Raw genomic sequence first — 57,671 nt, forward strand, 5'->3', positions numbered from 1 at the left:
CGACTATTGGAGATGCTATTCAAGGTTTAACTGAAGATGCTCAAGCCGCTGGTGCAGAAGCGCAACGACTTGGACAGTTAGCTGCAACAGCTACAGATCCACAAGTCGCACAAGATTTTGCACGACAAGCCGAAGAACAAGCAGAAGCAGCACAAGGTTTTGTGGACGATGCTACTAATCTTGGTACTGCAGGTGCAATAGCACAAGCTGAGGCAGGTAATGCAGGTGAAAATACCAATGTAGAGGTTCGTAGCCAAAGCTTAACAGGACTTCTAGGTATGAAGTTCGGTGCTAATAAAGAGTTCCAATTATATGGTGGTCCGGTCGCTCAGCGTATTGAATCTGAAGTAAAACTGCGCGGATTGGCTTATGGTCCAGCGACTGGCTATACTTCAAGCAGTAATCCTGATATGGATTATGGTTGGATCGCAGGTATGTCATATAGCAAACCTGAAATTGCTTTAAAAGCGGCACTGACATATCGTTCTGAGATTGACCATGATATGAATATAGCCGAAACATATCCGCTAGCTGGCGTTCTAGCTGGTGATCCTGCCGCAGCCAATCAAAGCAGTAAGTACGAAATCACGACCCCAGAATCGGTCAATTTTGATTTCCAAACCGGTATCAATCCAACGACTTTAGCCACAGCAAAAGTACGCTGGGTACCTTGGGGTGATTTTAAAATAACACCGCCATTATATAATGAAGTCAGTAAAAACAACGAACTGTATGCAGAAGATGGTTTAAACTTAGTTGATTATGATGACGATCAATGGCAGGTAGAGCTGGGCTTGGCTAAGCGTTTAGCACCTGCGTTAGCAGTAAATGGTACTATTGGTTGGGATAGTGGTGCTGGAGATCCTACGACGTCATTAGGACCTGTCGAAGGCTACTACAGTGTTGGTCTGGGCGCTAAGTATAATGTCACTCCAGAATGGGCCGTATCAGCTGGTGGAAAATACTTATGGTTCGGTGATGCTCAAGGTGCATTGCCAACTGACAAAATCGTTGCTGATTTTGATGACAACGACGGTTATATCGTCGGTGTGAAGCTATCATACCAAGCAAAACAAGATTTTTAATCTAACCATAAAAGACCTAACTTATAAGTTGTACTATATTTTATAAAAAAAGCGATCCATAATGGGTCGCTTTTTTATGGTTATTATCAACGCGTCTTTTTTATTTCGAACTTACTATAAAAATTATAATTATAAAGACCATATCTGTTGCATGCTCTCACAAACCATATAACATCATTAAATCAATTTCATGCTTGTAGTATAGGTCAAGCTACATTTCTTATTCGTTAAAACGGCTTGTATTAAGTAAATAATTACTAATAAGAAACTGACAACAAAAAACCTCGTCAATAGTGACGAGGTTTTTTTATAGCGATAGGACGGTCTATAAGCTTATTTGTTTAAGTTTAGCTCCATCTCTTTATACTTAGCAGATACTGAAGGTCTTGGACCGCCAGTCATCATACTAACTACAAAAATAGCAATGGTACTTAAGATAAAGCCTGGAACAATAGCGTACAACCAGCTATTTAATGCCACACCATTCATCTCGAATGGACCATAGACCCATAAAATAACCGTCAATGCACCAACAACCATACCAGCAACGGCACCGTTACGGTTCATACCGCGCCAAGTAAGACTGAAGATAACCAGTGGTCCAAACGCTGCACCAAATCCTGCCCAAGCATTAGAAACCAAGTTCAATACCGAGCTATCTGGATCAGACGCTAGGAAAATAGCAACTACAGCGACGATAATAACTGAGATACGACCAACCAATACTTGACGGGCTTCTGGTGCATCTTTGTCAAAGAATAATTTATAGACATCTTTTGTTAGTGAGCTTGATACCACCAATAGCTGAGATGAGATAGTACTCATAATAGCAGCTAAAATAGCAGCCAATAAGAAACCTGACACCAATGGATGGAATAAAAACTGCGTAAATACTAAGAAAATAGTCTCGGGGTCATCGAGAGTCATAGCAGTTTTTTGTACATAAGCACGGCCAGCAAAACCAGTCATCAATGAACCAATAAGACTAACGACCATCCAGCTCATACCAATATTACGTGCTGTCGGTACATCTTTAACTGAACGAATAGCCATAAAACGTACAATAATATGGGGTTGACCAAAATAACCAAGCCCCCATGCCATCAAGGAGATGATACCAATAACAGTCATACCACTAGTAACATTTAGCAGATTTGTATCAATATTTCCAACCGCCTGTGTAGTAGCTGAAATGCCACCAAGATCGGTAAAGGCAACGATCGGCACGATGACCATCGCAAATAACATGATGATACCTTGCACAAAGTCAGTCATTGAAACTGCTAAGAAACCACCAAATAAGGTGTAGGCGACAACAACACCAGCCGTTACCCAAAGTCCCATGCTATAAGATAAATTGAGTGAGCTCTCAAAAAGCTTACCACCGCCAACTAAGCTTGCAGCAGTATAAACGGTAAAGAACAAGATGATAACCAATGCTGATATGACACGTAGCATGTGCGACTTGTCTTCAAAGCGATTGGCAAAATAGTCGGGTAGAGTAATTGCATTGTCAGCAACTTCGGTATAAACGCGTAGACGCGGGGCGACGATAATATAGTTCAATAAGGCACCAAGTGTTAAACCAAGTGCAATCCAGACACTGACCACACCGTCGGCATACATATACCCAGGTAGACCTAGTAATAGCCAACCTGACATGTCTGATGCGCCTGCTGATAAGGCTGTGACAGCAGGGCCTAGGTTACGGCCACCGAGCATATAGCCTTCAGTATCGTTTGCTTGTTTAAAGTAGGCGTAAATGCCAATCCCAATCATTACCAAAAAATAGGCGCCAAGTGATATTAGCACGCCACTAGAAATCCCATTCATATAAACTGTCCTTAACCAACATTGTTGGTTTTAATTATATTTAACTATAAAATCTTACGATTAAAAGACGATGTATAAAGACAAAAAAAGCCATTAAGTAGAACAAAATGGCTTTTTGCTTATAGTCAGTACTTACTTATAGTTTTATATGATTGATGCTGTTTTTACCTATAACATCGCGTTATCAACCATTAATTAAATTACCTAATTTAAGTCGTTTTAATCAATCGTTGTGGACAAAATCAATCATTTAAAACTGTCAACTCTGCATCTTATACAAATAGAGTATGCAAAATTTAGGAAAGTTCAACCATAAAGCACCATTCTTAAAGACTATTACTGATAATATCTATGATTAATGAACCGCTTATTACAATAAACGATTAATAAAACAGTATTGTTTGCTATCGTAACTTACTCAAACCATTCAATAGGTGAGTATCAGTGTTATTATGGTAACTATATGTTATGAACATAAACTTGAGCGTATTATAACGTATAGAGATTATAATTGCGAACCACTGCTTTTCATGTGGGTCGCTAACTACCAAATAACATTATTTGGTAGATTTATTTGCTGACTGTATTGGTAGCTATGTTCAGTAGGCCCCATTACTAATCGATAGGAGCAAGCAATTCTAACAGTGCCTCAACGCTACTTGAGCGTGTAAGCTTTGGATTGATAACGACGCCTAGATAGCGCTGTAGCTCAATATTATCGGCCATATTAATACGTTCTAAATCTTGACTGATTAACGTTTGCGGTAATACAGACCATCCAAGTCCTACCGACACTAACATACGAATAGATTCTAGAGGGTTGGTACTCATTGTCGCATAAGGTTTTAAATTGTGTTTGGCGAACTCTGCCAAAGTAATTTGACTAGTAAAAGTATTAGCAGAGGGCAGAATAGCAGGATAATGAGCCAACTGCTCTAAAGTTACATTGGTTTTTGTGGCTAATGGCGACAGCGTACCTGTCATAAAATATAATGGATCTGACCACAATGTATGATAGGTTAGACGCTTATCATAAACAGGTGGTAACGTCAAAAAAGCCAAAGATAAATTGCCATCAAGAACCGCTTTGTGCGCTTCTTCTGAATCCACAAAATGGACTTCGAGCTGTACAGCAGGATAACTTTGGATAAAATCTTTTAGCACTGGTGCAAGATGATGCAAACCAATATGATGACTGGTACCGATGACCAACTTGCCAGAGACCATTTGCTTAGAGTGTTGCAAGTTTATTTTAAAATTTTCATAATCTTCTAACCAGCGTTTGGCATGTGGTAGCATCTCACTTGCTGCTTGAGTCGGTACGATACCTCGACCTACTGTATCAAAAAGGACGATATTGAACTCGTCCTCTAGGTTTTTGATACGTTTACTGACAGCAGGTTGAGTGATAAATAGCTTTTCTGCTGCGCCTGAGATGCTACCTGTTTGCATAACAGTCACAAACGTCGTCAAATTAGTGGTATTCACACCGATGTCCTTAGCTTCAAAATAAGCTATAAATAAAAGTTGGCTTGTCTATTCGTTATATATTAGAAATAAAAGTTTGTGAATAGATAAAAATCATCAATTATTATTATAGAATTAGGCTGCTATAATCACAAGGTATCAAAGTACTTTTTGATGTTTTTATTTTAATCGCTTGATAACTTGTCGATGAACGACGTCCGAATAAAATAACCGTTATCAAAGTAACCTTAAGAAAGAGCAAAGAGCTTTATGCGGCCAAAAACGTTTAGCATGCGCTAGATACAGTGGCATTTCATCATAGACAATTAGCAATTAACAAAGGATAGCAACATGGCCGGTCACACGTTATACGACAAACTTTGGAATGCGCATGAAGTCACACAGCGCGATGATGGTTCGAGCTTAATTTATATCGATCGTCATTTATTGCATGAGGTAACAAGTCCGCAGGCATTTGAAGGATTGGAGCTTGCTAATCGTACCCCATGGCGTTTGTCGGCTAACATTGCTAGTCCTGATCATAACGTACCTACAGTGGTCAAAGAGCGACTTGAAGGGGTCTCTGGTATCAAAGACAAGGTATCGCGTTTGCAGGTCGTAACGTTAGATGATAACTGCGCTAAATTCGATATTGCTGAATTCACCATTAACGATACTCGTCAGGGTATTTTGCACGTGGTTGGTCCTGAACAAGGCTTGGTACTTCCAGGCATGACGGTAGTGTGTGGTGATTCGCATACTGCAACCCATGGTGCGCTTAGTTGTCTTGCTCATGGCATCGGTACCTCTGAGGTAGAGCATGTGCTTGCAACCCAGTGTTTAATTACCAAAAAAATGAAAAACATGCAAATCCGCGTGAATGGTGAACTTGGTGCTGGCGTGACCTCAAAAGATGTGGTACTTGCCATTATTGCCAAGATCGGGACTGCTGGTGGCAACGGTCATGCCATTGAGTTTGCAGGCAAAGTATTTGAAGATATGAGTATGGAGGGGCGCATGACTGTCTGCAATATGGCAATTGAGGCAGGCGCACGCGTGGGTATGGTAGCTGTAGATGACACAACGATTGATTATGTTAAAGGTCGTCCTTATGCGCCAACTGATGAGCAGTGGGAGCAAGCAGAGGCTTACTGGCGTACATTGTTTTCGGACGATGATGCCAAGTTTGATACGATTATAGAGATTGATGGTAGTCAGATTGCCCCGCAAGTGTCTTGGGGCACATCGCCTGAGATGGTCGTTGATATTACTCAGTCGGTACCCACACCTGATCAGGCTGCTGATGAGACGCAGCAAGAGGGTTGGTTACGTGCTTATACCTATATGGGGTTGCAGGCAGGTCAGCCGATTACTGATATCCAACTTGATCGGGTCTTCATAGGCTCTTGTACCAACTCACGTATAGAGGATTTGCGGGACGCAGCAGCAGTGATTAAGGGTCGTAAAATTGCAGATACGATCAAAGAAGCCATCGTAGTAGCAGGCTCTGGACAAGTAAAACGACAAGCCGAAGCCGAAGGGTTAAACACGCTATTTACTGATGCAGGTTTTGAGTGGCGAGAGCCAGGTTGTTCAATGTGCCTTGCGATGAATGCAGACAAGCTTGAACCAGAAGAGCACTGTGCTTCGACGTCTAACCGTAACTTTGAAGGTCGTCAAGGTACTGGCGGACGTACGCATTTGGTCAGTCCTGCGATGGCCGCCGCCGCTGCATTGGCTGGTCACTTTGTGGATGTACGTACTTTTTAGTTGATAGACAATTGCGTTGTTTAAGCTGCGCATCCGTCACAACGCGTCTGATACTGATTGTATAAAACTATTTATTTATGTCGATAATACATCATGGGTTGATTTTGCCAATCAGTATCTACCAACACTACTGAGAATACGATAGGAACTATTATGCAAGCTTATAATACTCAAACGGGTATCGTCTGTCCGCTAGATCGCGCAAACGTCGATACCGATCAAATTATCCCTAAACAGTTTTTGAAGTCTATTAAGCGTACTGGTTTTGGCGTCAACTTATTCGATGACTGGCGTTATTTAGATGAAGGCTACCCAGGTCAGGACAACAGCACGCGTCCAATAAATCCAGAGTTTGTACTAAATCAGCCACGCTATCAAGATGCCGTTATTTTACTTGCCCGCAAGAATTTTGGCTGTGGCTCTAGCCGTGAGCATGCGCCTTGGGCGTTGTCTGAGTATGGTTTTCGTACGGTCATTGCCCCAAGTTTTGCTGATATTTTTTATAATAATTGCTTTAAAAATGGCATGCTTCCCATTATTTTGGAGGAAGCAATTGTCGATAAGTTAATGAAAGAAACTTTGAAAAATGAAGGTTATGAGTTAAGCGTAGATTTAGAGAGACAAGTCGTTATTGATCCAACTGGACAAGAATACTGTTTTGAAGTTGACGATTTTCGTAAGCATTGTCTATTAAATGGACTAGATGATATTGGGCTTACTCTACAGCAAAGTGATGCGATTAATGCGTACGAACAGCAAATGCAACAAAAGACGCCGTGGATATTCAATCAAGTCAAAGCATAAAGTTAAGTTTTTAATGTTATATAAATTGATGTTTAATAAAAATGAATTGGTCAATAATACAACGTTGAGTTATCGTAACAAAATGACTAGAATGAAAGGTAATTTGTTATCACTATGAAATAGTAGTCATCATTATGAATAAAAAACGTATTGCTATATTTACCAGTCTTTCTATCGCAACAAGCTTGCTATTGTCGGGTTGTCAGCTACTAACAGGCTATCAGAAAATAGATGATGCAGAAAGCGCTGACAAGTGGGCAGGGAAAATCAAACCGATTGCTGGAGAAGTAAACATCGCTTGTGCGGGTACTTATCATTGTGAAATTATGCAAATCGACCAAACTGCGGTTATCGCGCCAGATACACATCAACCAGTAGATCATAAGCTGTTAAGTGTGTTTGATACGGATGATAAAGTTGTTAAGCGTACACAAAATGTGCTATTTACACCATTAAAGAATCAGCACTCTGTCAAGGTTGTACCGTTATCAGCTTCTGGTATGGCTGGGATGATAAACTATTATGCGCGAGTTAAGCCTGCAAAACGTGAAGTGCATATAAATTTTTATCCTGAAAATAATATGGGTTATATTGAGCGTTTTGCTATGATCCATGAGTTTATAGAGCCAGACACTTATCTACTCCGTGCTTACCGTAAAGAATCTAGCCAAGATACGGGCAGTTTATTAGACACAGCCTCGCCCAATCCTTTATGTATTGATCTTATTCAAAACGATAGTATCAAGCGTCAGTTTTGTAAACAGATGAATAACGAAAGTCAGGGTGAGTTTGTAGAAACGAACGTGACAAACCAAATAAAGCAATCAGCACAAGCAACACAGTCAAAAGCTAAGGTGTAATATTGTATCTTTCGACCCATTAATTTGATGTCATATATCATGGACATAGATCGGTTAAAGCAACATTAGACGCTTGTCTCTTCTTTTTTTATCTATCAACAAGGATTAGTATGGCAACGATTTTAACATTAGCTGGTGACGGCATTGGTCCTGAAATTATGACCCAAGCCATCGATGTACTACAAGCCGTCAACAAAAAGTTTAAATTAAACTTGACTCTTGAGTCTGGGTTGATTGGTGGAACAGCTATTGATGCAACTGGTGAACCCTTGCCAGAAGAAACACTTAGCCAAGCACGTGCAGCGGACGCCGTATTGTTAGGTGCAGTTGGTGGGCCCAAATGGGACACCATCGAACGCAGTAAACGTCCTGAGCGTGGTCTGCTAAAAATCCGTAGTGAGCTTGGTTTATTTGCCAACTTACGTGTTGCTAAGCTTTATCCGCAATTGGCGAATGCCTCTAGTATTAAGGCTGAAATTATCTCAGGCCTAGACTTATTAATCGTTCGTGAGCTAACGGGTGGTATCTATTTTGGTGAACCGCGCGGCATTCGTACTTTGGATAATGGTGAACAGCAAGGCTATAACACCATGGTCTATAAAACCAGCGAGATTGAGCGTATCGGTAAGGTGGCTTTTGATTTGGCGCAAGTTCGTGCTAAAGCAAGTGATAAACCTGCAAAAATCTGTTCGGTAGACAAAGCAAACGTTTTAGAAGTCACTGAGCTTTGGAAAGAAACCATGACTAAAATGCAAGAATCTCAGTATTCTGACGTTGCACTTAGTCATATGTATGCAGATAATGCTTGTATGCAGCTGATTCGTGATCCAAAGCAGTTCGATGTTATGGTAACGGGCAACATGTTTGGCGATATTTTATCTGATGAAGCGGCTATGCTAACAGGCTCTATTGGCATGTTGCCGTCCGCCAGTCTTGATGAAAAGGGTAAAGGGATGTACGAGCCTTGCCATGGTTCTGCACCCGATATCGCTGGACAAGATAAAGCCAATCCATTAGCCACCATACTCTCTGTCGCTATGATGCTACGCTATACTTTTAAGCAAGAACAAGCTGCCCAAGCGATTGAACAGGCAGTGAGTGATGTTCTTGATGACGGCTTACGTACAGTTGATATCTTAGACAGTAGTGAAGCTGATTTACGACAAGTAGGGTGTCAAGAGATGGGTCAGGCAGTATTGGCAAAGCTTGTATAAATAAATCTATACGAATATAATAATAGACATTAGTATTTGTTTTACAAAAAGTCTTAAAGATAGTTTGCCCGTAAATTGCTCAGCAGTTTGCGGGTTTTTTATGATTAATAATACTTAGATCATAGCGGTTAAATCTATAATCTGTACTGTAGGCGCTTTTTTAACACAGAGACTATAAGACTAGATGTTTGTTAACATAAATCTGTTACATTATATAATGCTATTGTGACATGATTATATCTGCTCAAAGAGTGTATACAACTAGTATCTTATAGAGCTATCCATAGAAATAGGTCGATTATCATCTTGCTTGGTTTTATCAAAAGCGAAAAACAAAACAATAATTTTGATCTGTCTATAATAAAAAATTGAGGAATAAAATATGTATAAACCAAAAAGTAAAAGCATGGGGGTGTTAGGACTAATTGTAGCACTATTAATGAACCCAAGTTTTGCTGCTAACACCAATACCAATACCAATGCTAATGCTAGTAACAAATTTTCTAGCACTGATGTTAGTCCGGTGACTAATGGAGTCAGTCAAAAGCTTGCTGGAGATAGTGACACGGTAACTTCATTGAACAAGCTATTGCCTACTATTAAGTATGCGACAGATAACTTACCAAAGTTTGCTCAAAAGGTGAATAACGATAGTTGGCAGAAAGGGGTAGAGGTAAATCGTAGCATGAGTACCAAGCTTCAAGCTTTACTGAACTGGAACCAAAGTAGTGTCGGGCCTATAGATGGTTATTGGGGTAAAAACTCTCGAAAGGCCATGCAAGCGTTCCAAAAAGCTCGTGGTTTGAAGGTGACAGATCATCTCAATGATGAGACATGGCAAGCCTTAACTAACAATAAAAAGCTTATGTCCCAACCTGTATTGGTTAGCTATAAGCTAAATGATGCCGATGTGAATGTGAAAACTACTAGCATTCCTACTGGTGCAGAAGCGAAAGCCAAGCTTGAAGGTATGTACTATGAAAGCATCAGTGAAGCGTTAGCAGAAAAATTTCATATGAGTGAGAAGTATCTTAAGACTCTTAACCCGAATGCTAAGTTTGAGCCTGGAGAGACCATCACTGTTTATAACCCTGGTAATCCAAACACAAAACCGATAAGTCGAGTAGTCGCTGATAAAGCGACTGAAACTCTATATGCTTATGATGAGAAAGACAACTTAGTTGCAAGTTATCCAACGACTGTCGGTAGCACGGAAACACCCTCACCATCAGGGACGCATAAAGTTGAAGTCAAAGTACATGAACCTAACTACACTTATACTGGCGAGGATGGCAATCAGGCGATTATTCCGCCAGGGCCGAATAATCCAGTAGGAATAGTATGGATAGGGCTAAGTAAGCCTACTTATGGCATTCATGGTTCACCAGACCCGGCCCGCATCAGCAGACAAGCATCATCAGGATGCATAAGGTTGACCAACTGGGACGCTTTAGCACTACTAGGTACGATCAAAGATGACGCAACAGTAGAATTCAAGTAGTTTCCAAACCTCAAATACAAAAATACCGCTCAAAATTGGCGGTATTTTTTTGGCAAAATTAAGTACGATTGATTATAAAAGATAGCAAGAAACAGGCTACCATTTTTTATTATTATCGTAAAAATCGTTTAGTGTTACATAATAACAAGATAATCTACTCAACGACTTAAGAGTAAATAGCTGATATCTTAAAGATAAAACACTATAAGAGATTAGTTTTTGCCACGGTAGGTAATGCGACCTTTAGTCAAATCATAAGGCGTCATTTCTACTTTAACCTTGTCGCCCGTTAAAATACGGATATAGTGCTTACGCATCTTTCCTGAGATATGAGCAATAATCTCGTGTCCGTTTTCTAAACGAACTTTAAACAATGTATTTGGAAGGGTATCAATAACTTCACCTTCAAATTCAATAATATCGTCTTTAGCCATAGTTGGTATCTATCAATGAAAAATAAACCGATATTATACGTAAGTTTCAATATTAAAGCAACAAATCATTGTTTTTGCTTGACAGTGAGCAAGTGTTATGTATATCAGTCGGTAATATTTTATTCAGGTAAGTTGAGCCACAGGGGAGTAAGTGGTGACATGGGTAACAGCTGCTGATAATGCTCAGGATAGTAAGCGTTGATAAAGTATAGTCCGTCACCAGAAGCAGTGGGCGGCGCAATGGTACGGTCTTTTTTTGCCAAAATAGTTAAGAAGTCTGAAGGTTGTAGCTCATGCCTTCCAACTGCATGTAGTGTACCCATCAAGTTACGTACCATATGATGCAAAAAACCATCGGCTTGTATGTCAAAGACAACAAACGCGCCATGCGTAAAAAGCTTTGCGTGACTAACAGTACGTATAGGCTGGTTAGATTGACAAGCTGCTGCACGGTAACTGCTAAAATCATGAGTCCCAGCAATATCAGCTGCCACAAGTTGCATCGCTGCTACATCTAAAGGTTCGTGAATATGAGTCACTTGACGGTTGAGTATGGCAGGACGCGCAGCCTGATTGAGCGTGATGTAACGATAACGACGTGCTATAGCGCCAAAACGAGCATGAAAGTCTGTTGGCATAGGTTGCACCCAGCGTAGGGCAATATCGTCAGGTAATAGACTATTGATACCACGTAGCCAATTATGGGTCGGACGGTAGGCGCAAGTGACAAAATGCGCAATCATATTACCAGCGTGGACTCCGGCATCGGTGCGACCCGCTGCGATAACTTCAACAGTTTCGTTGGCGACAGTACTGATGGCTTTTTCTAGTACCTCTTGTACTCCTGTCACCTCTTTTTGACGTTGCCAGCCTCGATAATTGGTGCCCAAAAACTCGATAGCGAGCGCCAAGTTATAAGTAGGGATGTCTTGTTTCTCAGATTCCATTAATCTTTTAACTTCCATAATAATCGTAGCGTTTGAAGTAAGTGCTTGTTTGTTGCTTGGCGCTCACGGTTAGCGGTTTTTGTTCAAAGTCGTTCCTGACTGGTTGACAGTATATGTCCAACGTTGTCGTCTGCGTACAGGTGTATCATAACGTAGCAATAACCATAATAACCGCGCATAGATAGCAGGGATAGTTAAGCGTCCACCAGCGATGACATGGTAGTCATATTGCCAACTGCCCGCTGCATAACTATCGCTGACTCCGCCAAATGGGCATTGGCTAGCGCATACCACCATATGACCCTGCTCATATGCACGTTTTAATGCGGTGGCTAAACTCTCAGAGTAGGGAACGTTGCCTGCACCAAAACCCAATAAAATGATACCGCAGGGTGGCTCAGTCAACAGTGCCTCTAGTTGTTTGCCCAAGATATCAGGTGCATTGGGCAGACAGTATAGCGCATGTACGCTCGCCCGTTTGGCACGCGCTTGGATGCTGTCACCAACAGCCATTTGGTCATCAAGCCAGTGTTGACGACGAGTGTCTGGCAGCTGCTTTATATAACTGTTGTTTGGATAGCCAGCACGAGTATGACCAGTAAAAGCCATAAAGTCATGACTATGAATCTTTTGTACTGTTTGTGCAGGCCATGACTCGCCGCCAAAGCTAATTTTGACGCCGGATTCTCCAGCAGCAGCCAGACGTAGGGACTCACTAAGATTGTTCCATGCATCGCTATTTGCATCAACAGTATATGTCTGTAACACGTCGCTGTCTAACAGTGGACGCATACTACCTGTAACGATCAAGCACATATCAGTGCCTGCAAAAGCCTCTGCCAAAAATGCGCCAAGATAACTTAAAGTATCTGTGCCTGTAATAAGTATAAATTGACGTCCTCCTGTCGCATAGGCATCTAGTAGGAGCCTGTAAAAGTGCATAAAATCGTTTGAAGTTAGCTGGCTACTATCTTTAATTAGTGTGTTATCTAACCACGAGAACTCTGGTAGATAGTTTGTTTGACTGTAATTGGTGAGCAGCGTCTGTAAAGCTGGCAAGAAAATGTCGGCATCTAAAGGCGCCAATGGACGTCCATAACTACCAAAGGTACCACCAGCATAAATGAGCTGAATAGAGTTGGACGATAGATTTGTCGAGGTCGGGGGTAATGACATGGGTTTACCGTACTAGAAGTGAGTGAAAAAAATAAAATAGGGTTAATATAAATGATAAACCGTCAAATAGAAACAAGCATCTTATTTTCATAAGATGCTTGTTGATAAATAATCTTTGTTCAAAATACTGTAGAGCACTCTACCTTTATATTAAGCAGTACGCGCTAGCATCTCTTTTGCTTGACTTTGTTGTTCGCTATCACCTTGAGTGACGACTTCATTGAGTAGGCGTTTAGCACTATCGTATTCACCCAGTTGTAAATACTGACCTGCTAAATCTAACGTCACCTGATTGCTGTCCAAGGTCTGAACAAAATCGAAATCTGCTGCAAACTGTGCGGCAAAATCACTATCGGACGCTGCAACTGTCGTATCGTTTTGAATATCTGCATGGTAGTCCTCGGTGAAGCTGATATCAGCTTCATTCTCTACTGGTGTATCGGCAGTAGGTGAAGTTGCAACTTCATCAAAATCAAATTCTTCATCTATTGATAAAGTCTCTTCAATACTCTCATCAGTACTGTCGTCAATTACTTCCTGAGTCGCTGCTAATTCTAGTTGTGTAGCCTCGCTTACAGCTGGCTCGTCGCTACTGTCAGTTGTCTCAAGTGCAGCAAAACTGTCTACAACGTCGTTTCCTGACACCTGCTCATTTTCATTAAGGTTTTCTTGAGTGTCTAATGAGCTTGTAACAAGGGCGTTATCTTCAACTACTAAGCTATCTTCAACTGCCAAGTCGTCTGTAACAGACAAGCTATCTTCATCTTCTAGCAGTAACGCAAAATCGTCGTTAGTAGGCTGAATATTGTCTTCTTGATTAGTAGTATCTGTCTCTTTACTAGTATCTGCCTCTTCAACCAAGTCATCAAAGTCTAAAACAAATTCGTCATCCGAGCTGACATCTTGTGACTGGCTGTCTTGCGCTTGAACATCATCAAAATCTAGCTCCGACGAGTTGCTATCATCTGTCATCAAATCGAAATCAAGCATAAAGTCATCATCGACGTTTACGTTGTTTACGTGTTGATCCTTATTAACGTCATCTACAGTAACAGGCCGAGCACTTGTTTCATCAGCACTTGTCACTTCGGTTATATCAAAATCACTGATGTCATCGCCATCTGCTGTAGTTTCTAGCTGAGTAGTTTCTAAATGACTAGTTTCTAGGCTGCTGGCATTTAGATTGTTAGTTCCTGCGTTTGTGCTTTCCAAATCAGCTAACGTCAGGTCAAAATTTTCATCAGAATCATTGTTAGCGCTAGGGATGCTTTGTTGTGATGATACAGAGTCACTAAATGCTTCAGAACTATCTAAATTGTCGTTGTCTGTATCAGATTTAACATCCGTAACAGTCTGTGAGGTGGATAAGTCAAAATCTATACCTTCAAACGCAGCTTCATTGTCAGATTCAGGTTTTATCGGTTGGTTTTGCGTTTGTTCTTGGTCTAATAGAGCTTTGAGTTTATCAGCATTGTCTATAGCAGTTGCATTACCGGACAATTTGATCGCGTTATAAGTTTTATTAAAATCTTCACGCTGATCGGTTGTTGCATAGATATTTAATAGCTTAAGTAATAACTCAGAATCTTGAGGTTTTTCAGTTAAGCCTCGTTCAATGGTTTCAATGGCTTTATCATAACGCTGCTGATCTATAAAGCGTTGAGCCACGGTTAATGGATCAAATTTGGTCGCGTTTTGCTGAACAGGGACTTGTTTTGAGTCTACAGACGCCGTCTTTGGCTTTAATGTGGATGCATGAGCATCTACACTTTGATTGGTCTTATCCAAGTGTTGTGTGGTTGGTTGTTTGGCCTTGTTTTTGCGTAGCACGAGTACCGCTACCAGTAAAATTGCTACCAGACCCACAATGATATACAGCATATTATCCATAAATACTCCTAAGCCTACGAGCCTTGTTTACAGCAATTTATGCTGAGCAGCGAGGCAATTATTGATTGCGTAATTTTTTGAGACGAGCTTCAAGCTCAGCCAGTTTTTGGTTTTGTAGTTGTAATTTTTTGGCATAGCTACCAAGAATACTGTTGGTTGCTGCTACCCGCTTAGCCTGCTCAGCGGTCCGTTGACGCGCCGATTTTAGCGTGGCTAAAATATCTGTGCTTAATCCATTACCAGTTGCCGCGCCAGCTTTAGTTTGAGTGCCATCAGCGCTACCATCACGACCAGGCGCAACAACAGAAAAACGTGCTTTTGGCAAGGTTTTAGGAGCGACTTCTGAAGGCTTATTTGACTGTTTAGATGTTGTTTTTGTTTTAGAGGACATGTCTGTAGATGCTGTTAACTCCTTGTCGCTAGTCGAGTCTGCAGCAGTTGTCTTTTTTCTCTCTACGCTCTTTTTTTTAGCCCGGCTGACCTGTATGTAATGTTGTCTTTGAGCTGCAATAGCAGTCTGCAGACTTTCTTGTGAAGGTACGATGTCATAACTGGGTAAGCTCAGCTCAGCGTTGGCTTTTAGCAAGTCAGCATCCTTTGCAATAAAAGCATCAGGATTTTGCGATTTTATTTGTTTCATAACCGTCGATACGTCAACATTATTTTGCTGTGCAATCTGCTGAGAGATAAGCCAAAGATTATCATTACGTTGTACGGTATAGCTTGTCATGGCTGTACTTTTACTGTCTGACATAGAGTCTGTGGCCGCTATATCAGTACCGGTATTTGAGGAAACGGTAGCAGAGGGCAATGGTGCGTTGGATGAAGTGCTTGTCGCCTTAATATCATTTGTAAAAGGGGTTGGCCGATTTGGACTATTTTTGAGATCTGTTTTTAGCTGTATTTGACGAGTTACTTGAATATTTAAGATATCGGCTTGTTTGTTGGTATTAACAGCAGTTTCGATAGGGCTAAACGCAGTATTCTTCACGGGCATACTGTTGTTTAGAGCTTTGTTTTTTTGCGTATTATCTTTAGCAGCCAAGCTGGTATTAGAGGCAGCCGAATTCTCTAATGCTAAGACGCTTTTTGGGTCACTGGTATTTACCGGATCTGTTTTACTGGTTTGTTTAGTGTTAGTATTATTCGTCGTTGAATTAACATTGCTCAAACCTTTGTTGTTTAGGTCGTCAGCAGACAAACCGGTTGTCTCTCTTATCTTTAATGAGCTTATCTGTGATACACGTGAAGTCTGAGATACTGACAAAGGGGTGGTTTCAGCTGGACTTGTCACTGCTGGTGCATTGACATTAGGTGTTTTACGCAAGACAGTTTTTGGTAATGTCTGCATTGATGCTGGCGTTTGGGTATCTGGTACCATAATCAATGGTGGCGGCGCACCACGTCTGACCGTTAGGGGTTTAGCGTTAGAGTTTGACACTACCGGCAAGTTTGGTTTTGGCGCACCTGATACCACTCGTTTGGACTGTTTAATTGGTACGTTATTATTACCAAGAGGCATCAGTAGAGTCTTAGGAATGACATTGCGTTGGCCATTATCATTTATTGCTAGTACGACATCTGCAAATGGCATTGTTACAGGCTGTGATGTCTGGATAAGTAATTGACCTGCGGTGGCAGAAATCGGTACAAACCGTACAGCCATAGATGCTGTAGGGGTCAGCCCCATTTGCTGATAAATCACAGGACTTGCAATACTAGCGGCAAAATCTTTAGCATCGATGTCGGTGACCGTAATACTGGCAGTCAAAGGTTCATGCTGAGCAGAGGTAATGGTTGTTTTACCCATAGTGGCTGCTTGAGCAACAGGTAACCACGCAATAGAGCTCACAGAACAAAGGAGTGCTACTGACACCGCGTGATGAATATTAGTCAATCGATGAGGTAAATGCCAAGACATGCGCAGCCCTTTTTATTATGACTTATTGAGAAATGACTTACGAAAATAGCCAAATACAATTATGTTTATCGCAATGTATTAGGTACTCGTATCGCTTTAATTAAATAATATTTAACACCCTGCTAATGTACTTTTTTATCCAATAACATCGCATCCCCATAACTAAAAAAGCGATATCGATGGCTAATTGCATGTTGGTAAGCTTGTTCAATAGCTGCTTTACCTGAAAATGCGGATACAAGCATTAATAAGGTAGACTTGGGTAAATGAAAATTGGTTAGTAGACGATCAATCACGCCAAACTCAAAACCAGGATAAATAAATATATCGGTATCGCCTGACCATGCAGCAATAATTTGTCCATCGTTTGCCGTTTTTTGATAAGCCGTCTCAAGAACACGTGCAACAGTCGTGCCAACAGCTATGACTTTTTTACCTTTTGCATGGGTTTGATTGATTAGGTCTGCGGTTGTTTGCGGTAAATGGGCATATTCACTATGCATAGTATGATTGAGCAGGTTTTCTGTCTTGACAGGCGCAAATGTACCTGCACCAACGTGTAGAGTGACAAACGCGGTATTAACCCCTTTGTTAGTCAAAGCTAAGAGAGTGGTTTCATCAAAATGTAAGCTCGCTGTGGGCGCGGCAACGCTGGCCAGTTTGGCAGGATCATGAAACACCGTTTGATAGCGAGTATTGTCAGTTGCATCAGCATGACGCTCAAAGTAAGGCGGGATTGGCAGCTCACCGTAGATTTCTAAATCAGGAAGAATAGGCGCATCGAAAGCTAACACAAATAAGTTATCCTGACGACCGATCATCTCACAGCTCATATTGTCATCAGCTAACCATAAGCGTTGTCCAATTTTTGGCGCTTTACTGGATTTTACATGACACAGTGCAATATTTTGGCGTGTGGCTAATGATTCATGATTGATATTTATATCTTCTAGTTCCGCGCGCTCTATCAAACGTTCAATCAATACTTCAACGCGCCCTCCAGTATCTTTTTTACCAAATAGTCGCGCTTTCATTACTTTAGTATCGTTAAAGACAATAAGATCGCCCGCGTCAAGCAACGACGGTAATGCGGTAAATAAATGGTCTTGAGGCAGACTTGTTTGTTCTGATTGATCTATAGTGGGTACATAAAGCAACTTAGAATCCGAGCGCTTAGCTAACGGATAGCGAGCAATTAGCTCGTCTGGTAATTCATAATCGTAATCGGCTACGCTCAGATAAGTCAGTGGGCTATCATCATGTTGAGTATCATTCATATCGGTATCGTTATCTACATTAGGAGTGGTGGTTTTGATGTTTAAGTTGGTCATAATGAGTCATACAGGTAGGTAAAATTTTGGCATTAGTTTAGCAGAAACGGGATAATAGCGGAAAAGTTCCAAATATAGTCAGATCAGTATAAAAAAGACACGATTAATCGAATAAGGTAAGTTGTGGTAGGGGCTGTACTGCAGAAGCTAAAGACGAGTAGGTGACTCCTACGAGTCTAATAGGTAGGGCGCGCGGTATGTCTAAAAATAGCTTATCTAACCAGTAATGCGCAGATTCTGCGCTAATAAAAGCCGTGGATAAAGTATGTGAGCGCGTTATTTGTGTGAAGTCAGCGTATTTTACTTTGAGGGTAATGGTATAAGCAATAAGCTGCTTATTGTTCATCTGTTTAAACGCATCAGCGTTCTGCTCATGTATCTGTAACCGTAATTGTTCGCAATCGTTCAGGTTGTCTTTAAAGGTAGTCTCTGAACCGACTGATTTGTGCTGACGTTCAGATTTTACTAATCGCTCATCACGTCCATGAGCAATATCATGATAAAACTGTCCTCGTTTACCAAACTCGTTAACTAATGCGGCAGCGGGCACCTGACGAAGATCAGCACCAGTAGACACTCCCATAGCATGTAAGCGTCTGGCCGTTGCTTTACCAATTCCATGAAAACGCTCTATAGGTAGCGTACTAATGAATGCTTCTGCATCATCAGGGGTGATAATCGCTGTACCATTAGGTTTATTCATATCAGAAGCAATCTTTGCTAGCATTTTATTAAACGAAACACCTGCCGATGCCGTTAGTCCTGTTTGCTCTAATATTTGTACTCGTAACCAGTTAGCCATTAGGGTAGCTGAGCCTTTATGTACTTGAAGGCCTGTAACGTCAAGATAAGCTTCGTCCAAAGATAGTGGCTCAACATGCGGTGTCAGACTATGCATAATAGAGCGAATTTGGCTACTGACTGCTCTATAGACATCAAATCTTGGTCGTACAAATATCACCTCTGGGCACCGCTTGCGGGCTTCATAAGAGGACATCGCAGAGCGTACGCCAAATTTACGCACCTCATAACTGGCAGCAGCGACCACACCGCGACCACTTGGATCTCCACCCACGACTAAAGGCTTGCCACGGTATTGGGGAAAATCTCGTTGTTCAACACTAGCATAAAAAGCATCCATGTCGAGGTGAATAATCTTACGAGAGGTAGGGGTGATAGAAGCTGTCATAGATTCTATTTTACCTGAAAGTATGGAGTTTTTGAGTAGTAGTTGTTGAATATAAGATGTAATCGGAGGGGTTTAAAGCTAGATATTAACCAGCTGCACTACATTAATCTTAGAATCAACCGTTTGTGTAGCAGACTAATAGACACATTTTTGAATATATGACCATTCATTAGCCTTAGTAAGCTTTATTTAACAGCAGTACTACTATTTATTCGATTGATTTTACCATTTAAGAATACATTTGTACCACTTATGACAATGAAAAAATAAGTAGTAGCTGTTAGTGCACTTAGTTTGTTAAGTTAAGTCAAGATTGTTCAAAGTCATATCTTTAACTAAACAATCTAAAACTGGATTATTTAATTTTACTAATTAATTCATGGCAAAAATCCAATTAATATAAAAATATTATCATTCGAAAAATGATAGTGATACAGGTATTTGACTTCATTTTGAATAATAAAAGATAAAGGCTTTATATTACTATAATGTAATAAATCTTTTAAACTTTCAAAAAAAACTAATGACTAAGGAGTTTAAAATGAACAATCAATTAAAAGGTAGTGATCTAACTCGAGCAATGTTAAAAAACGGTGACCATAACATATGGTGTGCAGTAGACGACGAAAGTGATGAGCGGGCTATTACAGATCATAAGAATAATGACTTTACCGCTCGTATTGTATCTTTTGTAGATGGTAAATTCATCTGCACAAGTGGGGCACCATGGACCTATGCTGTCCCCATTAAGATAGTGGCAATTACGCAAGAAGATGCAGGGTTATAAATATTTAGTAGCCATTGAGCTAAGGAGATATAACTGAGATGATTATTAAGGGTATGAGTTGGTACTGATGATTTCTTTGCTTTAATTAAGAAATAGATGAGGTTATTTAGTAAATAGAATAAATGCCTCCATATTTATAGTTTCTATTATCAACTTATTTCCGTAACCAGTAATATTTATATATCATCGTATAATTGAAGTTGTTTGCGTAAAATATTTTCTAATCAACCTGTTTTTACAGGTATTTTTATTTAGCGAAAATAAATATACTATCTTTCATATACGAAAATTTAGAGATAGCATTATTCTGAACATGTTTTTTGGATTACTAGGAAGTAATAACAGAGTTAGACTAGAATTTGTGGGGAGGATTCCTAATATATTATTATAAAATAACTTTCTCATAATTCTAGCAGCTACTGGTGTAAATATTTTAAAAAAAGGGGCGAGCGACAATTAATGTGCGCTGCCCCTTTCTTCTTTAACTATCTCTCTTTTTAGACAAACTATCTTTGCTTATACTAATTTTTCATATTAATCATTCAATATAGAAAATTGTTACTTCGTTGAGCTTTATTCAATTTAGTATAGGCAACAGGTATATCTGTATCAGGCATATAGTTATCAGATATATATCAAAGATAAAATATACAAGCCATAACTTCACCAGCTAGTCAATGATGAGGCGCTACTTTGACTGATAAAACCATCTGGTGTTTGTCCATTGTTAGCCTGCCAGCTCTGAAATGCCTTACGAGTATTGGTGCCGATAATTCCATCAGCGCCTTTGGTATCATAGCCTGCACTGGTTAAGCGCTGTTGTAAACGGGTCACTTGCGCCGTTGATAGTGGGCGCTCATAACGTGGCCATGATTTACGTAGGCCACTTTTTCCAACGATTGCATTACCTAATAAGCTGACGCCCAATGCGTAGTTTGATGAGTTGTTATAGACTTTTATCACATCGAAGTTAGGGCTAAGCAGTAGGGCTGGGCCATCTTTACCAGCAGGTAACCAAAGCTCCATCTGCGTATTGGCATCTAAGCTTACATCATCAATGGTATCGAGACCGAGGGCTGCCCATCTAGCAGCAGGCTGCTTGGTACTGACCGTAGAGTAATCAAAAGATGCTGGCAAGGTGACTTCGTAGAATGGTGCCAGACCGCGTACCCAGCCTGAGTTGCTCAGGTAGTTGGCGGTTGATGCCAGCGCGTCGGCCGTTGACCATGGATTGCGATGACCGTTACTGTCGCCATCGACACCATGTTTTACCCAGGTATCAGGGATGAACTGCGTCTGTCCCATACCACCTGCCCAAGAGCCTTCAAGTTGAGACCAAGATACATCGCCACGCTGTAATAGCTGCATAAGTGACAGTAATTGAGTCTCAGCAAACTCTTGACGGCGTCCATCATAGGCAAGGCTTGCAAGTGCACTTGGTAAATAGCTGTTGCCAGTGACTGCACCAAACGAGGACTCCATACCCCAGATCGCAGCAATAATCTCTGCATTAACACCATATTGGGATTCTAAACTTGATAAATACGAGCGCTGCTCTGCAAATTTGCGTTTACCAGTTGCGATGCGTCCATCTGACGCCGCTGAGTCTGCATACTCCCACGGCATTTTAGAAAACTCAGGCTGACCTGAATCGAGTGAAATAACTTGCTCGTTTAGGTAGGCTGAGCCGAGTAAACGCTGGACATCGGATGAGCTATATCCGGCAGACATAGCACGCATAGAGAAGTCTGATTTCCAGTCTGAAAAACTGCGGTAGCTAGGTTTAGGGGTAATGACCGTCTGTTGTTGAACAATGACAGGAGCAGGCTTTACTTTGATAGTTTGAGTCTGTGTCACCTGAACGTTGCCTTGACGCACAGGCTTAGTTGGTTGCTGCGTTGTCGGTTGAGTGGCACAACCAGCTGCTAATAGTATAGGCAGTAGGATCGCATATTGCTTATTTAACATCATAAAAGGTCTCGAATATCAATAAATACTAGAACAATAGTAGAAAAATAGGTCAAATTTAAAACAAGTTTGAGGTCATAAAGGATCGGTGCTGAGAGCTATTATGAACCAACAACGAAAAATTACTGTAGCAATAAACAGGCATAAAGTCGATGGTATAAATACGGTTATTATTGATTTTGAAACAGTACATTAGCAACAAAATACCACTAGGCTAGTTTTGTTTTTAAGTATGATATTAGGTTTGTCAAAGGACATAGGGAGAAATGCAGCGTCATTACGTTGCTGCATTTATAGTACATATTATCGAAAGCTAAGAAATACTATGATTCTTACGTTTTTAAATAAAGTTTATTCGTTATTATGGTGTCCCAGCATGATCGACTTTGACTTGTGTAGACAGCATACGACCTTTAGTCTCAGCTTTACGCGATGCCTCATCCCAGTCAGGGGCTGCACACATAAATAGTGTTTTACCATCCTGTCCACCAAGAGCCACAGCAAAAATACCGTCAGGTGCGGTATCGATAGTTTCTAAAATTTTACCACCCTCGCTAATACGTACAGCACGCTGATTTAAAGTATCTGCAATCCAAACAGCGCCTTCGCTATCTAGTGCAAGGCCGTCTGGTAGAATTTCGGCGTTTCCTATACGCACACCAAGGTTTGGCTCATCGCCCAATTCGCCAAAGCTTGCAAAGTCACGTTTTTCGCCAAGTGTCCCATCTTTATTAATATCAAATTGCGAGATTTTATTGCCAAATAGTTCGTTGACGATTAAGGTCTTTTCATCGGCTGATATCACCATGCCATTGGGAAAAGACAAACCTTTTGCAACCACTTGTGAGCTTCCATCCGGTCTAACCAGTACCAGTCCTGCGTGCTCATGATCAGCGCCGCCCATCAAGTCAAAGCCAAAGTTACCGACGTAAGCGTTTCCATTGGGAGCGACCACCATATCGTTAGCATGTCCACCGCAATGCTCCCAAATGTCAGCGTGCACGACTAATTCGCCATTGTCTTCTAAGCGTAAGACTTTACGGTCTTTCATCGATACTACCAGCATACGACCGTCAGGCAACCAACCTAAACCAGAAGGTTGCTGTTCAATATGGACAATTTTTTCTGCCACACCTTGATCATTAACGCGGTAAACCCCCTGCGTATAAAAATCAACAAACCATAAAGCGTTTTTATACCAGCGAGGGCCTTCTAGATAATGAAAGCCATCAACGACAACGTCTAACTCATATTTCGACATAATTATTTCCCTTAATTAGTGGTTATCTTCCTTGATAAATAAGTGCAATTATTTTACATAATGATTGTTTTTCTTTTAGAGTATCTCCTTATATATCGTTGTCACTTCATCTAACGTCATATCCTTAGGATTGGTCGCAATCAGTCGAGCATAAGTATTCGTCACTATGTCTGCTAGAGCAGAGATATCCTGGTCTGTAATATCTAATTCACTCAAACGATATTTAAGGCCACTCATCTCTAAGAAACCTCGCAACTGTTTGATGAACTGACTTGCCGCATCAAAATCATTCATACCAGAGGTTTGAGCAGGCATGACGGCACGAGCCAGCTCTGCATAGAGAGGTGCTGCTGCTGATAAGTTAAAAGTAAATACCCCGCACATAACAAGAGCATTGGCATGTCCATGTGGAATATGGAAGTTAATACTAAGCGGGTAGGAGAGTCCATGTACAGCGGCTACGGAAGAGTTGACGAAAGCAATACCGGCTAGCGTGGAGCCCAGTAGCATATCAGCACGAGCGTCGATATCATCGACTTGATTTAATACTTTCTCAAAGTTATTCCAGAGCATCTGCAAGCCTTGAAGCGCTAAGGCGTCTGAGATAGGATTCTTTTTCGTACGGCTGGTATAAGCTTCAACACAATGCACCATGGCATCAAGTGCTGTTGCAGCAGTAATGTGGCGAGGTAAATTAAGGGTTAGCGTCGCATCTAAAATGGCGACATCAGGTAGGATTTTTGGGGTATAAATCGCTTTTTTGCTGCCATCTTTTGCCGTGATGACTGATACAAAGGTAGATTCTGCGCCAGTACCAGCGGTGGTCGGTATCGCAAACAGAGGTAGCTTGTTAAAACCACTGACATCTTTATCCAAAATATCATTAACAGACTCAAAGTCGTTTGGATATAAAGCGACAATTTTTGCAGTATCGATAGAGCTACCACCACCTAAACCAATAACCAACTCACACTTATTGTCTCTAGCAATTTTGATAGCGTCATTGACGACTTGAACAGGCGGGTCAGCTACAACGGCATCGAAAACAACTGCTTGTATGCCAGCTTCTTGCAACGATTGCTGAGCAATATCGACATAGCCTAGCTGAGTGATGCCAGCATCCGTAACGATAATAGCCGATGTTGCAGAGTACTGCTTGGCTAATGCACCGAGCTTTTGGCGCATACTGTCAGCTTCGCTAACGATATGACCATTGGTATAAAATTCAATCCCTATCATGTGTTCTTCCTTGTGTAGAGGTACTTCCATGTATAAAGCAGTACTAATTGTAATGTAGTATTCATGGTTCTGTATACATAAGTTCCTTACTTATAAGTTTTCCAGTATGAACTTATACTAAGTTTTTATAGTGCTTTATATCTAATTTATTAAGATTTTATTATTATTTTTGATGCTTAACGTTTGTAATAAGGAGCAAATTACTGAGTATATGATTAATAATAATACCTGTATAAACACGTCATAAAATGATTTGACAGCTATCATTATAGCTGCTAATTTTAAATAGCTTTTTAATTTAGAAGCATTATTGATAATGCTTCTAAATTCTATAGAAGCTTATTTAACAATGAATGTCATATATGCTGCAAAAAATCTGAATCGACAAGCTCGTAATTATCCAGCCAATCAATAAAATAACCTCTAATTTTTAATCACTATCAAAAGGAATTAATAGTGAAACTTGCCCCTCTATTATCTATAACGGCGCTTGCAGCTGTCAGCCTATTTGGTTGTTCTAACCAGTCCAATAGCAGTAGTGACGAGGCCTCATCTCAGGAAACTATCGTTCTACGTTTTTCACACTTTTATCCATCGACCTCCGATATCAACGAGCAAATATTTGAACCGTGGGCCAAAAAAATAGAAGCAGATTCTGATGGACGTCTCAAGGTCGAAGTCTATCCTTCAGCAACGATTAGTAAAGCAGATACTGCTTATGAGTCTGCAGTAAAAGGAACGATTGACATCGGCTCTCAGGTACAGGGTTATACCAGCGGTCGATTCCCACTGTCTCAAATCGCAGAGCTTCCAGGTTTGTCTAATTCGTCCACACAGACAGGCTGTATGTTACAAACGCTTTATGATAATGGTGCTATTGCTAGTGAGTATGATGACTCACACTTACTGTTCATGTTCGCTACGGGACCTGGGACTTTACATAGCACTAATAAATTAATTAAAACTCCTGAAGATATGAGAGGTATGCGTATTCGTAGGCCTTCAGCAGTGGCGGGTGACATTATTGAAAGTATGGGTGCTTCACCTGTAGGACTACCTGCTAATGATATATATACTTCTCTACAGCGCGGTGTTGTTGATGGATTGAGCTTTCCATGGGAAGCTATGGCAACTTTTAAGCTTGATGAGCTGACAAAATATCATACTAATATGCCATTCTATAGTTCCGCCTTAATGGTAACTATGAACAAAGACAAATATGAAGGCTTGCCAGAAGACTTGAAACAAGTTATTGATGCCAACTCAGGTATGGCACTTAGCAAGAAAGTAGGTGCGATGTGGGATAAGACTTATTCGGTACAATTGCAAGCAGCTCGAGACAAAGGTGACGAGGTTATTGATATTTTAGATCCACTCAACGATCCAGACTGGAAAGGGCCTCTTGAAAAGGGCACACAGAAGTATCTTGATGATGTCAATGCCTTAGGCTTGGATGCTGATGGTGTTTATGAAAAAGCCAAAGCTGCCAGCATCGCTTGTAAAGTTTAACTTATTGAAAGTTTTAGCCTTGTCATCATCATGCCTACTTACCCAGTCGCTGATTTGATTTATTAAAATCTCATTAAACAACTGATTAAAGATCCTAACGTAACAAGGTGGATGTAAAAGAAAGGCATTGACGGTTCTAACGGCCAATTAACCACTATTACCATTGTTTAAAGCCCACTTATAGAGCTTTTTGATTCCGTAACTTCCGGGATCAACTAGCTCAAGCATATCTGCACAAGCTTCCGCACAAGATACTCGGTATACAGGATTGTAAAAGCCAGGAGTCTTTGGCCTGAATAAAGCAAGATAGTCGTATTTAAAATGTTGGCGTTTATTAAACCAGCGTAGAACATAGCCCATATCGCACATAACTGGTATCAGAACCCAGTGACTGCCCGACATATCGATATTCTTGCGTCTTAGTCCGCCATCACGGTGACTTGAGGTAATACAATCGTAGCACTGATTACCAAGGTCGTTGATGACAAGCTCACAATGACTAAAGGGCGAGCCATCAATTAGACTAATCGCTCGATCCAATAGCGTCTCATGTGTAGCAGTATAAAAAGCTAAATAGGTAGATTGCATCAAGAAACCTCCGCTGAAATTTATAGTTCAATAGGTGGTTTATCTACAGCCATAAGTGTATTTATCTGAGTTGCCCATTCGTAGAGCTTTTTGAGTCCGTAACTTCCGGGATCAACTAATTCAAGCATATCTGCACAAGCTTCAGAACAAAACAGCGAATGTGCAGGTTCATAAAAGTTTGGGATTACAGTTCTAATTATGCCAAAGTAGTTATATTTGAAGTTTTGGCGTTTATCGAACCAACGAAGAACATGACCCATATCGCACTTAACTGGTATCAGAACCCAGTGACTGCCTGACATGTCGATATTCTTGCGTCTTAGTCCGCCATCACGGTGACTTGAGCTAATACAATCGTAGCACTGATTACCAAGGTCATTGATGACAAGCTCACAATGACTAAAAGGCGAGCCATCAATCAGACTAATCGTTCGATCTAGCAGTTTCCCATGATCAGCAATATAAAAAGCCAGATATGTAGTTTGCATCAAATCAATTGGTTGCACGTTTAGCCTCCAAAAGTCCTTTTTGATTAAATCGTAGGCTATATGGTTATTTTATAACACTATAAACTCACATTGAGTATATTTATTATAGTAGAGCTGATGCTCTCAGCTGCTATGTTTGTGTTTCTATTTTCATTAGATAAAACAAAAAGGAAGAGACGCTTAGCGCAGATTGAGCATTGAAAGGAACTAGTCAGACAATCGGCGTTTTATAAACCAACCAGCGATAATAATTAAAGCCAATACGCCAAAAATCTTAGAATAAGGTGCTAGGGTAGTTTCAACCATCTGATAGTTTTCACCAAAATAATAACCCGCAAGCATTAGTACAGTTGTCCAGATGCTAGACCCTAATGCCGTTAAGGTTAAAAAAGGTAAGAGTGACATTTTATTCATCCCAGCAGGGATTGAGATAAATGAGCGAATACCGGGTACCATTCTTCCGAAGAATACGGCTTTTTTACCATGGTTATCAAACCAGTCATTAGTCGCGGAGATATCATCAGGCTTTACAAATACGTATTTGCCGTATTTCTCTGCGAATGTTATCAATCGTTCTTTATCAAATAGGCTTCCTAGATAATATAAAGGTAGGGCACCTAGCGTAGCGCCAATCGTACCAGCCAGTATAACTATTATAAGATTTAAATCACCTTTTGATGCGGCAAAACCAGCTGCTGGCATAATAACTTCAGAAGGTATGGGCGGAAAAACGTTTTCGGCAAACATAGCAAATACAATACCTAAATAGCCAAACTTTGCCATGATAGCCAGTATCCACTCGCTCATTTGATTCATTATGGCCACTTCTTAAATTTTAGTAGATATTGACTTTTTGAGGACAAACAATAAATGTACGCCAGTTTTGTTACCTATAAATCTCAATTAAGGTATGTTATGTCAATCTGTATAGGGTAAAGAATGTAAGACACAAAAAAACCTCAAACAATCTAATGTTTGAGGCGAAACTTGCTTAAACTTTACAGTTTAAATTCGTTTTAAATATGGCGCAGCGGACGGGACTCGAACCCGCGACCCCCGGCGTGACAGGCCGGTATTCTAACCAACTGAACTACCGCTGCTTAGGTCGTCTTAGCATCTTGCCTTTATAAAAGGCCCACTTGCTAACAAGTGGTGGGTGATGACGGATTCGAACCGCCGACATTCTGCGTGTAAGGCAGACGCTCTACCAACTGAGCTAATCACCCGCTCTGTGGGTGTGTATTATATAGATTTACATCTGCCTGTCAAATAGTATTTTATAAAAATTTCAAATAATCCAAAATAGACTGTAAACATAAGCTATGGTGATAGTAGTTTATAAGAATGAGCAATCAAAGAATCTTGGATAAATATGTATTAAGCAAGGGTGCTATTATAATACGAGAGTGAGATGATCTGATAAGCTGCATTCGTTAAAGACGGCTTGTTGCCTTTATCTATTGTTTGATAATAAAAAACTACTATACTACCAAGCCGTAGATATCAATTATCAATGTTTTCTATCCATATTTTGTTCTGCGTAGGGTGAGGGAGGCAGTTATAGAATCTTTAGCGACTGAGCAGCACCTTGCATCGTGGTCTTGGGGTAGCTTTGCAGGGTTAGGACTGCTATTACACATCATATTAATGGTGATCATGACTTTGCGTGTGGTCTCGGTACAGCGCAATATTGGAGTGGCGATTGCCTGGATAGCGGTTCTATACACCCTGCCAGTGTTTGGGTTTATAGCTTATATTCTAGTCGGCGAACCGATGATCGGTCGTCGTTATCGGCAGCGTGTGGATCAAGCAAGCTTGCTAATGAACGACATAGCAGCACGTGAGCGGATGGTGTTTGATCAAGGACAGGATTTGTTGCCGATTAACTATCGGGGCGTGAGTCGTATCGGTACACGCTGGACAGGGTTTGGCGTGTACGCTGGACATAGGATGCAACTGCTAACTTCATCTAGAGCGTTTTTTAATCATCTGATTAGCGATATCGATAATGCTAAGCGCACCATTCTTATAGAGTTTTATATTATCTACCCCAAAGGCCAAGTCCTAGATGTGCTGAAGTCTCTAGCTGCTGCCGCCAAACGCGGGGTAGAGTGTCATATATTAATAGACAGTGTCGGCAGTTTTAGCTTTTTTAATAGCTCTGAGCATCGAGCGTTAGAGCGAGCAGGCGTGTTCGTACACCAGTCACTACCGGTAGGGTTGTTTAAGACATTATTTAAGCGCTCTGATTTGCGTAATCATCGTAAGATTGTGGTAATCGACGAATATATCGGTTATACCGGTAGTTTTAATTTGGTGGATCCCAAGTTTTTTAAACAAGACAAAGGTGTTGGTCAGTGGGTTGATGTGATGATGCGCAGCGTTGGTCAGCAGCCAATTAGCATAGCTACGGCCATGGCTAAAGTTGTCATTACTGATATCGGTGCTGAGAACAATGACAATCTAGATGCATTAGATAAGCGGGTAAATAGCTATACTCGTAAGTTGTATGTATTGAATCCGACCATCAATGATATTAACAGCCGAATTCAGGTGCTCGTTGATGATGTGGATAGTTATATACCTACTGTACCAGGCTCAAAGTCGATTGCGATACCGCAAATGCCTGTGGTTGATGATGTTGTTGCACAGCTCATTCCTTCAGCGCCGCAGGTGACCGCTCATGTCATTTATAATACCTTAGTGACTATTATTCACCGCGCCAATAAGCGTATTCAAATTACGACGCCTTACTTTGTACCAGATGAAGCGCTGTCAGGAGCATTAGAAACAGCAGCAAAGCGCGGTGTCGATGTGACTTTAATTATTCCAGAAAAGGTGGATTCGTTTTTGGTGCAGCATGCGTCACAAGCGTATTATCAAGAACTGCTTGAAGCTGGCGTAAAGATTGCATTGTTCCAAGGTGGACTATTACATGCTAAAACGGTAGTTATTGATGATGATTATTGCCTGTTTGGTACAGTGAACATCGATATGCGTAGCTTCTATTTAAATATGGAAGTAAGTTTGGCGATATATACACCTGAAATGGTTGCTCAAGTCGCTGACTGCCAAGATGCTTATTTGCAAAGCTGCCGATTTTTAAGTCTAAAAGAGTGGCAGCAGCGTCGCGATTCTGAACGTTTATTCGATAACGTAGTGCGTCTGTTTAGTCCTTTATTGTAGTCGTTACCGTCTTTGTATAACTGATTTGTATAACCGATGCCTAATCTAGTAATGCCATTTGTGATTTTTATTCAGAGGATATGCCCATTCCATGCTTGCTACGCCAAACGCTACTTTAGCTAAGATCCCTAAAACGTCACTTGGTTATATGGCGGAAGGCTACTGGCAAGATTTTATAGCAGATCGTCCTATCGCAGGGGGTATCGCTTATGAAAAGCAGCTGCATGAGTGTCAATTAGATGAATCGCTCGCCAGCTTACAGCGAGTAGACACGCTGATTTTGCAGATACGCCGTGATATTACAAAGGCAAAAGACCAGTCTGAGGGCTTAGGCGAGGTTGCACTGCTGGCTGATGAGCGCTATCGCAACTTATTACTGTTTTTAGCATTTTATGCAGGGCGAGTGCTGGCGCGTCAGTGGCAAAGTGAACCACATTGGTATGAACAGTTTGAACTAAAAAAGCATTTTGATACGCTACCGTTGATTGCAGAGGATTTTTATCAATCCATGGCTGTGGTATATAGTAATAACTCTAATGATAGTGCAGATATATTTTTTGCGTTAGAGCCCATGGGCCTGCGTCTATTTGGGTATATTGATCGGCAGTTTCAGGCGGTACAAGGTGGGCAAGTTGCTAGCGGATTGTATCAAGCGGTAAGTGCGCGACTACCAAAAAATAATGGTATTGATGAGAGTGTTACAGCTGAACCAAATGTAGAGCATTATTCTGAATCAGTAGATGTTAATCCCAGATTGATTGATGATGAAAATTTTCAAAGCCAACGGCTACCAGTCCAAGCTACCGAACATAGAGAAATTCCTGTTACCAAGCTAGCCGTAGCACAGCAAGCTGTGCCTTCAATAGTCGATGTAGCAGCGAGTGTCAAACCTAAAATATCTGAAATGCCTACTAATTTCAGTGCGACTACCACCCAACTGCAAACTGTTAGCCCCTTAAAGGTCTCTATAACGCCAGAAATATTTACTCAGTTACTTATAGAGTTAGATGAGATTGAGGTGCCACAAGCTACTGGCCACGATGACTATCTGCAAGCGTGCAAAATACTGGATCAATTCGAGCACCATATTGCGCGGCAAAATAAGCCGCGTGACCAAGTGACGTTTTCAGAGCACCATCAGGCAGCACGGCAGCAAGCACTAATACGTCTGCAAAATTCTGCCGAATCTGGTAATACCACTGCGATGTTACGCTTGGCTATGTACGAGTTACTAGGTGAAGGGCAAATAGCGGATGCAGAAGCCAGCAAAGTAGTAGGGACTGACTGGGTTAAACAAGCGGCGAACAGTAAAGATGTTCGTGCCCAGCGCTTACTTAGTAAGATGTACTATCAAGGTATCGGCGTGCCGCAAGAGGTGAGTAGCGGTCAATATTGGTTGGAGGAAGCGGCTAAAAATGGACATACAGAAGCAGCAGATCTGGTGGCTAAGTGGCAACAAGCTCAAACATTAATCACATCGCAAAAGCAAGAGCAGCATAGTATTAAGCGTTATCAAGTGTTGGTAGGAGTAGTGGTGCTTGGTGCAATATTGCTCATTGTATTTATATAACAATCAAGCACTCACTTATCGCGTTGTAAGGTTTTAGACTAGCTATTTAACGATACCATAAGACGGTAATTAGTAGACCATACGATTTTCTGCGCACATTTTCTGCGCACTTAGTCACTAAGTTGTATGGCTTTTTCATGATTTACGGTAAAATTTATCAACGGTTGACTGTCTAACTTGTCATTTTATCTATCACAAAACTGGGCTTCTCCATGCCATCACCTTCTGTACCACCGTCTACTGAATCTGAGCCATTAGCGGCTCAAAAAGATTTTGATAACGATACGCTGGATAACCATTCGCTAGATAACTGTGCGTTAAGTAGTACTGCGCCAATCAAACGCGCCACTCGCATGCCACCTTGGTATTATCAGCTTGCTATCACGCTACTAAAGCCATTGTATCGCATTCAAGTTTGGCGTCGTTCGCGCAGTCGTGACAACTATCAACAAGAAGTTGCGCAGCGCTTTGGCAAGCAGTATCCACCGCGTCCGGTATCAAGCGACACTTGTAATGACAAAACAATTTGGTGTCATGCCGTCTCGTTAGGAGAGACCAATACAGTCGCGCCCTTGCTCGATGCTCTATTGGCACAAGGCTATAATATATGGCTAACCAATACCACACAGACGGGTTATGCGCGCGGTGCCAGTCGTTTTGCTGAGGAGATTGCTCAAGGTCGGATGAGTCACAGTTATGTGCCAGTAGATACGCCCGCCGTTATCGAGACATTTTTGGCGCATGTACAGCCTGTCGCTGCGTTGTTTGTCGAAACTGAATTATGGGCAAATATTTTAGCCACTTTATCGCAAAAAGACATTCCTAGTATTCTGGTAAATGGACGACTATCAGCGGCATCTTTTAACCGCTATCAAAAGATAAGCGCCGTAAGTGCTAGCATGATGCAAAACCTCAGTTTAATCATCGCGCAAGATAGCGACTCTGCTAAACGCTTCCGGCAGTTGGAAGCAGATAGTGCGCAGATACGCGTTGCAGGCTCACTTAAATGGGTCATCAATACGCCTAAAACTACCAATTCCAAAAACGTCACTGATTCCAAACTAGCGACTAATAAAGTCAAAGAAGATGGCGCTATTAATGAGTTGTCGAATCTGTCTGATTCGCAGTTTGTAGACCGTCCAGTTTGGATAGCAGCGAGCACTCATAGCGGTGAAGAAAGTATGGCATTAGCGCTACACCAGCAACTATTGGATATAGCGGAGCTGTCTACGGCCCTACTTATCATCGTACCCAGACACCCTGAGCGCTTTGATGAGGTGGCTGCGCTCATTAACGAAACAGGTTTGCAAATGGCAAGGCGTAGTCAAGACGAAGACATCACTACAAAAACGCAGGTTTATCTGGCTGATAGTATGGGCGAGCTGATGCGATGGTATGCACAAGCAGATGTAGCGCTTGTTGGTGGTTCTATCGTTGATATCGGCGGCCATAATCCTGTGGAGCCTATGAGTGTGGGCACGCCAGTACTTATGGGACAGTATACCCAGTCATGTCAGAGCGTCGTAGATAAGCTGGCAGGTGCTGGTGCTTTATATCAACCAAACAACCATTTTTATCAAGCAATCGGCAGTGACGAGCATCTAATAAACGACTCTACAAGCGATGATGAGATGATATATCAACAGCTACAGTTTTGGCTGCGTCATTTAGAGATTGCCAGAAAAGCGGGACAGGCAGGTAAGCAGATGACCATTCAGGAGCAGGCAGTATTGACCCGACAACTAGCGATGATAGAAGAGACAATTGAAAAGTTTTCTAGCGTGTATCCTCAGGCCGACCAGCCATATCTCTAATCGTCGTTCACTCTTATTTTTATTAAGCGATCTGCTCTATGAATTGTATTTTGTTGCCTGCATCTGATATTGCACCGCCTTATGCACAGATTAACTCGCCTGTACAAATCGAACACATCAATAAGGTATTAAAGCTACCAGTTGGTGCGACGCTCAAAATCGGTCAGCTTGGTGGCAATCTTGGTACAGCAGTTATTGACGATATGTCACCTAGTAACATACAGCTACGTGAGGTACAGCTCGATACTCCGTCGCCAGCCAAATTAGAGGTTACTGTGATTTTGGCATTGCCACGGCCTAAAGTACTACGGCGCTTGATCATGGACATGACCGCATTGGGTGTTTGTCATATTATTCTGATTAATAGTTACCGTACTCAAAAGAGCTATTGGCAAAGTCCGCTACTGATGCGGCTTAATGAATTTGTATTAGAAGGTTTGCAGCAAGGGGTCGATACGATAGCGCCGCGCATTTCTTTACAAAAACGTTTTAAACCGTTCGTCGAAGATCAGCTGCCCAGTCTGATTACTCATGACGCTATAATCGCTCATCCTTATAGCGATCTGGCCTTTTCGCAATATCTACAACAACTGCCTGTAGAGTCTATATCTTCTGCAAGAGTTCAGCGGCCAGATGTGGTTTGCATCGGAGCTGAAGGGGGCTGGGTTGATTATGAGATTGAACTGCTATGTAAGCAGGGATGCAAAGCGGTAAATATAGGCCCTCGAATCTTACGCACAGAAGCTGCTGTAAACGTGATTTTGGGGCAATGGCTAATATAAAATGAATAGAATAAAACTCTCTATAAACTGTACTTTTTGGGGGCAAAACCAGTCGAAATAATGTATTGATAATTAATCTCATTTCTATTAGTATATTGTTTCTGGTTTTTATCATTGTTTTAGCAGTATAAACGCCTACCTAATTGCTTATCATCTAAACTATCTCATTTATCTTTTATACTATTATGGAGAAGACCATGTCATCGAACGCGGTTGCTGAACGTCTGTCGCTAACTCGCCCTGTTAAGGCTACCTTATCTGTTGCTGTCTTTGGCATGATGATGGGTCTAGTGGGTTGTAATAACGCATCTACTCCAGCTGAAGACGCAGAGACGCAAACGCCGACCACTGAAGAGGCCAGTAATGATAGTACCGTGGCGACTGCAGGTGATGATCAAGTGGTGACGATTTATTCGTCACGTAACGAGCAGCTTATTAAGCCATTGTTAGATAAATATACCGAAGAGACAGGCGTAAAAATCGAGCTGGTTACTGATAAGACAGGTCCATTAATGGCACGCTTGCAAGCTGAAGGTCAGAACACACCGGCCGACATGTTATTGACGGTCGATGCTGGGAACTTATGGCAAGCTGCGCAGCAAGGATTATTGCAGCCAGTGGCTTCTACGGTACTTGAAAGCAATGTTCCTGCTAAATACCGAGATCCAAAAGGTCAGTGGACAGGTCTGTCGCTGCGTGCACGCACGATATTTTATGATCCAAACAAAGTCAGTGCTGATGAGTTATCAACGTATGCAGATTTGGCTGATCCAAAGTGGAAAGGTAAACTGTGCTTGCGTACCTCTAAAAAGGTCTATAACCAATCGCTTGTCGCCAGTATGATGGAGCATTTGGGCGAAGAAAAGACAGAAGAGGTTATTCGTGGATGGGTCGATAATCTAGCGACTGACGTATTTAGTGATGATACCAGCATGTTAGAAGCCATCGCTGCAGGTCAATGTGAAGTTGGTATTGCTAACAGTTATTACTATGGCCGTATACTTGATGAAAAGCCTGACTTCCCTGTCGAGATATTTTGGGCAAACCAAGATACAACAGGCACACATGTAAATATCTCTGGCGCTGGTGTGACCACCAACTCAGACAATCCAGATGGTGCGCTTAAACTAATAGAGTGGTTGTCCTCTGATGAAGCTCAAGGTATTTATGCCAGCTCAGACAAAGAGTATCCAGTAAAAGAAGGCGTTGATGAGTCAGACATGCTCAGATCGTGGGGCACGTTCAAACAAGACGATATCAATGTGCAAAAATTTGGCGAACTACAAACACAAGCGATCCAGATGATGGATAAAGCAGGTTATAAATAATCGGTTGCTGGGTTTAGTTTATAAGCGTCTGACAGGGTAATATCTATATTATGACAATGACAAAAGCGTCTGCTAGTGAAGACAGTACTGTCAAAGATAGCCCTGCCAGTGACACTCGTGTTATTCGTCAAGAGCGTATAGTCGGTAAGCGTATTATTTCAAAATCAGTCTTAGGGCTGATTTCGTCGTTTATGCTCATCCCAATTTTAATTGTTCTTTTTGCTTGGACGCAGCCAGTTGCAGATATCTGGTCGCATATGACAGATTATGTGCTACCGCAAGTCCTCAAAAATACGGCCATCTTACTGCTTATGGTGACCGTTATTGCTGGCAGTATTGGTACGACGTTGGCATGGATAACGAGCATGTACCGCTTCCCAGGACAGCGGTTTTTTTCGTGGGCGCTAATGCTGCCCTTAGCCATGCCAGCTTATGTGCTAGCGTTTGTGACAGTGGGAATGGTTGATTTTAGTGGACCGTTACAGACGGGACTACGGGATTTGGGGATTAGCACCGTGATACCCTCAGTACGTAATGTCTGGGGTGCTGGGCTAATATTGTCACTGGCGTTTTATCCTTATGTATATCTGCTGGCAAGGCAAGCGTTTTTATCTCAAGGTCGGCGTGCGATAGAAGCAGGTCAGATGCTGGGGCTTAGCCGCAGTCGAGTGTTGTTTCGCTTGGCTCTACCGCAAGCGCTGCCTTGGATTATCGGTGGGCTGTTGTTAGCGACGATGGAGACTTTGGCAGATTTTGGTGCCGTCTCGGTGTTTAACGTCGATACCTTTACTACGGCTATTTATAAAGCATGGTTTGGGTTTTTTAGTTTAACCACGGCAGCGCAATTGGCCGCTTTATTGATCGGTGTGGTATTTATTGTGGTATTGTTTGAGCAGTATTGGCAAGCAAGACGTGGCAATGCAGTCACTCAAGGGAGCAATCGCCGTTTAGAGGCCAGTACACCTGCAAAGCTTACAATGACGCTGCTGTGTACGCTCGTATTTTCAATTGCCTTTCTCATACCATTTTTACAACTGTTCTATTGGACAGCGACGAATTTTCGTCAAGATTTCGATGCACGTTATATCGATTTTGTAACCAATAGTTTGATGATTGCCAGTATGACGACGCTACTTATTGCTTTGCTTGCTATCATCGTTGCATGGATTAAACGTCAGTATTCTGACAAAACAACGAAGCTGATGACCACTTTAGCCAATTTAGGTTATGTCGTACCAGGCACAGTACTAGCTGTAGGGGTTTTTATTCCGATTGCTTGGGTTGATAATCAACTGATCGCTATCGGAGTCACCTCAAAGCAAGTGCTATCAGGAAGTGTTATTGTCATGCTACTTGCGCTCTCAACCCGTTTTATGACGGTCAGCTTCCAACCTATCGACCGTCAGCTACAGCGTTTGACGGTCAATCAAGAGGCGGCTGCAAAGTTGCTCAGTGACAGTCCATTACAGCGCTGGCGTCAGGTGGTATTGCCGATACTCAAACCAGGTATGTTGACTGCACTATTAATGGGTTTTGTAGAAGTCATGAAAGAGATGCCGATTACACTTATGACACGGCGTCAAGGCTGGGATACGCTGGCAGTACGTGTGTTTGAGATGACTAGTGAGGGGATGTGGGCAAGGGCTGCGTTGCCAAGCTTACTTATCGTACTTGTCGGACTGATTCCAGTATGGATATTGCTACGTCAAAGTGACAAAAATAGCTAGCGTAGTCATAGTACGTTAAATCAGAATGACGATATAGTAGATTTAACGTACTATGTCTTGTAGCGTACTATATATAGCTATGTTCAATTGACATTCATTGTTGCTTTTATCGTATTACTTATTTTATCTCTATCGCTCATTGGTAACATCTATGCATACTGACCTGATCAAAGACTCAGCAGACCGAACAGATCACTCCAAACCAAAATCTATTGGCAAAAAAGTCATGCCTACCAATACTCGGCAAGCCTCTACCTGTGCGGTTATTATGCCGCAGTCCAAGCACTATGAATCAGCGGAGACGCATGATAAGCCTTATCTTAGTGTGAGAGGCTTAGTCGTCGGTTATGATGATACCACTGTCGTTGATAAGATGTCTTTAACGCTGCAGCAAGGTGAGATTGGTTGCTTTTTAGGCTATAGTGGCTGCGGTAAAACCACAGCATTACGTGCCATCGCTGGGCTAGAGCCTACGCGCCAAGGCTTTATTAGCTTGAATGGTCAGCGCCTAACAGAGCAGACAGCACGTACATCTTTTGCCGTTGCACCTGCTAAGCGCGGCATGGGCATGGTATTTCAGGACTATGCATTGTTTGGTCACCTAAGTGTGGCAAAAAATATTGCTTTTGGTCTAAATAGTTGGTCAGTCGCTGACAAAAAAGCACGCGTGACTGAGATGTTGAATCTGGTTGAGTTAACTGAGCATGCCAACAAGCGTCCAAGTGAGCTTTCAGGCGGTCAGCAGCAGCGAGTTGCTTTAGCACGTGCCTTAGCGCCCAAGCCCCAATTATTGTTACTTGATGAGCCCTTTTCTAATCTTGATGTAGTACTGCGCGAATCACTGGCGATGAATGTACGTGATATTCTTAAACGTACCAACACCACAGCGATACTGGTGACTCATGATCAAAATGAAGCCTTTGCAATTGCAGACAAAGTAGGGGTGATGCACAGAGGTAAGCTGGTACAGTGGGCCACGCCAAGTGAGCTATACCATGAGCCAGTTAGTCCGTTCGTTGCTGAGTTTGTTGGTGAAGGAGCCATGATAGATGGCATCATTAAAGAGGGACATGTCGAGACCGCGCTTGGTGATATCTATCGACGTATGGAAGTTTACGATGAACTGGGCCAGCCGCAGTATTGCGAGTATGACTATCCTAATGGCACGCCGATCAAAGTGTTGGTGCGTCCTGATGATATCATTCACGATGATGACAGTACGCAGACGGCATTAGTCGTTGGACGTGTGTTTCGCGGTGCCAACTATCTATATCGTTTGCAACTCGATGATGGACAGACGGTTTTATCCTTAGTCGCAAGCCATCACAATCATGAGATTGGAACGCATATTGGCATTTTACCTTTGCTAGAGCATGTGGTTGTATTCGATGAAAAAGAGATTAATGCCACGACTTGGTCAGAATACGATAGATCATTTATAGATTAAGAAATAAGAGCGTAATTGATACTGATCAATATTCCAATGCAACAATATTTTCAAGGCAATAAAAGGGCTACGACAAAACGGCTATTAAAATTAAGTTTTGCGAGTGGCCATTATATGCAGATAACGGCCAAGCCACTTATAAGGCTCTTGCTGCGAGTAGCGTAGCTCCATTCTAATGACTGCGTCAGGGTCGGTATGCCCGCCACGCTTTAATGGTGCATAGTCATGAAACACGCGCAGACCACTTTCTAATACGATTTGATACTCATGTTGTTGTAACCATGACTCAACTTCTTGCTTGGCAACAGGATAATTGGGCGTCAAACTTCTATTGTTATCTGCTTGGTAGTCAGCCTTATCAAGTAAGGTATCGAGCAAATTAAAATTACCCATGATCAAGTTTCGATAGTCAAAGCTTGCCGGATTGTAAAAACACAATGACAAAATACCATCAGTCGCAAGATGCTTATCGAAGAAGTCCATTACCGCTTTTGGGTCTGCAAGCCACTCAAGTAGTGCATGACACAGTATGACATCAAACTTATCTGTAGAATCTGTCGTTAGTTTACCTGTTCCTAATTTAGCTTCAAGTGCCTGATATGGACAGACATACCATGTGATATCTAGGTCTTTACCAGTTTGCTCTGCATTCGTTCTGGCTTTGTCGATCATATTAGCAGATATGTCATTAATGACGACTGTATGGCCTTGAATAGCAAGTTCTGTTGCAATCTGAGCAAGCCCAGCGCCTACATCTAAAATACGCAATGGTCGCTTGAGCAGATGGCTAAATTGTTCGACATAACCAAAGATATCACGGCGTAAGACAGCCAGACGAATATCACCCTTTAAACCACCATATACCTTTTTTTCAAAATGATCGGCAATCGCATCAAAACTGCGGTCGGTACGTTTATCGTCTAGTGCTGTCAATTGGTTGTCGTCATTTATCATTACTTTTGAGTCTGCTGTTTATGGAGGTAGAAGATAATGTTTTATAGATATAGCAATGATCATTGGCTTTATCGTCGTCTATTAATTACCCATTTGAATACCAGTTTTGCTAAGGTAATAATGACAAACACCACGACGATAAATACCCAAATACCATTGTTTTGTAAATTGTCTTGATAGGCTTGTGCTAAGTAACCAGATAATACCATCGCAATCAGTAGTGAGCCCCAGCGCACAAAGGGTAGCGCGCGATAATGATGGCTTGGAAAGCTGACAGCATAATCACTAGAAAAGCTGTACAGTATCATAGCCAAAATCCAGACGATAACAAGGATGATATCCATAACGATAAATGCCTATTTTATAGGGATTAATAAGAAAGATTATAACAAGGACTTATAATATAAAAGGGTAGTGTAACGAGTAGAAATTTTTTGTCTACCATAACCGTAATTTTATCCATTAACGTCACATTTTAGTCTGTATGCACGCATCAGATATGGGCAACTAACAAATAGTTATATGACAGCAGATTACATGGTTTTCGGTAGCTTTTCATCACAGTTTACGGTATAAACAGTAAGGTGTAAGAGATAACAATGGTCATGTTATTTTTATATAAAGTAGGTTTTGGTCAACTGCCAAGGATGTCTGACAATTTTCGTTTTATCACTGCTAAGGATAGCAATTATGTCTAAATTTGAATCCAATCTTAATAAAGACAGCAAGATCGCTCCAGTTAATGCTATGGATGTTCAGCAAACAAGCTCTATTAGTATCCTAACAAAATCAACCAAACCAATTATGGTGCGAGGTGTGCTATCAGTCGCCGTAGCAAGTAGTTTACTATTGATGGCCGGCTGCGGAGACGATGACACCACGATCACTACTGAGTATATTACATCTGTTCAAGCTGTTAACGCATTTGATAAGGCCCAGATAGATGGTGGTTTTGGTCTGGAGAACACTGCAACACCTGCGGCAAAGTGTGACATCAAAGTAGAAAAAGTCAGCTATCCAACAGTGGGGGCAGCAGGCGAGCGTACGAATGCAACGGCGGCATTGATGTTACCAAGTGGTGATAGTGCCGACTGTCAGGGCGACCGACCTGTATTGCTCTATGCGCATGGCACCACTACTGACAAAGCCTATGATTTTAGTCAAGTAGGTAATCCGCAAAATTCAGCAGGATCAGAGGCAACCCTTATAGCAGCAAATTTTGCGGCGCAAGGTTATATCGTGGTCGCGCCCAACTATGCAGGCTATGATGATTCTGAGCTTGATTATCATCCTTACCTAGTGGCAGATCAACAGTCAACTGATATGGTCGATGCCTTAGATAGCGCACGTGTGATAATCAAAAAGCAGCAGCGTAGCAAGGATACTAAGTACATCAATATCGACGACTCTGGTGAACTGTTTATTAGTGGTTATTCGCAAGGTGGCTATGTGGCCATGGCCGCAGCAAGGCTATTGGAGCAACAAGGCAAATCTGTGACAGCGATAGCGCCATCATCAGGGCCGTATGCATTAGCTGCTTTTGGCGATACTATATTTTCAGGCAACGTCAATATTGGCGCAACTCGGTTTGCACCGCTACTGGCAACTGGCTTGCAAAAAAAGTATAAAAACATCTATCGAAATAGCACAGATATCTTTACGACAAACTATTCAAACACTCAGCTACCAAGCTTATTGAGCTTTGGAGAGCTGGTAGCGGCTAACAAGCTGCCAGATAACGCATTGTTTGAAAATAATCCCCAAAACAACCCTACACTTGATATGTTACCGCCACCGACTGTCCCTTTTGCGTTCTTAGGGTTTGCGGATGATAATTATTTGATCAAAACGGATTTTCGCACCATGTACGTAGCCGACGCGCTGCAAAACCCTGATAGCCTTCTTGCTGGAACGGGTGCGCTTCCAGCAGACAGTCCACAAGATAACTTACGTAAAGCCCTAAAAGCCAATGATCTACGCGGCTACATACCTAAAATGCCAACCTTATTGTGCGGTGGTAATCAAGACCCAACCGTATACTATGACCTAAATACTGGTTCGATGTCGGCTATATTGCAACAAGCAAGCATGAGTCCAGCTGCCAATCTAAACATTACTGTATTAGATGTGGACGCAACCAATGACGATGATCGTAATCAAAACACAGTGACATCAATCGGCAGTGCTGCTATGAGCAATGCTTGGATGAATACAGATACAATCGATAATATCCAAAATAGATTTGCCACGACTTTGACGGCAGTTCAAAATCAAGCTATTGCAGATGCGCAGTCAGTAGGAGTCACCAACCCAGATTTACTAGCGCAAGCAGCAGGTGCTGCGGTACTGGCCAGCTATCATGGCGGATTGACCAGTACCTCTTGTACCCAAGCTGCGCGTGAGTTTTTTGAACAGAACTTTAGACAATCATAAGAGGACGCACGTAATAAAATTGTTCGTACGTAGGCGTTGAACAGATAATAATAACAACGCCTAAAAACTGCATATACTCTGGTGCAGTTTTTTTTGTTTTATCGGTAAAAAATAAATACTACTACGCACGCTCAATCAGCATTTTTACTAGATTTTAATGACCGTGAAATGTCCCTAAATCAGCAAATTTGTGCTAAAATAGCTTCTTTTATTCAACCTTAAAACTATCACCGTTTTCCTACTATTTTACCCGCTTGATGGTGCTTTTTTATAGTCTGTTTCTCATTAATATTGACGCTTTTATGCGCCTTTATTTTTGTATGATTGTGAGCGTCTCCAACTGAGTCAAATATTAGAAAAATAATGTGAGTGAAGGAGTGTATATGAGCGAATCGGTCAGTCCTATTGGCATCGTAGATGAACTAAAGCAGTCCTATCTGGATTATGCGATGAGCGTGATCGTCTCGCGTGCGCTGCCTGATGTGCGTGATGGGTTCAAGCCTGTACACCGCCGCGTGATGTACGCCATGCACGTGCTATCAAACGATTATAACAAGCCCTATAAAAAATCAGCACGTGTGGTCGGTGACGTCATCGGTAAGTATCATCCACATGGTGATAGTGCGGTCTATGATGCTATCGTACGTATGGCGCAGGATTTCAGCTTGCGCTATCCAATGGTTGACGGTCAAGGTAACTTTGGCTCGATTGATGATGATCCTCCGGCAGCGATGCGTTATACCGAAGTACGTATGACCAAACTGACCCACCAGATGCTCGCTGATTTGGATAAAGACACGGTCGATTGGGAAGACAACTACGACGGCTCTGAGCGCATGCCAAGCGTGATGCCAGCGCGTATTCCTAATTTATTGGTCAATGGTGCAACAGGCATTGCGGTCGGTATGGCGACCAATATGGCGCCGCACAACCTGACTGAGGTGATTAATGCCTGCCTAGCTTATGCTGAAAACCCGCAAGTATCAGGCGAGGAGCTGATGAGTCATATCTCAGGCCCTGACTTCCCGACGGGCGGTATCATTTATGGTCGTGCGGGTATTTTAGATGCTTATCGTACGGGTAAAGGTCGTCTGCATATACGGGGTCGCTATCATATCGAGCCGATGAGTGACACAGGTGTCAATCGTGATCGCGAGCGTATCGTCTTCACTGAAGTGCCGTATCAAGCCAATAAAGCTAAGCTCATTGAACGTATTGCTGAGCTGGTGCGTGATAAAAAAATCGAAGGCATTACTGAGATTCGTGATGAGTCTGACAAAGAAGGCATGCGCATCGCCATCGACTTACGCCGCGGTGAAACGGCTGAAGTTATCGTCAACAATCTATTTCTTCAAACGCCGCTTGAGTCTAGCTTTAGTATTAATATGGTGGCACTTGACAATGGTCAGCCAAAATTACTGACTTTGCGTCAACTGATTGCCGCTTTTGTGCGTCACCGTCAAGAAGTCGTCACCCGCCGTACTATTTATGAGCTAAATAAAGCGCGCGTACGTGGTCATTTGCTTGAAGGTTTGACTGTCGCTTTAGCCAATATTGACGAAATCATTGCGACTATTAAAGCCTCTGCTAATCGCGGTTTGGCACGTGAAAGCTTGTTAAACAACACTTGGGGCTCAGGTAGTGTGGTTGCGATGCTGACAGCCGCTGGCAGTCAATCAGTCCGTCCTGAATATATCGAAGGCGAAGATCCTAAAGCGCCGTTTGGTCTTATTGATGGCACAACCGCAGGTGAACAACGCTACCGCTTGTCACTAGAGCAGGTCAATGCCATCTTAGACATGCAACTGCATCGTTTGACGGGCCTTGAACAGGATAAATTGACCGAAGAATACCAAGACTTATTGCGTGAAATCGCTCATTTAGAATCTATTCTTGGTGATTTTGATAAGCTTATGACTATTATCTCCAACGAGATGATTGAGATTCGTGATAATTTTGGGGATGAGCGACGTACCGATATTATTGACTCACGTACTGATTTTAACCGTGAAGATCTTATTCCTGAACAAACCGTCGTCATGACTGTCTCACGTACAGGCTACGCCAAGACTCAGCCTATTGATGATTATGTCGCGCAAAAACGTGGCGGTAAAGGCAAGTCTGCAACCGTGATGAAAGAAGATGATGTGATTGATCATTTAGTCGTGACCTCAACGCATGCAACGGTACTGTGTTTTACTGATACTGGACGTGTTTTTAGTTTACGTGGTTTTGAAGTGCCTATTGCCAGTCGCGGCTCTCGCGGTCGTCCACTAGTCAATCTGATTGGTCTAAATGGCGACGAAACGGTAACAACTATTTTACCAATACCGCAGACCACGTCCGAGGTAACGGGTCATTTTGTATTCTTTGCCACAGCCAATGGTACAGTGAAGCGGGTAGAGCTAGAGCAATTTGCCAGCATTCGCTCTAATGGTCTGATTGCTGTTGTTTTAGAAGATGGTGACAAATTGGTCAGCGCACGCATTACCAATGGTAGCCAAGATGTTATGCTGTTTGCCTCAAGTGGTAAAGCCATTCGTTTTGATGAAAACGATGCACGCTCGATGGGTCGTACGGCGAAGGGCGTCCGTGGTATGCGTCTCGCTGATGATGAGTTTATCAAATCATTAGTCGTTATCGAAGATGACGTACGCGAAATCCTGATTGCCTGTGAAAACGGCTTTGGTAAGCGTACCTTTATTGATGAGTTTAACACTCAAAACCGTGGTGGCGGCGGTGTCATCGCTATCAAGACCAGTCAACGTAATGGCGCTTTAGTACGTGCCACCAAGGTTGAGCCTGAAGATGATATTATCCTAATTTCAGACAAAGGCACGCTTGTACGTACACCAGTAGAACATGTTGCAAGTGCAGGTCGTAATACTCAAGGCGTCACACTCATTCGGTTGTCTAAAGATGAAAAACTGGTGGCGATGGCACGTGTTGAAAACGAAGAGAGCGACAATGAGCTGATTGATGCGATGAAACAGGATGGAACGTTTGAGTCAGAAGAGCAAGTAAACACAAGTGGCTCAACTGACAATGCCGCGAATACTGACATAAGCGAGTCTATTGATATTGCAAATGATCATAAATTGGATGACAGTACAGCAAATAATAGCAATGACGTTATCGATGAAGAGTAAGCGAAATGAATGTCTGATTGAATAGCTTTTTAGTTTAGTTCTTCGTAACTTTGCTACAAAAAAGCCTCTGACATTATTGTTGGAGGCTTTTGTTTGTTTCTTCATTTTTTGATGTTTTAAGTTGTTTATAAATTATGCCCATAAAGTTCTATTTTTTAAGGCGTCTGTTATGCTCACTACCAATCAAACTTTTCAAGGAACCGTTGCATCGGTAACATCAAGTTTTTTATTTGCGTTCATGTTCTTGTTTGGGTTATTTATGATGCCCTTGTCAGGTACACAGGTCGCATCATGGCGCGTGCTGATGATGTTATTGAGTCTAGTATTATTGGTTAGTCTTACCAAGCAGTGGCAACATGTCTTTGATTATTTAAAAACGCTAAAAACGCCCAAAGATTGGTTATTATTTCTACTACCAACACCAATACTCGGCGGACAGATTTGGCTGTTTATGTGGGGGCCTGTCAACGGCTACGGTCTTGATGTTACTTTGGGCTATTTTTTATTGCCACTCATCATGATAGTAGTTGGGCGCTTTTTTTATCACGAACATATGAGTATCCTACAATGGGTAGCCGCACTATCTGCAGCGATAGGGGTTGGTTATGATATATTTCAATACGGTTCGATATCATGGGTCACCTTGTTTGCGTGTTTGGGTTATCCGCCATATTACCTACTACGACGTAAATTGGCGGTACCGCCAGTGACTGGTTTATTGTCTGATCTTACTTTATTGGCGCCTGTGGTGTTAATCATGCTTTATGTTAGCGGTGGCTTTAGTATGGCGATGCAGACCAGTAAGTTTTGGTATCTGTTACCATTACTTGGCGCGTTTAGTGCTCTAGCGATGTCGCTCTCTATGGTTGCTAGTAGTAAATTGCCTGTTTCGTTGTTTGGCGCGCTCAGCTATCTTGAGCCTATGCTATTGTTTGTATTTTCTATCACGATATTGGGTCAAAGTCTTCATGAAGGCGGCTCTTTATTTATGTATGGTATGATTACTTTGGCGTTAATTTTCATGATTTTAGAAAGTAGTTTGGGTTACGTAACGCGTCGCCGTGACAACCGACTTCATGGCTATAACGAGCCACAAGTGGTCGGCTTCCCTCCGCGTCGCCGTCTGATAGACCGCCGTATAAACGGTGTGCTGACAGCCCATCGTTTTCGTAGAATTAGAAAGTATCAAAGCAAAATAGATAAAATGCAGCGAAAAATAGAGCGATTAGATGTAAAGTAAGTGTTTGCCAGAAATTAATAGGTAAATTGACGGCCCAGTTAAGTAGACATATTGCTTATATGGTTTGACTTTGACATAATGCCGACCATGATGTAAGCCGAACACATCAAAAGCGTTCAACTTAGATTGCGCGACGATCTTATATACAAAAGCCTCAGACGTTCTCGTCTGAGGCTTTTGTTTTTTTTAAAAATTGCCATGGATGTGCCCCAATCGTTAAAGGCTGTTGTGATGCTGACTATTAACCAAACTTCGCAGGGTACAATCACTGCTGTTGCTGCAAATTTTTTATACTCATTACTGTTCTTATTTGGCCTACTGCTACAACCATTATCAGGTACGCAGGTCGCTTCGTGGCGCGTGCTGACAATGTTTTTTAGTCTGGTGTTGCTGGTAAGCGTACTAAAGCAGTGGCAGCACATTTTTGATTATCTAAAAACACTAAAAAACGCAAAAGAGTGGTTTTTGTTTATACTACCCACACCGATTTTAGGCGCGCAAATCTGGATATTTATGTGGGCGCCAGTCAATGGCTTGGGGCTTGAGGTAACGTTGGGTTATTTCCTATATCCGATGATTATGATCGTTGTTGGTAGGTTTTTTTACAATGAAGACATGAGCTTGCTGCAATGGGCTGCGATACTTTTTGCAGGCGCAGGTATTGCTTATGATATTTTTCAATACGGGGCAATATCTTGGGCGACTTTATTTGTTTGCTTGGGTTATCCTCCTTACTATTTACTACGTCGCAAGCTGGCAGTACCGCCTATCACTGGTCTGATCTCAGACCTTGTATTGTTGTTACCGGTGGTACTGGTTGCACTATATATGAATGGCGGTTTTGAAGTAGCAATTACTAATCACAAGCTTTGGTATCTACTGCCTTTATTAGGTATTATCAGCACCGCTGCGATGTCACTAACGATGGTAGCGAGTCAAAAGTTGCCTGTCTCACTATTTGGGACTTTGTGCTACCTTGAGCCAATATTCTTGTTCATATTTTCAATCGCAATTTTAGATCGTAACTTACATGATGGTGGCTCTATACTAATGTACAGTATGATTTTTATCGCACTGCTGATTATGATTGCTGATAGCGCACTGGGTTATATGGCGCGCAAACGTGAAGACCGTCTACATGGCTACAATGAGCCACAAGTTGGCAGTTTTCCACCACGTCGCCGTTTAAAGAATCGCCGTATCAAAGGCGTATTGGCTGCACATCGGTTTCGCAAAATTAGACGTTATCAATCCAAAATGAATAAGATATCGGATAAAATCGATCAGCTATATTCAAGATAAAACCGCAAAGATACGAGATATAAAACGCATTATCCAGTCATTAATTTTGACTGTTTTTGAATGATATGACTGTATTAAAGCATGGCTAAGTGCGCTATCATCAATAGCATTAATAAGTTGCTTTGCTTAACTTACCAACTATCATTAGGGTGAATCCATGTTACATCTGCATCATTTAGAGAACTCGCGCTCGTTTCGTATCATATGGCTTTTGGAAGAACTAAACGCTGATTATCAGCTGACTTGTTATGAGCGTACTAAAGCTTACCGTGCGCCTGAAAGTTTAAAGAAAATTCATCCACTTGGTCATACTCCTATCTTGGAGGTGAACGGGCGTGCGCTGGTCGAATCAGGATTTATCATTGAGTATTTACTCAAACATTATGATAAAGAACAACATCTTAAACCTACTGATGACAATGAAGAGGCATGGGAGTCTTATACTTTTTGGCTACACTTTGCTGAAGCATCAATCATGCCGCTGTTGGTCATGCGTTTGGTATTTACCAAAGTGGTCGAAAAATCACCAATGCTTATCAAGCCTGTGAGCAAGAGTATTCGTAAGCAAGTCGAAAACAATATGATTAGTGATAGTCTGACAACGATGCTAAATATGATGGAGCAGCAACTACAGCACAATCATTGGTTTGCAGGTGAAGCTTTTAGTGCTGCAGACATTCAGATGCATCTTGTGGTCGTCGCTACCAATGCAGGAAGTGGGCTCGACAAAGTAAAATACGCCAATATATTAAATTGGTTAAAACGCTGCGAAGCGCGAGCAGCTTTCAAGCAAGCTGAAGTCAAAGGTGGCCGTGTCCAGTTCTAGGACTACTAGATTTATCAAAGTGCTTATAGATGCTAGCTACTGCTATGTTGATTGCGTTTGGGGCATGTTAAGTTCAATATGTCCCATCAATAAATAGTCCTCTAAAAGGTAAGACAATGACAGACTCTAATAACTTGAATAAACCCTCTAGTTCCGATAAGGATCAGCTGGCACAGCAGCAGCTTGCTTCTCAGCAAGTAACTGTTAAGGCGTGGTCGCAAAAGATATTAGTCGTTTTATTATGTATAGCAAGCTTCTATGGAGGTTGGAAGTCGCACGAATCTAGCATGGTCAATCAATGCTTTGCTAGTGGTGGTCAAATCGTTGAGGGTGATAAAACCATTCTTTGTAAATTGTCGTAAACTCTTTGAATATGAATAAATTTTGCGATAACGACGACTTATGCTGCAACTAACTTTTTTAGGAACATCAGCTGGTGTGCCGACCAAGCAGCGCAACGTAACAGCGCTGGCGATTGAGTGCCTTAATCCTTATCTGTCAGGATCTAATCAACAGCAGAGTAAAAAATCGCGTTCATGGTTACTCATTGATTGCGGTGAAGGTACACAGCAGCAACTGCTCCATACCAAACTATCACTGCATCAGCTTACCGCTATTTGTATTACTCATGTGCATGGCGATCATTGCTATGGTTTGCCAGGATTGCTCGCTAGTGCTGCCATGTCAGGACGTGCCGCGCCGCTGATTCTTATCGCACCCAAAGCCATTAGCAAACTATTAGATGCTGTAATACTAGCTACTGAGTTACATTTGCCATTTGCCATCGATTTTATGGCGATTGAAGAATTGCAGTCTCAGCCAGATAATGAAAATAAAGGTCAGGTAAATATTAGCTTAGACAAGCAGCAACAGCTAACGATAGATATCTATCCTCTATCACACCGCGTGCCATCCTATGGTTTTGGTATCACTCAGACTATCAGTCGTCGCACGCTCAATACCGACAAGTTGCTAGCAGCTTGTATTCCAGCTAGTAAGTTGTGGGGGAAGTTGCAGCAAGGTGAAGATGTTATAACCGAGGACGGTAAGCAGCTACGCGCAGCAGATTACGTCGATAACGACGAGCAACGTACAAGGGTTGTAGTGGCTGGTGATAACGATACGCCAAGTCTTTTAGCTTCTGCGCTACAAGATACCGATTTATTGGTACATGAGGCGACTTATACCAATGAAGTCTTAACCAAGATTCAAGCTAAAAATCCAGATTTTGCCCCCATGCATAGTAGTGCGCAGCGAGTTGGCAAGTTTGCTCAAGATATTGGTCTACCTAATCTCATTTTGACGCATTTTAGTGCTCGTTATCAGCGTTTCGATAATCTAGATAGCACGATGCCTAATATGGCGCATATCCGCTTAGATGCAAAAAGCGTTTATCACGGCAACTTATGGTTAGCGGCAGATTTTGCGCAATATAGGGTAGATGGTGCAGTAGAAGTAGTTGAAGGTCAAGCAGACAGCCGCGTGCAGTATGTAGGAACTGCACGCGACAGCAAATGGGTTAAGACTGACTATCTGCAGAAGCCAATTGGGATTGTCCTATCCAGTAACGACTAAACTGATAAGCGACGCGTCCCGAACGTCCGCCACGCTCTGATGCCCAACGCAGTGCCGCCGCTCTAATGGTCTCATTGAGTTCCTTATTAAGCTCTCCGTCAACCGCTTTATCATTACTATTGTTATCACTATTAGCATTCATAACATCGCTAGTAATTTGTACTGGCTGCAAGCTTAAATAATGCTGAACAATTTGCAAATACGTATGCTGATTCATTGGATAGAATGATAACCACAAACCAAAGCGATCAGATAGCGATACGGTCTCGTCAATGGTTTCGTAAGGGTTGACCTCATCGGTATTTCCATCGTAAATATTGACGTTGTCTTTCATCAATTGTGGCAATAGATGTCGACGATTACTAGTCGCATACACCAATAGCTTATCTTGCTCAGAATCGAGCGAACCATCCAATACACTTTTTAACGTACGATAGCTTTCATCTTGACCGTTAAACGCGAGATCATCACAGTACACCACATAGCGACTACCACAATCAGCTGGTAGCTCGTTAATGGCTGCGCGAATCTTGTCTAATACCAACAAATCATCGCGAGCAATCTCAATAACGCGTAAGCCTTCGCTATGATAGGCTTGCAGTAACGCTCGAATCAGTGATGATTTACCTGCGCCGCGTGTCCCAGTCATCAATACGTGATTGGCTGGATAGCCTTTAAGAAATTGGCGCGTGTTTTGTACCAGTTTTGACTTTTGGGTGTCGATACCATGCAAGTCATCCAAACTCAAAAATAAGTTAACGGCTAACGGTTCTAAATGTCCGGTGCGTCCACCAACCCAGCGATACGCCAGCTGTGCAGGATCAATTTTGATAGTAGGGGTCACGTGCTCTGCTAAATATTGACTTAATAAGTCCAATAAAGGGGCAGGTAGGGCGTAATCAGTGGACGGTTTATCAGTAGATGGATTGGTTGGTTGGGACATAATGACTCTAATAATTAAGGTTACGTTTCATTTATTTTATAATGGTTTTAGAAGGGCTGAGTGATACCATGAAAAATAGTGCCAGCAATCCGCCTACAATACAAGCGATAACGCAAACCTTGCGTAGGCAAGCGGAAGAGCTATTGCCAGAAGTGAGTAATGTGCTAACAAAACTAGGCTATTATGAGATAGCGCATCAACGTATTAGTCAGCAAAACAATGACCAAAAGCATCATGTCAGAGCAATTAGCTATCAAGGGCTAACGCATGCGTGCCATTTGAAATTTGGTCGTATCATGATTAAGTGGGAGCTTAGTCACGATAGTAATCATGCGTTGTCTACCTTACAACGTGAAGTTGCGGTCTTAACAGCTGTGAGCCATTCTCGGTCAACTGGGACTCAGAATACTCTTCAAACTATAGTACCACCAGTATTAGCTTTCGAAACCGTATATGTGGAAATCGCAGAGCAAAGATGGCAGCTTAATCTCCTTGCTATGCCTTACTACGAGAATGGTAGCTTGGCGCCGCAGTTAAGCAATAAGAATTACCCATTATTAAACAATGAGAGAAAACAGCAAATCATAAAGCAGGTTGCGCATTTAATAGCGAATATTCATAAAGCTGGTTGGCTGCATAATGATATTAAACCGAGTAATATTTTGCTAGATGATTTTTTGCCGAATAGTGCGGATAATAGCGGCATAGTGCCTAATTTACGATTGACCGATTTTGCCTTAGCAGAGAATATTTACAGACCCAGCGTAGCAAACCCTGCCGGCACGCCAGCTTATCTTGCACCAGAACGTTGGCAAGGGCAGGGCGCAACAGTGCAAAGCGATATCTACGCCTTTGGAATAATACTGTACGAGATATTGACAGGCGAGCGACCGTTTAAAATCGATAATCAGCGTAGTGAGCCACTAAAAGAGTGGGCGATTCAGCATTGCCAGCAGTCTATTTCAACCTTACCGCTAGAGTATCAGCGCTATCAAAGAATCATTAATAAGGCTTTGGCGAAGCGAGTAGAGAAACGGTATGAGAGTATGGAGGAGGTGTTAGAAGATTTGGAACGTGTTTAAGTCAAAAATAAAATCGCAGACACAAAAAAACCTGCTAAAAAGCAGGTTTTAATATTTGGTCTAAGATGTACTATCCGAAAATGGTGGGGCTGGAGAGACTCGAATTCACTACTTCAATTATATTGATTTTATTATTTTAAATAACGCATATATATCAATAACTTAAGGTTTTATTCGTAGGGAGGTCGTAGCCCATGAATAGCCCATGATAAGATTTCATATATAAAAATTTGCTAGTAGTTAAGGCATGGTTTTGAAGGTTTTTATAATTTTAGGGATGATATGAGAATCATGTAATATACGTAAGGCTATTGATTTTAAAGACAATATTTTGTAATTTCTAGGTAAGCTAGCAGTATGTGAATACATAGGTAATGGGTAATTTTTATATAATATTTTTTATTAACAAAATCATGTGGTTATGTTTGTATTGTAAGAGAAGTTACTTAAAGTTACTTATATAAAGTAATCTATAATCTCTTGTATTTAGAGGGCTATAGATGAGTAGGTTGTAAAATTACATGAATTACATGAATTGCATCAAATATATCTTTATTTGTTCTTATATTATAATTTAATATCTATTAATATTAGTTGAGTAGTTTTCTACTTACCTAATTCTGTTATGAACATTGCCATAGCTTTTGAAAAAGCTTCAAACTTAAGCTAGGTTCAATAAAATAGTATTACAGTCTAATCTAGAAGAATTAGTCATCACTAGATAGCAGAGGTTTTTCTAAGCAATTAATTTAGGAATGGTTATGAGTATTGGTAAAGATGCTGTCGATAGGATGTTTGCAAAACAAGAGCTTTTTGATAAAGCTTATCAGGAAGGTACAATTATTTTTTATGAACATAAAGATGTTATGGATGACATTAATAAAGACGATTGCTCAATTATACTTGGTGATACCTTTGGTCAAATTGAAAATTTAATTAGTGAAGATAAGGAGCTGATTGAGCAGACTTGGAATGAGGTAGACGTCGACGATGAGCAGGGTCGTATTTACCGTGACACAACACCAGACAATGAATTCTATGAAGTTTTAATGGCTTGGTATGGTGATATGTACGGCTATGTATATATTGGTACTAAGATTGAACTTGCTGATATTATGAAAGAGGTTAAAGAGGCAGATGTATGCTATTTTCAGCCTCGAATGGTGCGTTATAGAGGCAAGATGCTTTCTATGCATGGTGACAAGGTGATCCGTGACGATGAGGGCTTTCCAATTGGAAGGCGGTCATAGTAATCCTATATTTAAGATTTACATATAGCCAATTACGTCATTAGTAAGACCACACTATAGTATTAGCTTAAAGGTACTATAGTCAGTCCTAAATAAAAAAGATACAAATGTAACAATGCGATACAGGCATACATTTTCCTTGCTTGCTGTGCCTGCGTAGACAGAGACTACGCAAAATACATTCAGTATCGCTGTATTTATTTTATAGTGAATCGACTATAGTATTCTGTAAAAAATATTATGTTCTTGTTTTTATTTGGATAAATAAAGAGAATCAAGCGTCAAATATTTCGTTTGAGAGCGCTTGTGATAGTCTACTAATAATGTGCTTAGAGTCTTCAGGAATAAATTTCCCATAGTGCTTGTGGATCATATTTGTATTAGCATGGCCCAGCTGATTGGCTAACCATTCTGCAGTAACGACGCCAGTAGATAGTACTTGACTGGCGTATGTATGCCGACCAGTATTTAATGACCTATATTCGACCTTGCATCTAGAAAGATGGGCTTTCCAACGTTTTTCAAGCTGAGAATAAGTGTAATGGCTAGTTGTATTAGGGTTAGGCCATAGAAACGTTAGTTCTTCACTCCGATATGTACGGTTGTCACGGTCTAATACTTTAAGTCTGACCATCTTATTTTCTCTTATAATATTTATCTGATCGAGAAGTGCCTCAACAACAATAGGAAGTAGTTCGATTTGGCGTTTGCGTCGGCGATTCTTGGTGACTCTGTAAGCGCCTTTGACGAAACCTCTTTTTATATAGGCGCACCCCTGCGCTAGATCTAAATCTTCTATCGCTAATGGCATTAGCTCATGAGTGGATAGTCCTGACCAAATCATTACAGTCCAGATATTACGTAGTATAGGCTGTGTTTCCATAGCTAAAATAGTAGTGATTTCTTGCTTGGTAAAAGGATTAATGTCATCGCTATCACGTACACCAAGCTTAATATACTGTGTTGGATCATTAGCATTTTTTTGATCACGCGCCCAGTATGTCCAAATAGTCTGAAATAGCCCTAAAATATCTTTTATAGTCTTTGGACTTAGCGACTGCATTAGAGTCTTGTAAACCCAGCGTTCGACATCCTCTGCTTTAATCTTAGCGATTACTTTACGTTGCCAATAAGGCTTGATATGATTTTCAACTTTGCTGACGTATGAACTCCACGATGATGGCGCGACTGTAGATTCTGCTGTATCTAACCAAAGTTGAATATAGTATTCAAAATATGAACTTTTCTTTTTTTCTGAATCTGGAAACATCTGATCTCGATCAAAAACCTCCTTCTTTATTTGTTTATCAATAAGATCAGCTATACCTTTAGCATATTCAATGTTAGCTGGGGTAGGTGAAGTGTCTTTTAGCGTCTCACGATAGCGAGTGCCATCAATACGCCACCATACTCTTATACTAGTCTTTAGTTTTTCGATACCTGCTGACATATTGACTCACTTGTTGGTGGAGTTTGGTTAGTTGATTGGTTGAGTTTTAGATTGCTCGAACACCCAACATCGGATACTTCGATTGATGTTTTTTGAATCTACAACTTTGTTAGCTGCAATAAACTTATACTCTCTAGACTGTTTTAGAGCTTGTTGCATTTCGCTCTGTGGTGGAAGGTTATATCGCTGCTCATTTGCTAGCCGATATACTTCTGGCATACTGATTGCCAATAGGTCATTTTTTTTACTGTGGTTGAGATGTAATCTGCGTAATATATGATTGCCCTCCATTAATTGTGGCGGTGTATTAAGCTTATCTAGAACATCAAAAAACTGAATATTGAGTGGATGCTCGATATCTAAAGTCCGGTCACGCTCTTTTGCCATACTGAATACTTCTTCTTTCATAGAATCTTCAATAGAGAGAAGACTAGGAAGTAGGTGAGTTTTGAAAGCGTCAAACAGAGCTAATAACTGTGCGTGACAATGTGCCACCCGAAACGTTTTAATCCCTTTATCTTTTAACCAAAGTTCATGTTCAATTTTCGTTTTAAAAAAAGTCTCAAGAATTTTCTCTTCTAGTTTAAGAATATCGACTAAAAAATGACTTATATCTTCAGTTTGCAAGCTTTCAATACGACGTGCTGCTGCTTCCGAGTCGAGAGTCTGATGTTCTAATGTAAAAAACATATGACAGATACGACTTAGTATAGCTTTGGACGCTACAACGGGTAAATTTTGGCTAATGATGATAGTGCCACGGAATGGTGGCTCATATACTTCGTTGCCTGCGGACTTAACGCCACGTGTACCAATGGTGCCGCCATCATATAAGTTCTTTAGTTCATCCCAGTTGAACTGGCTATTGCGTCCAGTGCCAGCTCCATCGCGGTCAGACTCGATAAATACGCTGGGCATATTGGATGTTTGTGACAATGAACGGAGACGACCAGCCTTGGTTGTTTTATTGGGGTCAATACCTTCATAGCTATCACGACCAATGAGACGCCAAAAAAAGCTGAGTAATGTCGATTTACCGGTACCAGGTTCGCCAACGATCTCTAAAAATGGAAAGGACTTTTGACGATCGCGTATTTGCTGGGCGAATAGACTACCTGTGAAGCCGACCAGACTAATAACACCCTGAACACCCCAGCCAGATATGATGTCAGCTAGCCAGTTTTCTGGGTCTTTGGGAGGGTCTCCGATTTTGATTTTTGGACTGACCGCTAATGTTTTTAGACTCTTATTATTTGGTAAGTCAAAATAATCATCGGCATTGAGCGGGTAGCTCTGACCGTGGCGAATGGCGATATCATTAAAAATGTATGTCTGGTGGTCTTTGCTATAACCAATGAAATCGATAGTCTCCACAGACTTAATGCCACTGATCATACGTCCTAACATAATGTCGAGCTGCTTTGAATTGCCCTGATAGATGACACCAGGTGCGACAGATAATAGGCGTTTTTTGAATTCGCCAGCTGCAGATAGCTGGCTACCAGTAAAGGTGTTTTTGGAGTCGCCCTGCGGTGTACGGATGCGAAAGAAGTACCAGCTTTCATCAGTGACAAGATTCGACTGATAGTAGAGCGCCTGTGGCTGGCAGTTCATGATTTGGGTGACTGTCATACAGGAATGCATTAGGTCGTCATGCCAGAGCTGTATAGCTTCTTTTAATTCCTCTTCAGTATGGAATAGATCCTCAGTCGGTTCGCTTTCAGCGTCCATTTGCTTGGCTTTATCAAAGCTTTCACTGTCTACTTTTACCCAATAGGTGCAGCTATTAAAAAACATATAAAAGCTAGTAGTGCCGTATTGGTTATAAGTGAGCAAGGCCTTGTCTTTTGCAGTATGGGCAATCAGTAGCTCCCCATAGAAACGATAGCGTTCGAAGTCGGCATTGGTAAGTTTGCCAAGCTTATGCAAGTCGTTCCAGTCAGGACCGCCGCTATCCTCGCTTGACTGCACGGCGCTAGCCTCCCAGCCATCTTGATGGGCACGAGCGACTAACTTATCCGTGTGTTCTTGACCTGCTTTGTCATTATCTAAACCAAAGATTAGCTTTGGATAAGGCTTACCCAGTTCGTTTAGGCGAGCTTTTATCTGATCTAACGTAGTCTTGGGATAGTTTCCAGCGGTAATATTGCTGATAGCGTGTTTGCCGTTCTCGGTCAATGCCATCGCATCAAAAATGCCTTCATTAACCCAGAGCTCTTTTACATATGCCCAGACACCATGCTGCAAATTCAGCTTCGGCGGTAGCCAAGCAAGTCCTTTGAATTTAAAGCCTGTTTGTACGCGTGCTTTTTTGATGTTGGTAGCAGGTTCGATTAATCGTTCCCAGTAAC

The 57,671-nt window shown here is 41.7% G+C and carries 44 protein-coding genes and 2 tRNA genes (2 of these 46 only partly in view); 24 read left to right on the forward strand and 22 right to left on the reverse strand.

Annotated elements, in window-relative coordinates:
- A protein-coding gene (locus ACTXGH_RS02710; protein ID WP_439295828.1) for an outer membrane protein transport protein crosses the window boundary here: on the forward strand, positions 1-1,085 show its 3' portion. The gene continues 424 nt to the left of window position 1, outside the view; 1,085 of the gene's 1,509 nt are visible here — the last part of the coding sequence; its start codon lies beyond the left edge, outside the window; it ends in the stop codon at positions 1,083-1,085.
- A gap of 333 nt (positions 1,086-1,418) precedes the next feature.
- On the opposite strand, the gene putP is transcribed toward ACTXGH_RS02710, so the two are convergent.
- Entirely contained in the window at positions 1,419-2,918 is a 1,500-nt protein-coding gene (gene putP / locus ACTXGH_RS02715) for a sodium/proline symporter PutP (protein ID WP_439295827.1), read from the reverse strand.
- Between the two features lie 615 nt (positions 2,919-3,533).
- Entirely contained in the window at positions 3,534-4,406 is an 873-nt protein-coding gene (locus tag ACTXGH_RS02720; protein ID WP_299216559.1) for a LysR family transcriptional regulator, read from the reverse strand.
- Positions 4,407-4,736: 330 nt separating this feature from the next.
- Here ACTXGH_RS02720 and leuC point away from each other — a divergent pair, with 330 nt between their 5' ends.
- The 5 genes from leuC to ACTXGH_RS02745 all read left to right on the forward strand — a co-directional run bounded on the left by leuC (position 4,737) and on the right by ACTXGH_RS02745 (position 10,534).
- On the forward strand, positions 4,737-6,155 hold the full coding sequence (gene leuC / locus ACTXGH_RS02725) for a 3-isopropylmalate dehydratase large subunit (RefSeq protein ID WP_439295826.1): 1,419 nt from the start codon (positions 4,737-4,739) through the stop codon (positions 6,153-6,155).
- Positions 6,156-6,308: 153 nt separating this feature from the next.
- Positions 6,309-6,959 (forward strand): 3-isopropylmalate dehydratase small subunit, encoded by a 651-nt coding sequence (gene leuD / locus ACTXGH_RS02730; RefSeq protein WP_439295825.1) that lies wholly within the window; start codon positions 6,309-6,311, stop codon positions 6,957-6,959.
- 134 nt (positions 6,960-7,093) lie between these two features.
- Complete coding sequence (locus ACTXGH_RS02735) at positions 7,094-7,819, forward strand: hypothetical protein (protein WP_439260593.1); 726 nt, start codon at positions 7,094-7,096, stop codon at positions 7,817-7,819.
- A 110-nt stretch (positions 7,820-7,929) separates the two neighbouring features.
- A complete protein-coding gene (gene leuB, locus ACTXGH_RS02740; protein ID WP_439260594.1) occupies positions 7,930-9,033 on the forward strand; it encodes a 3-isopropylmalate dehydrogenase in 1,104 nt (367 codons plus the stop codon).
- A gap of 382 nt (positions 9,034-9,415) precedes the next feature.
- Positions 9,416-10,534, forward strand: coding sequence for a L,D-transpeptidase family protein (locus ACTXGH_RS02745; protein ID WP_439260595.1), 1,119 nt, complete (start codon positions 9,416-9,418; stop codon positions 10,532-10,534).
- A gap of 212 nt (positions 10,535-10,746) precedes the next feature.
- On the opposite strand, the gene infA is transcribed toward ACTXGH_RS02745, so the two are convergent.
- The 7 genes from infA to dinB all read right to left on the reverse strand — a co-directional run bounded on the left by infA (position 10,747) and on the right by dinB (position 19,422).
- Positions 10,747-10,968, reverse strand: a complete 222-nt coding sequence (infA, locus tag ACTXGH_RS02750) for a translation initiation factor IF-1 (protein ID WP_068036477.1) — start codon at positions 10,966-10,968, stop codon at positions 10,747-10,749.
- Positions 10,969-11,087: 119 nt separating this feature from the next.
- A complete protein-coding gene (gene truA / locus ACTXGH_RS02755; RefSeq protein WP_439295824.1) occupies positions 11,088-11,915 on the reverse strand; it encodes a tRNA pseudouridine(38-40) synthase TruA in 828 nt (275 codons plus the stop codon).
- 69 nt (positions 11,916-11,984) lie between these two features.
- Positions 11,985-13,091, reverse strand: coding sequence for an asparaginase (locus tag ACTXGH_RS02760; RefSeq protein ID WP_439295823.1), 1,107 nt, complete (start codon positions 13,089-13,091; stop codon positions 11,985-11,987).
- A 150-nt stretch (positions 13,092-13,241) separates the two neighbouring features.
- Positions 13,242-14,981 (reverse strand): FimV/HubP family polar landmark protein, encoded by a 1,740-nt coding sequence (locus ACTXGH_RS02765; RefSeq protein ID WP_439295821.1) that lies wholly within the window; start codon positions 14,979-14,981, stop codon positions 13,242-13,244.
- A 58-nt stretch (positions 14,982-15,039) separates the two neighbouring features.
- Positions 15,040-16,902, reverse strand: a complete 1,863-nt coding sequence (locus tag ACTXGH_RS02770) for a type IV pilus assembly protein FimV (protein ID WP_439295820.1) — start codon at positions 16,900-16,902, stop codon at positions 15,040-15,042.
- A gap of 122 nt (positions 16,903-17,024) precedes the next feature.
- Positions 17,025-18,179, reverse strand: a complete 1,155-nt coding sequence (gene queA / locus ACTXGH_RS02775) for a tRNA preQ1(34) S-adenosylmethionine ribosyltransferase-isomerase QueA (protein ID WP_439260827.1) — start codon at positions 18,177-18,179, stop codon at positions 17,025-17,027.
- A gap of 157 nt (positions 18,180-18,336) precedes the next feature.
- Positions 18,337-19,422, reverse strand: a complete 1,086-nt coding sequence (dinB, locus tag ACTXGH_RS02780; protein WP_439295818.1) for a DNA polymerase IV — start codon at positions 19,420-19,422, stop codon at positions 18,337-18,339.
- A gap of 541 nt (positions 19,423-19,963) precedes the next feature.
- On the opposite strand from dinB, the gene ACTXGH_RS02785 reads away from it, so the two are divergent.
- The gene (locus ACTXGH_RS02785; RefSeq protein WP_299216540.1) at positions 19,964-20,209 is read left to right on the forward strand and encodes a hypothetical protein; all 246 of its coding nucleotides are present in this window, start codon (positions 19,964-19,966) and stop codon (positions 20,207-20,209) included.
- Between the two features lie 663 nt (positions 20,210-20,872).
- Here the strand turns inward: ACTXGH_RS02785 and ACTXGH_RS02790 are convergent.
- The 3 genes from ACTXGH_RS02790 to ACTXGH_RS02800 form a co-directional block, all read right to left on the reverse strand.
- Entirely contained in the window at positions 20,873-22,180 is a 1,308-nt protein-coding gene (locus ACTXGH_RS02790; RefSeq protein ID WP_439295817.1) for a lytic murein transglycosylase, read from the reverse strand.
- 358 nt (positions 22,181-22,538) lie between these two features.
- Positions 22,539-23,438, reverse strand: coding sequence for an SMP-30/gluconolactonase/LRE family protein (locus ACTXGH_RS02795; protein ID WP_439260620.1), 900 nt, complete (start codon positions 23,436-23,438; stop codon positions 22,539-22,541).
- Between the two features lie 75 nt (positions 23,439-23,513).
- Positions 23,514-24,677 carry an iron-containing alcohol dehydrogenase gene (locus ACTXGH_RS02800; protein ID WP_439295816.1) on the reverse strand — a complete coding sequence of 388 codons (1,164 nt, stop codon included), beginning with the start codon at positions 24,675-24,677 and terminating at the stop codon, positions 23,514-23,516.
- 456 nt (positions 24,678-25,133) lie between these two features.
- Between ACTXGH_RS02800 and ACTXGH_RS02805 the strand changes: the two genes are divergently transcribed.
- Positions 25,134-26,186 (forward strand): TRAP transporter substrate-binding protein, encoded by a 1,053-nt coding sequence (locus ACTXGH_RS02805; RefSeq protein WP_439295815.1) that lies wholly within the window; start codon positions 25,134-25,136, stop codon positions 26,184-26,186.
- A gap of 147 nt (positions 26,187-26,333) precedes the next feature.
- Here the strand turns inward: ACTXGH_RS02805 and ACTXGH_RS02810 are convergent, their stop codons facing one another.
- From ACTXGH_RS02810 to ACTXGH_RS02830, 5 genes are all read right to left on the reverse strand, one after another.
- Positions 26,334-26,774, reverse strand: a complete 441-nt coding sequence (locus ACTXGH_RS02810; protein WP_439295814.1) for a hypothetical protein — start codon at positions 26,772-26,774, stop codon at positions 26,334-26,336.
- 20 nt (positions 26,775-26,794) lie between these two features.
- On the reverse strand, positions 26,795-27,280 hold the full coding sequence (locus tag ACTXGH_RS02815) for a hypothetical protein (protein ID WP_439295813.1): 486 nt from the start codon (positions 27,278-27,280) through the stop codon (positions 26,795-26,797).
- Positions 27,281-27,469: 189 nt separating this feature from the next.
- Entirely contained in the window at positions 27,470-28,078 is a 609-nt protein-coding gene (locus ACTXGH_RS02820; RefSeq protein WP_439295812.1) for a DedA family protein, read from the reverse strand.
- A gap of 207 nt (positions 28,079-28,285) precedes the next feature.
- Positions 28,286-28,362: transfer RNA gene (locus ACTXGH_RS02825), tRNA-Asp, on the reverse strand.
- A gap of 50 nt (positions 28,363-28,412) precedes the next feature.
- A tRNA-Val gene (locus ACTXGH_RS02830) sits at positions 28,413-28,488 on the reverse strand.
- Between the two features lie 319 nt (positions 28,489-28,807).
- Between ACTXGH_RS02830 and ACTXGH_RS02835 the strand changes: the two genes are divergently transcribed.
- The 7 genes from ACTXGH_RS02835 to ACTXGH_RS02865 all read left to right on the forward strand — a co-directional run bounded on the left by ACTXGH_RS02835 (position 28,808) and on the right by ACTXGH_RS02865 (position 39,116).
- The gene (locus tag ACTXGH_RS02835) at positions 28,808-30,448 is read left to right on the forward strand and encodes a cardiolipin synthase (protein ID WP_439297068.1); all 1,641 of its coding nucleotides are present in this window, start codon (positions 28,808-28,810) and stop codon (positions 30,446-30,448) included.
- A 91-nt stretch (positions 30,449-30,539) separates the two neighbouring features.
- On the forward strand, positions 30,540-32,018 hold the full coding sequence (locus tag ACTXGH_RS02840) for a tetratricopeptide repeat protein (RefSeq protein WP_439297067.1): 1,479 nt from the start codon (positions 30,540-30,542) through the stop codon (positions 32,016-32,018).
- Positions 32,019-32,230: 212 nt separating this feature from the next.
- The gene (locus ACTXGH_RS02845) at positions 32,231-33,832 is read left to right on the forward strand and encodes a 3-deoxy-D-manno-octulosonic acid transferase (protein ID WP_439260626.1); all 1,602 of its coding nucleotides are present in this window, start codon (positions 32,231-32,233) and stop codon (positions 33,830-33,832) included.
- 38 nt (positions 33,833-33,870) lie between these two features.
- A complete protein-coding gene (locus ACTXGH_RS02850; protein ID WP_439297066.1) occupies positions 33,871-34,614 on the forward strand; it encodes a 16S rRNA (uracil(1498)-N(3))-methyltransferase in 744 nt (247 codons plus the stop codon).
- Positions 34,615-34,811: 197 nt separating this feature from the next.
- Positions 34,812-35,942 carry a Fe(3+) ABC transporter substrate-binding protein gene (locus ACTXGH_RS02855; RefSeq protein WP_439260628.1) on the forward strand — a complete coding sequence of 377 codons (1,131 nt, stop codon included), beginning with the start codon at positions 34,812-34,814 and terminating at the stop codon, positions 35,940-35,942.
- Between the two features lie 50 nt (positions 35,943-35,992).
- Positions 35,993-37,669: an ABC transporter permease gene (locus tag ACTXGH_RS02860; protein WP_439297065.1), complete on the forward strand. Its 1,677-nt coding sequence runs from the start codon at positions 35,993-35,995 to the stop codon at positions 37,667-37,669.
- Positions 37,670-37,937: 268 nt separating this feature from the next.
- Positions 37,938-39,116 (forward strand): ABC transporter ATP-binding protein, encoded by a 1,179-nt coding sequence (locus ACTXGH_RS02865; protein ID WP_439297070.1) that lies wholly within the window; start codon positions 37,938-37,940, stop codon positions 39,114-39,116.
- 90 nt (positions 39,117-39,206) lie between these two features.
- Here ACTXGH_RS02865 and ACTXGH_RS02870 read toward each other — a convergent pair whose 3' ends face one another.
- Together ACTXGH_RS02870 and ACTXGH_RS02875 are read right to left on the reverse strand one after the other, a co-directional pair.
- Positions 39,207-40,070: a methyltransferase domain-containing protein gene (locus tag ACTXGH_RS02870; RefSeq protein ID WP_439260630.1), complete on the reverse strand. Its 864-nt coding sequence runs from the start codon at positions 40,068-40,070 to the stop codon at positions 39,207-39,209.
- Between the two features lie 68 nt (positions 40,071-40,138).
- Positions 40,139-40,414, reverse strand: coding sequence for a hypothetical protein (locus ACTXGH_RS02875; protein WP_299216460.1), 276 nt, complete (start codon positions 40,412-40,414; stop codon positions 40,139-40,141).
- Positions 40,415-40,760: 346 nt separating this feature from the next.
- Between ACTXGH_RS02875 and ACTXGH_RS02880 the strand changes: the two genes are divergently transcribed.
- The 7 genes from ACTXGH_RS02880 (at position 40,761) to ACTXGH_RS02910 (ending at position 50,595) form a co-directional block, all read left to right on the forward strand.
- Positions 40,761-42,503, forward strand: a complete 1,743-nt coding sequence (locus tag ACTXGH_RS02880) for an alpha/beta hydrolase family protein (protein ID WP_439260631.1) — start codon at positions 40,761-40,763, stop codon at positions 42,501-42,503.
- Between the two features lie 383 nt (positions 42,504-42,886).
- Positions 42,887-45,652: a DNA gyrase subunit A gene (gene gyrA, locus ACTXGH_RS02885; protein WP_439297064.1), complete on the forward strand. Its 2,766-nt coding sequence runs from the start codon at positions 42,887-42,889 to the stop codon at positions 45,650-45,652.
- A 169-nt stretch (positions 45,653-45,821) separates the two neighbouring features.
- Complete coding sequence (gene rarD / locus ACTXGH_RS02890) at positions 45,822-46,892, forward strand: EamA family transporter RarD (RefSeq protein ID WP_299216451.1); 1,071 nt, start codon at positions 45,822-45,824, stop codon at positions 46,890-46,892.
- Between the two features lie 231 nt (positions 46,893-47,123).
- Positions 47,124-48,194 carry an EamA family transporter RarD gene (rarD, locus tag ACTXGH_RS02895; RefSeq protein ID WP_299216448.1) on the forward strand — a complete coding sequence of 357 codons (1,071 nt, stop codon included), beginning with the start codon at positions 47,124-47,126 and terminating at the stop codon, positions 48,192-48,194.
- A 157-nt stretch (positions 48,195-48,351) separates the two neighbouring features.
- The gene (locus tag ACTXGH_RS02900; protein WP_299216445.1) at positions 48,352-49,020 is read left to right on the forward strand and encodes a glutathione S-transferase; all 669 of its coding nucleotides are present in this window, start codon (positions 48,352-48,354) and stop codon (positions 49,018-49,020) included.
- A 116-nt stretch (positions 49,021-49,136) separates the two neighbouring features.
- A complete protein-coding gene (locus tag ACTXGH_RS02905) occupies positions 49,137-49,382 on the forward strand; it encodes a hypothetical protein (RefSeq protein ID WP_439297063.1) in 246 nt (81 codons plus the stop codon).
- Positions 49,383-49,422: 40 nt separating this feature from the next.
- A complete protein-coding gene (locus tag ACTXGH_RS02910; protein ID WP_439297062.1) occupies positions 49,423-50,595 on the forward strand; it encodes a ribonuclease Z in 1,173 nt (390 codons plus the stop codon).
- Here ACTXGH_RS02910 and ACTXGH_RS02915 read toward each other — a convergent pair.
- On the reverse strand, positions 50,540-51,538 hold the full coding sequence (locus ACTXGH_RS02915; protein ID WP_439297061.1) for an ATP-binding protein: 999 nt from the start codon (positions 51,536-51,538) through the stop codon (positions 50,540-50,542). The genes ACTXGH_RS02910 and ACTXGH_RS02915 overlap by 56 nt on opposite strands.
- 68 nt (positions 51,539-51,606) lie before the next feature.
- Here ACTXGH_RS02915 and ACTXGH_RS02920 point away from each other — a divergent pair, with 68 nt between their 5' ends.
- Together ACTXGH_RS02920 and ACTXGH_RS02925 are read left to right on the forward strand one after the other, a co-directional pair.
- Positions 51,607-52,620, forward strand: coding sequence for a serine/threonine-protein kinase (locus ACTXGH_RS02920; protein ID WP_439297060.1), 1,014 nt, complete (start codon positions 51,607-51,609; stop codon positions 52,618-52,620).
- A 761-nt stretch (positions 52,621-53,381) separates the two neighbouring features.
- Positions 53,382-53,870 (forward strand): hypothetical protein, encoded by a 489-nt coding sequence (locus ACTXGH_RS02925; protein WP_439297059.1) that lies wholly within the window; start codon positions 53,382-53,384, stop codon positions 53,868-53,870.
- 274 nt (positions 53,871-54,144) lie between these two features.
- Here the strand turns inward: ACTXGH_RS02925 and ACTXGH_RS02930 are convergent, their stop codons facing one another.
- The gene (locus ACTXGH_RS02930) at positions 54,145-55,320 is read right to left on the reverse strand and encodes an Arm DNA-binding domain-containing protein (RefSeq protein WP_439297058.1); all 1,176 of its coding nucleotides are present in this window, start codon (positions 55,318-55,320) and stop codon (positions 54,145-54,147) included.
- 27 nt (positions 55,321-55,347) lie between these two features.
- A protein-coding gene (locus tag ACTXGH_RS02935; protein WP_439297057.1) for a toprim domain-containing protein crosses the window boundary here: on the reverse strand, positions 55,348-57,671 show its 3' portion. 424 nt of this gene lie beyond the right edge of the window; the window shows 2,324 of its 2,748 coding nt (coding positions 425-2,748); its start codon lies off the right edge, out of view; its stop codon occupies positions 55,348-55,350.

Source organism: Psychrobacter sp. 1Y10 (assembly GCF_052259005.1).
Lineage (GTDB): Bacteria > Pseudomonadota > Gammaproteobacteria > Pseudomonadales > Moraxellaceae > Psychrobacter > Psychrobacter saeujeotis.

Bases quoted from the DNA above. Each gene is read 5' to 3' on its own strand.
- putP (WP_439295827.1), bottom strand. From the start codon at position 2,918: ATGAATGGGATTTCTAGTGGCGTGCTAATATCACTTGGCGCCTATTTT.
- leuC (WP_439295826.1), top strand. From the start codon at position 4,737: ATGGCCGGTCACACGTTATACGACAAACTTTGGAATGCGCATGAAGTC.
- leuD (WP_439295825.1), top strand. From the start codon at position 6,309: ATGCAAGCTTATAATACTCAAACGGGTATCGTCTGTCCGCTAGATCGC.
- ACTXGH_RS02735 (WP_439260593.1), top strand. From the start codon at position 7,094: ATGAATAAAAAACGTATTGCTATATTTACCAGTCTTTCTATCGCAACA.
- leuB (WP_439260594.1), top strand. From the start codon at position 7,930: ATGGCAACGATTTTAACATTAGCTGGTGACGGCATTGGTCCTGAAATT.
- ACTXGH_RS02745 (WP_439260595.1), top strand. From the start codon at position 9,416: ATGTATAAACCAAAAAGTAAAAGCATGGGGGTGTTAGGACTAATTGTA.
- infA (WP_068036477.1), bottom strand. From the start codon at position 10,968: ATGGCTAAAGACGATATTATTGAATTTGAAGGTGAAGTTATTGATACC.
- truA (WP_439295824.1), bottom strand. From the start codon at position 11,915: ATGGAATCTGAGAAACAAGACATCCCTACTTATAACTTGGCGCTCGCT.
- ACTXGH_RS02760 (WP_439295823.1), bottom strand. From the start codon at position 13,091: ATGTCATTACCCCCGACCTCGACAAATCTATCGTCCAACTCTATTCAG.
- ACTXGH_RS02765 (WP_439295821.1), bottom strand. From the start codon at position 14,981: ATGGATAATATGCTGTATATCATTGTGGGTCTGGTAGCAATTTTACTG.
- ACTXGH_RS02770 (WP_439295820.1), bottom strand. From the start codon at position 16,902: ATGTCTTGGCATTTACCTCATCGATTGACTAATATTCATCACGCGGTG.
- queA (WP_439260827.1), bottom strand. From the start codon at position 18,179: ATGAATGATACTCAACATGATGATAGCCCACTGACTTATCTGAGCGTA.
- dinB (WP_439295818.1), bottom strand. From the start codon at position 19,422: ATGACAGCTTCTATCACCCCTACCTCTCGTAAGATTATTCACCTCGAC.
- ACTXGH_RS02785 (WP_299216540.1), top strand. From the start codon at position 19,964: ATGAACAATCAATTAAAAGGTAGTGATCTAACTCGAGCAATGTTAAAA.
- ACTXGH_RS02790 (WP_439295817.1), bottom strand. From the start codon at position 22,180: ATGATGTTAAATAAGCAATATGCGATCCTACTGCCTATACTATTAGCA.
- ACTXGH_RS02795 (WP_439260620.1), bottom strand. From the start codon at position 23,438: ATGTCGAAATATGAGTTAGACGTTGTCGTTGATGGCTTTCATTATCTA.
- ACTXGH_RS02800 (WP_439295816.1), bottom strand. From the start codon at position 24,677: ATGATAGGGATTGAATTTTATACCAATGGTCATATCGTTAGCGAAGCT.
- ACTXGH_RS02810 (WP_439295814.1), bottom strand. From the start codon at position 26,774: ATGCAATCTACCTATTTAGCTTTTTATACTGCTACACATGAGACGCTA.
- ACTXGH_RS02820 (WP_439295812.1), bottom strand. From the start codon at position 28,078: ATGAATCAAATGAGCGAGTGGATACTGGCTATCATGGCAAAGTTTGGC.
- ACTXGH_RS02840 (WP_439297067.1), top strand. From the start codon at position 30,540: ATGCTTGCTACGCCAAACGCTACTTTAGCTAAGATCCCTAAAACGTCA.
- ACTXGH_RS02845 (WP_439260626.1), top strand. From the start codon at position 32,231: ATGCCATCACCTTCTGTACCACCGTCTACTGAATCTGAGCCATTAGCG.
- ACTXGH_RS02850 (WP_439297066.1), top strand. From the start codon at position 33,871: ATGAATTGTATTTTGTTGCCTGCATCTGATATTGCACCGCCTTATGCA.
- ACTXGH_RS02855 (WP_439260628.1), top strand. From the start codon at position 34,812: ATGTCATCGAACGCGGTTGCTGAACGTCTGTCGCTAACTCGCCCTGTT.
- ACTXGH_RS02860 (WP_439297065.1), top strand. From the start codon at position 35,993: ATGACAATGACAAAAGCGTCTGCTAGTGAAGACAGTACTGTCAAAGAT.
- ACTXGH_RS02865 (WP_439297070.1), top strand. From the start codon at position 37,938: ATGCCGCAGTCCAAGCACTATGAATCAGCGGAGACGCATGATAAGCCT.
- ACTXGH_RS02870 (WP_439260630.1), bottom strand. From the start codon at position 40,070: ATGATAAATGACGACAACCAATTGACAGCACTAGACGATAAACGTACC.
- ACTXGH_RS02875 (WP_299216460.1), bottom strand. From the start codon at position 40,414: ATGGATATCATCCTTGTTATCGTCTGGATTTTGGCTATGATACTGTAC.
- ACTXGH_RS02880 (WP_439260631.1), top strand. From the start codon at position 40,761: ATGTCTAAATTTGAATCCAATCTTAATAAAGACAGCAAGATCGCTCCA.
- gyrA (WP_439297064.1), top strand. From the start codon at position 42,887: ATGAGCGAATCGGTCAGTCCTATTGGCATCGTAGATGAACTAAAGCAG.
- rarD (WP_299216451.1), top strand. From the start codon at position 45,822: ATGCTCACTACCAATCAAACTTTTCAAGGAACCGTTGCATCGGTAACA.
- rarD (WP_299216448.1), top strand. From the start codon at position 47,124: ATGCTGACTATTAACCAAACTTCGCAGGGTACAATCACTGCTGTTGCT.
- ACTXGH_RS02900 (WP_299216445.1), top strand. From the start codon at position 48,352: ATGTTACATCTGCATCATTTAGAGAACTCGCGCTCGTTTCGTATCATA.
- ACTXGH_RS02905 (WP_439297063.1), top strand. From the start codon at position 49,137: ATGACAGACTCTAATAACTTGAATAAACCCTCTAGTTCCGATAAGGAT.
- ACTXGH_RS02910 (WP_439297062.1), top strand. From the start codon at position 49,423: ATGCTGCAACTAACTTTTTTAGGAACATCAGCTGGTGTGCCGACCAAG.
- ACTXGH_RS02915 (WP_439297061.1), bottom strand. From the start codon at position 51,538: ATGTCCCAACCAACCAATCCATCTACTGATAAACCGTCCACTGATTAC.
- ACTXGH_RS02920 (WP_439297060.1), top strand. From the start codon at position 51,607: ATGAAAAATAGTGCCAGCAATCCGCCTACAATACAAGCGATAACGCAA.
- ACTXGH_RS02925 (WP_439297059.1), top strand. From the start codon at position 53,382: ATGAGTATTGGTAAAGATGCTGTCGATAGGATGTTTGCAAAACAAGAG.
- ACTXGH_RS02930 (WP_439297058.1), bottom strand. From the start codon at position 55,320: ATGTCAGCAGGTATCGAAAAACTAAAGACTAGTATAAGAGTATGGTGG.